This window comes from Burkholderia sp. BCC1988 (assembly GCF_905339895.1).
Classification (GTDB): domain Bacteria; phylum Pseudomonadota; class Gammaproteobacteria; order Burkholderiales; family Burkholderiaceae; genus Burkholderia.
Genome location: NZ_CAJPHA010000011.1, coordinates 57,672 through 115,342 on the forward strand (window position 1 = coordinate 57,672; position 57,671 = coordinate 115,342).

A 57,671-nucleotide genomic window follows, 5' to 3' on the forward strand; every position below is an offset into this window, starting at 1 on the left:
GCCCGATGCTCTCGACGGGTGCGGACTGCGACGTCTCGAGATCGCGTACGCCATCGCGCGGAACGAGCGTGGCGAGATCCCGGTTAGTCAGAAGCGCATCGACCGAGAGAAAGCGGATGTTTTCGTTATACGGTGCTTCATTCTGGTCGACCAGCGAGAGGAATACTTCGGTGCCGACATAAGGCGTACGGGTACCGTAACGGCGTGCCGAGTCGGACGCGAGCCGACGTTCACGCCGCGTCGAAAAATAGCGCCCGTGATTGCCTTCGTCGTTGTTCAGCGTCTGATAGAGCGGTCGGAATTCGAGTTCGGCGGATGTCGCCGCGACCTGCCCATATACAGTCTCGACCGAGAAGACCTCATAGTCGAGCGGTGCAAGTCGGGCCGGTACCAGATGAAATTCGGTTTCGCGCGGCGTGATCTCGATACGGTCGGTATGCCGCTTGAAGAGATTGATGACCGGTGTGCAGAACAGCGCGAATCGCGTGGCGTCCACGAGGTTCGCCAACTGGCCGGGCGCCCGGTCGAGCAACACCACGATTTCGACTTCGCGGCTGTTCACGCGGGAGAGGCCTTCCGATAGACCATTGAGCGCGAAGAACCAGAACCGCGCGGGACTCGCGAAATACTCGTGCAGCAGGTTGTGTCCATGGAATTTGGTCCAAGTGAGCGGCAGCAGGTTCTGATCGGCGCGCAAACCCTCGTGTTCGACCGCACCCTGCGTGACGGCCGACGGAGGATGGCCGGGCATGCCAAATTCTCCAGGCGCGGCAATCACCGAAGCAACGCTCGCAGCGTGCAGCAGCTCGAACAAGTGCGAGGCGACCTGTTCGTCTCCGGCGAGATACACGGGAAGCCTGTCGAGTCCCTTCAGATCGGCGATCCGCACGTCCCCTGTCGTCGCGAGTCGCAATCTGAGCGCCCCGCGCACCTGGGTGTCCGGCGCAACGTAACGATCGAGCGCGGGAATATCCGGCGGGATGCCGGTGAGACGCGCTTCGGTAATCGTGAGCGGCCAGAGCGTCACGTCCTGACCGCTCGTAAACTGGCACGCGGTCTTTTCGCCATCCGGTACCCGAGCGGTGAACGAGGTGCCACGCGCGATACGATAGCCTCCTGCGAGATTGCCCTCGGCCCGGCCCGGATAGAGGCGAGCGACTGCGATCGAGGGTGTCGGCGCGACGTAGTTCGGATAGATCACTTCCAGCAGGCGCCCCGTGAAGCGGGGAAACTCGGCATCGAGTTTGATCTGCATGCGCGCCGCCATGAAGCAGAACGAGTCGATGAGGCGTTCGACATACGGATCGGCGACCTCGCCGGCCTGCATGCCGAGCCGGCGCGCGATCTTCGGGTGCGCCTGCGCAAACTCGGTCGCGAGTTCGCGCATGTAAATGAGTTCCTGGTTGTAGTAGTCGAGCAGTCGCGGATCCATCGGTAAGGTCTCGTTGTTGTCGTCGGGCCACGCCTGCTTACGTGCTTCGCACACCGGTAATCTGGATTTCGCTCGTTTCGAGATCCAAGGAACTTTGCACCATGAATTCGAGGGGATACGGATCCATGTGGAGCAGGCCACGCACCTCGAATGCGAGGACGTTGTGATGCTCGCCAGGGGCGATCGCATGGCGGGGCGATACCACCAGCGAATCGGGAATCAGTCGCGGCTCGAAATCCGTAATCGTCTGGCGAATCATCCGTTCGATATCGTTCCACTGCCGCGAGGCGAGGAAGGTGCCGGCAAGCGGCGGTACGCCGAAATTAACGGTCGAGGCAGCCGCGTGCGGATAGCGCTCTCTATCGATCTGGTCCTCGATGCTCGTCGTATTGAGCAGGTATGCCAGATCGCGTTGCACGATATCGCGCATCTGCCGGCGCGTGACGGTGTATTCCGCCGGCGCTTCGACCTGCCGTTGAGGGGCATCGTCACGCAGGCGATCGAGCAGGGTCGGCATCAGGCGTGCATTGGCCCGCCTCGGGGTGCCGGTGGGCAACACGTCGCTGGAAGCATGCCATTTCATGCGCTCAGTCATCGGCGGGTTCTCCGGTTGCGTTACCGTGTTCCGCTACCCATTTTTCTGGTGTGCCGAACGCCGTGTCGGGCGGCCCGAACAAGGCGAAGTCGAACAGGCCGAAGTCACCCTGTTCCGTTGTCCAGGTTTTCTGCCCGAGTGCGATGACGCCGGTACGTCCCGACTCATGCCAAACCGTCTCGCGACCCAGACGCAGTGCATCGGTCGCGGTGTCCGAACCGGGGTAGCGTGCCGGCATGAAACCTCGGACGATGCTGTCATCGTTGAGCGTCAGCACACACGGTGCCCAGACGAGGTCGATCAGATTCGTCGGGCGCGACATCCGCCACGCGGCGAGATCGGAGAACGGCATCCATCGGTAGTGCCCGGCTGTGACGATCTCGCAGACCGGCCCGAAACGGGAGTCGCTGTCCGCGATCCAGCCCGCTACGCCTTGCGGCGTGCGTACTGCGGTAAGGGGTGCAGCATCCAGTGCCTTTTTGCGGGCTTCGTCGGCGAGTTGGCTTTGCCCGTCAGCCGACAGCCGAAGCGCGCCAATCAGTTCTTTGACCCACAGCGCCGGCTCGAGGACAAAGCCCGGGCGCTCCTGCCCGCACATGACTTTCGCTCGCCACCGTTCGGCGCGAATCAGATCGCGAAAAACCTGCGCGGTGTGGGTCTGATCCGGATCGAGTCTCGCCCAGGTCTGCAACTGCTGGATGGCACGCGACCATTCGCCTGTGATGCACAGCAACTGGAACAGTGCCCAGCGGTGGGCCGCTGTTGTCGGTTGCGCGCGTACGCGCGCTTCGACTTGCTCGATCTGCTCGGCGAGCGGCGCATCGCTCAAGCGAGGGGTCTGAGGCAATTCGGAGGCAATTTGCCGGTTCATCCTTCGTCCTTGCGTGAGGGGGCGGACAGCGGGCTGTCCATGGAAAGCGCGTGATGTTCGCGCCGAGTAAGCGACGGTGGCAGGACCGGTGCATGTCGAGTCGATGCTCCGTGAAATTCCGGCGGCGCAAAGAGGCGCAGGATTTCCGGTGTCTGGTTGATGTCGAGGTCCACCATGGTCCCTGGTTCCAGCAACCCAAACACGTCCTCCAGCGAACGTTCGCCGGAAAGAAGCGTCTCGATCGAGCCGGAACGAGTGACGCCATCCACCGATTCCCATTCTTTCCGAGCATCGGTCCCGAACGTATCCGGGGACGGCTCGTCAGGATGCGGGGCCCACGAACCGGTAAGCGACGCATGTGGGTCGGTCAGCGCACGCCAATACTGCGCATGCAGGTCGTCGATCACGTCGTGCGGTCGAGTCGAATTTCCCGGCGCGCGCGGTAGGGATGCGCCACCGTCGTTCTCCGAGTGGCCATGGTGCCCATCGAAGCCGGTACCGCCGATCAATTCGAAGATCGGCGAACAGCCATGTTCGCTGCCAGGTAGCGCCTGACGAGGCGGGTCGTTCGCGCATTCGACGTCCATTGCCTGGATCGACGGACGGTTCGGCACGGGCTCTTTGGCGGACTCTTCGGGTCGATGGCGCCACGGCAGGCGGAGTGAGCGCATGGGAGAGTTTGCGAACGGAAAAGTCGCATTTTAAACACGATCAACAACCGCTCGTCTATCTCCATGAGCACCTCGCCATAAATCAACTTCTATTTTACGATTAATGATCGCGGTTTTAATTGTTAGGCTAAATTGTCAATAAATTGCAAAACTCATCGCAATCAATATCTTGCGGAGGTGGGATTCGTGGAAAATGTATTGGTGTAGGGATTTTCCTATAATAACAATGCGTTACGACGTGAAAGCAGATCGTATGAATCCCGTTCGGGACGATCGGGTAGCGTTCGCTGGATAGGCGGTGCGTTGATGTATGGTGAGCGAAAGTTAATCATTGTCGTGTTGAGATTCACCCGTTGACGCGGCGCCAGGTTCATGTTGATAATTCGCCCAGCGTGAAGCAATTGCCGTTTAATTTGAGCCGGAAATTTCGATCTTGGTGTCGAGGAAGGGCTCATCTGGCATGGCACGTGAATAGGACTCCTGCATGATTTGCCGAGAGAGACGCAACATGCCGAAGTGAACAATAACGAAGGAGTAGCATGACGATTTCACGCCAGGCGCTGTTCGGAAAGCTCGGGGTCCAGCTTTACCGCGCCATCGAATCGGCGACCAGTTTTTGCAAGCTTCGCGGTAATCCGTACGTCGAGCTTGTTCATTGGCTGCACCAGCTGCATCAGCAGCCCGACAGCGATCTTCACCGCATCGTTCGGCACGCCGGCATCGAACACGAGACGCTCGAACGTGATTTCACACGTGCGCTCGCCGCACTGCCGGCTGGCGCCAGCTCGATCAGCGATTTCTCCTGGCATATCGAATCGGCCATCGAGCGCGCCTGGGTGCTTGCCACGCTCAGTTTCGGCGATCGCCGCGTGCGAGGCGCATGGCTCATCGCGGCGCTTGTCACGACGCCTGATCTGCGCCGAGTGCTGCTGTCGATTTCGCCTACCTTCGGCAAGATTCCCGTCGACGAGCTGGATGCCGCGCTGCCGGCGTGGATCGATGGGTCGCCGGAAGGCAGCGACGCACCCTATGATCAAAGCGACTTTTCGGCTGCCTCGCCGGGCGACGCGTCTGGCGCAATGCCCGCGACCAAGCAAGGCGCGCCGCTGGAGCAGTACTGCACCGATCTGACTGCTCGAGCGCGGGCGGGCGAAATCGATCCGGTCGTTGGTCGCGAGCTTGAGATTCGCACGATGATCGACGTATTGCTGCGTCGTCGACAGAACAATCCGCTGCTCACCGGTGAGGCAGGGGTAGGCAAGACCGCTGTCGTAGAAGGACTCGCTCGCGCGATCGCATCCGGCAATGTGCCGCCGAAACTGGCCGATGTGCGATTGCTGTCGCTCGATGTGGGAGCTCTGCTCGCCGGCGCCAGCATGAAAGGCGAATTTGAGGCCAGGCTGAAAGGACTGCTCGAGGCGGCAGCGAAATCGACCGTGCCGGTCATCCTGTTTGTAGACGAGATTCACACGTTGATCGGCGCGGGCGGCCAGGCTGGCACGGGCGATGCCGCCAACCTGCTGAAACCTGCGCTGGCACGCGGAACGATTCGGACGGTTGGTGCGACGACCTGGGCCGAGTATAAGCGGCACATCGAGAAAGATCCGGCCTTGACACGGCGTTTTCAGGTCCTGCAAGTCGGCGAGCCGTCCGAGACGGCTGCGGTCGATATGGTTCGCGGCCTGGTGCACACATTCGCGACGCACCACGGCGTGGTGATTCGCGATGAAGCAATTCGCGCCGCGGTCGCGCTGTCGCATCGGTATATCCCGTCGCGCCAGCTGCCCGACAAGGCCATCAGTTTGCTCGACACCGCGTGCGCACGGGTGGCGCTCTCCCAGCATGCCACGCCGCGCGAACTGGACGACGTGCGCCAGCGCGTGGCGGCGGCGCGAGCCGAGGAAGCATTGCTTGCGCAGGAAGCGCGCATCGGTCTCGACGCGGACAACGGATTGGCACAGGTTCGCGCACGCATCGACATGCTTGCGACGGAAGAGGTTGCAATCGAAGCGCGTTGGCGCGAGCAGGCGACTGCCGCGCAGATCCTGCTGTCGGCACGCGAAAGTGTCATCACGGGCGACGGTGAGCCGGAAGGGCTACCGACGTCGATCATGACGTTGCGTGAGCTGGAGCGCCGACTGAGCGAGTTGCAAGGCGATGCGCCGCTCGTTTTTCCCGAGGTCGACGATGCGATCGTCGCGGAGATCGTCTCCGATTGGACCGGGATTCCGGTGGGACGCATGGTGACCGATGAGGTGGCCGCGGTGCGTACGCTCGCAACCACGCTCGAGGCGCGCGTGATCGGGCAGGGCGACGCACTCAGGCAGGTCGTCGAACGTGTTCAGACCGCGCGCGCCGGTCTGACCGACCCGAAAAAACCGCTCGGTGTGTTTCTGCTCGCGGGCCCGTCCGGCGTCGGCAAGACGGAAACCGCGCTCGCGCTTGCGGAAGCGCTCTATGGCGGTGAGCAGAACCTGATCACGATCAACATGAGCGAGTATCAGGAAGCCCATACCGTTTCGGGCCTGAAGGGCGCGCCACCCGGCTACGTCGGTTACGGCGAAGGCGGGGTGCTGACGGAGGCGGTGCGCCGCCGGCCTTACTCGGTCGTGTTGCTCGACGAGATCGAGAAGGCGCACCGTGACGTGCACGAGATGTTCTTCCAGGTGTTCGACAAGGGCTACATGGAAGACGGTGATGGCCGCTACATCGATTTCCGCAACACGACGATCCTGCTGACGAGTAATGCCGGTTCGGATTTGACCGCGAGCCTGTGCGCCGATCCGTCGCTCGCGCCCGATATGGAAGGCTTGCGGGAGGCGCTGACGCCCGAACTGCTGAAGACTTTTCCGGCGGCGTTTCTCGGGCGCGTGACTACGGTGCCGTATCGACCGCTCGCCGATGGCGCACTGGCGAGCATCGTGCGCCTGCATCTGAATCGCGTCGTCGCACGCATGGCCGAGACCCACAACATCGCGCTCGAATACGGTGACGAAGTTGTCGCCTACATCGTCGCGCGCTGTCTTGTGCAGGAGACGGGGGCGCGCGTGCTCATCGGTTTTATCGAGCAGCATATTCTGCCGCGACTCTCCGGGCTGTGGCTGGACGCATTCACCTCGAAGCAGTCGCTCTCGCGCATCGCGATCTCCGTAGTCGATTCCTCTGTCGCGCCAACCCAGGCGCTCAACTTCGAGGGATCCCATTCCGTTCAGACGAGTGGGTTCTCTGAACCCGCAGTCAATTAACCACCGCCAGGAGCCTGTTCATGTCCGCCAGCAGTTCGCAGAAGTTTATCGCGCGCAATCGTGCGCCACGCGTTCAGATCGAGTACGACGTCGAGGTCTACGGTTCGGAAAAGAAGGTCGAGTTGCCGTTTGTAATGGGTGTGCTGGCCGACCTGTCGGGCAAGCATCCGGTCGAGCCGCTTCCGGCCGTGTCGGACCGTCGTTTCCTGGACATCGATATCGACAACTTCGACGAGCGCATGAAAGCAATCCGTCCGCGTGTCGCGTTTGCTGTGCCGAATACGTTGACGGGAGACGGTCAGATGATGGTCGACATGACCTTCGAGAGCATGGAAGATTTCTCGCCGGCAGCAATCGCCCGCAAGGTAGAGCCGCTTCGCCAGTTGCTCGAAGCACGCACGCAGCTCGCCAACCTGCAGACCTATATGGATGGCAAGTCGGGGGCCGAGGCGCTCGTCACTCAGTTGCTGCAGGATCCCGCGCTGCTGAAGTCGCTCGCGGCCGCACCGAAGCCGGTGCGCAACGACAACGACGCCGCCGATGCGGAAAACGCAAACTGACCGACAAACCGATTGAGGATGACCACCATGGCGAAACAGGAAGCACGGGCAGTTTCCACTCAAACAACCACCGAGTCTGATTTTACGAATCTGCTCGAAAAGGAATTCCGTCCGAAAACCGAGCAGGCACGTGAAGCGGTCGAATTCGCGGTCCAGACACTTGCGGAGCAGGCGCTGGCGCAGACCGCCACGATCAGCGACGACGCCTACAAGAGCATCGCGGCGATCATTGCGCAGATCGATCACAAGCTTTCCGAACAGATCAACTTGATCCTGCATCATGACGATTATCAGGCGCTGGAATCGGCCTGGCGCGGCTTGCATCATCTCGTGTCGAACACGGAGACCGACGAGCATCTGAAGATCCGCGTCATGGACGTTTCGAAGACCGAGTTGCACCGTACGATGCGTCGCTACAAGGGGCTCGCGTGGGACCAAAGCCCTCTGTTCAAGCAGATCTACGAGGAAGAATACGGCCAACTGGGCGGTGAGCCTTATGGTTGCCTCGTGGCCGACTACTACTTCGACCATACGCCGCCGGACGTCGACTTGCTGGGATCGATCGCGAAGGTCGCGGCGGCGGCGCATACGCCGTTCATCACCGGCGCCGCGCCGTCGGTGCTGCAGATGGAATCGTGGCAAGAGCTCGCCAATCCGCGCGACCTGACGAAGATCTTCACGCAAAACCTCGAATACACCGCGTGGAACTCCATGCGCAACACCGAAGACGCGCGCTACGTGGGACTTGCCATGCCGCGTTTCCTCGCGCGTCTGCCGTACGGTGCGAAGACCAATCCAGTCGACGAATTCGATTTCGAGGAAGACACGAACGGCTCGGATCACAGCCGCTATGGCTGGGCAAATGCAGCATACGCAATGGGCGTCAACATCAACCGTTCGTTCAAGCTGTATGGCTGGTGTTCGTTGATTCGCGGGGTCGAGTCGGGCGGCACGGTCGAGAATCTGCCGTGCCATACGTTCCCCACGGACGATGGCGGCGTCGACATGAAATGCCCGACCGAAATCGCGATTTCGGACCGGCGTGAAGCCGAGCTGTCGAAGAACGGCTTCATTCCGCTCGTGCATCGCAAGAATACGGATCACGCGACCTTCATCGGCGCGCAATCGCTGCAGAAGCCGGCCGAGTATCACGACGCGGACGCCACTGCCAATGCGAACCTGTCAGCACGCTTGCCGTACCTGTTCGCGTGCTCTCGCTTCGCGCACTACCTGAAGTGCATCGTGCGCGACAAGATCGGCGCGTTCAAGGAGCGCGAGGACATGCAGCGCTGGCTCAACGAATGGGTCATGCATTACGTCGATGCCGATCCCGCCAACTCGTCGCAGGACACGAAAGCGCGCCGGCCGCTGGCCGCGGCTGAAGTGCTGGTCGAAGACGTGGAGGGCAATCCAGGCTATTACCAGGCCAAGTTTTTCCTGCGTCCGCACTTCCAGCTCGAAGGGTTGACCGTGTCGCTTCGTCTCGTGACGAAGCTGCCGTCGATCAAGGAGGCCGCCTGACATGTCGGTGGGAATACTCGTGTGGCCGGGCACGATGCACTTTGAACCCGGTCGATTTCATCATCAGCAATAACGTGGAGTGAAGAGATGGCTCAGGATATTTTTCTGAAAATCGATGGCATCAATGGCGAGTCGCTCGACGACAAGCACAAGGACGAGATCGAGGTCCTGAACTGGGACTGGGAGATTCAGCAGGAATCGACGATGCATTCGGGCAGCGGCGGCGGCGCAGGCAAGGCCACGGTCAAGGATCTGACGTTCGATCACAGCATCGATCGCGCAAGCCCCAACCTGATGAAGTATGCGTTGACGGGCAAGCACATCGATCAGGCGACGCTGGTCATGCGCAAGGCCGGCGGTAATCCGCTCGAGTACCTGAAGCTCACGATGAGCGACGTGATCGTCACGCGCGTGAAGCCGTCGGGCAGCAAGACGGATGCCGAGAAGAGCCGCGAAACGGTGTCGCTTTCGTTCGCGAAGGTGAAGCAGGAGTACGTCGTGCAGAACGCGCAGGGCGGTAGCGGCGGTGCTGTCACGGCAAGCTTCGACATCAAGGGCAACAAGGAAGCATAAGCCCATGAAACACCGCGTGCCGGGCGGCCCGTCTGCTCCCTGCGTGTGCGCGGTGTTTCTCGCAGTCAATCAAGGTAAATCCTGCATGCGTTCGATCATGACCGTTCCCGCGCTCGTCTGTGCTGTTGCGCTTGCCGCCTGCGCGAGCGGCGAACCGAAACCGAAGGAGCCGATTCGGCTCGAAATGAGCGTGAACGCGCTGCCCGGCGTCAATCCCGATGATCGCAGCCGGCCGGCGCCGATCGTCGTGCGCGTTTATGAGTTGAAGAACGATGGCGCGTTCAAGGCGGCCGACTTCTTCACGCTTCAGACGCAGGACAAGACCGTGCTGGCTGATGACGTCGTGAAACGCGACGAGATGCAACTGCGTCCCGGTGAGCACCAGACGATTATCCGTCGGCCGGATCCGGCAACGACGGCAATCGGCGTGATCGCCGCTTATCGTGATCTGCCGAATTCGGTATGGCGGACGGTTTATACCATGCCGACCACGCTCGACAAGGCGTGGTACAGCTTCGCCATGCCCAAGCTGAAACTGACCATCGATCTTGACACGAATGCAGTCAAGATCGCTGAAACGAAGAAATGAAGCGCGTCGCGCAACGAAACGGAAGACAAGCATGAGCTGGTACGCAAAGGTCGCCTGGCAGGAGGGGCTGTTTTTTCGTCCGCAACTGTTTCAGCAGCAGGACCGATATTTTGAGAAATACGCGCATATGCGTGCGGCGCCGCTGTCGCCATTCTTCTTCGGTTTCACCCACTTCGCACTCGATCTCGAATCCCTCGCGTTCGGCAAGGTGATCGTCAAGTCGGCTGCGGGTGTGTTTGCAGACGGCACGCCGTTCGATGCACCGGGTAACACGCCGCTGCCGCCGCCGCTGACGATTCGGCCGGAACACCTGGACCAGGTGATTTACCTGGCTGTGCCCGTTCGTTTGCCGAACTGCGAGGAAACGACCTTCGACAGCACGCCCGATTCGCTGGCGCGCTATCTGGTGTTTGACACCGAGTTGCGCGACACGAATTCGATCGGGCTTGCGCCTGAGCCGGTGCAGTTGTCGAATCTGCGATTGAGGTTGCTACCGGAAAAGGAGATGGGCGACGCATGGATCGGCCTAGCGCTTACGCGCGTGAAAACCATCCGGGCAGATGGCAGCATCGAGCTTGACGATTCGCTTGTGCCGCCAGTGTCGGGGTATGGCGCCAGCGACCAGCTTACGAGCTGGGTCATGAAAATTCACGACCTCGCGCGTCTGCGGGCGAATGCGCTTGCGCAACGACTCGCGGGTACCGACGACACCACGGCGAGCGCGGCGACAGTGACTGATTACCTGTTGCTGCAGATCCTGAATCGGTACGAACCGATGCTGCAGCATCTGTTGCGCGTCCCGGCCACGTCGCCGGCGGACGTTTATGCGTTGTTGATCAGCATGGCCGGGGAGTTGTCCACGCATCTTCGAACAGATACGCGGCGGCCGCTCGAATCTCATCCGCCGTATCAGCACACGACGCCGCATCTGTGCCTGAAGCCCGTTGTCGACGATACGCATCGGTTGCTCAATGCCGTGCTGGTTCGTAGCGCGCAGAGCATCGGGCTGGAGGATCTGGGACACGGCATGCGCAATGCGGTCGTCGATCCGGTCGACATGCAGGGGTTTACCGCAATGGTGCTCGCCGTGCATGCGGCGATGCCACCGGACGTGTTGCAGCACCAGTTCGCCGCTCAGGCGAAGGCCGGTCCGTCCGACAAGTTGCCGAGCCTCGTGCGCAGCCATATGCCGGGCATCGGTTTGCAGGCACTCCCGGTGCCGCCGCGGCAGATTCCATTCAATGCGGGTTACGTCTATTACGAATTGACGCAGGGCGGGCCGCTCTGGGAGGAAGTTGTGCGACATGGTGGTTTGGCGTTGCACGTGGCAGGAGAGTTTCCGTCGCTGAAACTCGAGCTGTGGGGTGTGCGCGCGTAAGTAGCGCGAATACCGATCATGAACGGAGAAACAGATGGCCTTGTTTGAAGCACCTCGTACCCTGTCGGTCGCCGGCGCAGCGCTGCCGATGTACGGCAACGAGCCGATCCTCACGCCGGTCAAGTTTAGCGGCGGGGAAACCATCGGCGAGCTGTTCGAGTACACGCTTGAACTGAAAACACCGGATGCGCTGGGGTTTTCGCACAGCATCGCCGCGAACGTTCCGCTCGACAAACTGATCGGCACGGAGGTCACGGTCTCGATTCAGCTCGAAGGCCGAGGTCATTTCATTCCCGGTCTCGCGGGCGATTCGGGCCTGGCCAATGTTGGTGCGGGAACGCGCGAAGTCACTGGCATTGTGAGTCGAGCAGAACTTCTTCGGGAGGACGGTCGCTCGATCGTGTATGCGCTTACCCTGCGGCCATGGTTGTGGCAGGCAACGAAGAATTGCGACTGTCGCATCTTCCAGGATATGTCGGTGGTCGAGATTACCGACTCGGTGTTGTCGGCTTACCCGTTTCCGGTCGAGAAGCGGTTGACGACGCCACGCCCCAACAAGGCATGGCCGAAGCGCGATATTCAACGTCAGCACTTCGAGAGCGACTGGACTTTCCTGCAGCGGTTGTGGGAAGAGTGGGGCATCTTCTATTTCTTCGAGCATAGTGAAGGCAAGCACCGGCTCGTGCTGACCGATTCGATGGGGGCACTCAAGCCGCTTGGCGAAGCTTACGCGACGATCCGCTATGAGGCGCCGACCGGCCGACGTATCGACGAGGAGCATATTCACGATCTGTCGGTCTCGCATGAGCTCACGACGGGTGCAGTGACCAGTGTCGACTACGACTATACGTGGCCGCGCGCGGACCTGAAGGTCGGGCGCGAAGATCCTCGCGATACGGGGCTTGCCAAACAGGAACATTACACGTGGGGCGATTATGCGCAGCCCCAGGCAGGTGCCGCTGGCGTTTCCGGCGATCACAATGATCCGCGCACCGAGGCGGAGTATTTGACGCTCGTGCAGATGCAGGCATACCGCTGCCAGGGGCTCAGGGCGTTCGGCAAGGGGAATCTGCGCGGTTTAGTGACTGGTCAGACTTTTACGTTGTCGCATTATCCGCAAAATGCGGCCAATCGCGAGTACGCGGTTATCGGTTGCAGGTTGACGATTGAAGACGTTGGCGAAGCGTCGGGTGCTGCCCAGCGGTACCACTGCGAAGCGGAATTTACGCTGCAGCCGACCAACGAGCCATTCCGGCTGCTGCGCACGGTCGCGAAGCCGCGCATCACCGGTGTCGAATATGCGGTCGTCACCTGTCCCGATGATCAGGAAATCTGGACTGATGCGTATGGCCGCGTGAAGCTCCAGTTCCTGTGGGACAGGTTGGGGAAGAACGACGAGCGTTCGAGTTGCTGGGTGCGCGTCGCGGGTGCATGGCATGGTGACCAGTTCGGGGGAATCTTTCTGCCGCGCCGGGGGCACGAGGTCGAAATTGCGTTCGTCAACGGCGATCCGGATTTGCCAATCATTGTTGGTAGCGCGGCCAATGCATTCAACATGCCACCGTTCGAATTGCCGAAGAACCAGGCGCTGGCCGGCTATCGCAGCCGGGAGGTCGGGGGCAGGCGGGCGAATACGCTTGCTTTTGACGATACGAACGGAAAAATCCAGGCGCATCTGTCGAGCGACGAGGGCAGTTCGCAGCTGAATTTGGGGTATATCACGCGCATTGCGGGCAATTCTGGCAGGCAGGGTGAGCGAGGCCGTGGTTTCGAGCTTGTGACCAGCCTGTGGGGGGTGATGCGCTCGACGCTGGGGATGCTGATCACGACGCAAGACCACGCTGGCGCTCAAGGGCACGTGAAGGAAATGTCCCAGACGTTGGGCCAACTCGATGACGCGTATCGTCTTCACGATGCATTGAGCCAGGCTGCTCACGAGGCTGAAGCGCAGGATGCCGACGGACACCAGTCGGACCTTGCGAAAACGATCGCTGCCCAGAATCAGCAGATCCGCGGAAGCACCAGCGACGCCAACACCTTTCCGGAACTGGCCGAGCCGCATCTTGTAATCGCGGGGAAGGCCGGTGTCGAACTGGTTACACCAGCGACCGCACATATCGCTGCTCAACAGGTCGCAGTTACCAGCGAAGGCCATGTCGGGATCGCGAGCGGACGTGGTTTCTTTGCGAGCGTGCGTGACACCATTCGCTTGATTGCGCAGCAGGGGGTGGTGAAGTTCGTCGCAGCGACGGGCGACATTGTGCTTCACGCACTGACGAAATCGATTGTCGTGCGGGCACAGAAGCAGATCCTTCTCGAAGCAGATGAAATCGTGCTACGTGGAAAACGGTCAATTCGCCTGGAAACCAACGGCAGCTTCACGCAGATGGATGCCACTGGCATCGTGCATGGCACGACGGGCAAGTTTGTCGCGCACGCGGCGACGCATGATTTGCCAGGGCCGCGAGACGTTCCCGTCGATCTTGCGCCGAAGAAAATCTGCATTGAGTGCTTGCTGAAGGCTGCAAAAGGCGGTTCGGCACTCGTGCTGCGTTAATCCGGAGACCTTGAGGATATGGCATTGCATCCCGTTTCACGACATCTGCGCCGGGGCGTCGCCGTCAGCCTGGCTTGGGTCGCTGTTCTGTGCCTTTCAGCCTACGCCGAATCTCCCTCATCCGCTCACGTAGAGCCGGCAGGTTCGTCGCCATGGCCTATTCGGGCAGTCGCTATTCAGACACCTCGCAACAGAGATGTAATCAATATGCAGGCTGCGTCGATGAACGGTGATGTAATCGTCGGAATCGCAGCGAATCTGCTTCGCGGAACGTCGACCGCCGTTCGTTGGACTGCTCAAACAGGCATTCAGAACGTGGGGATTCCCGACGCGAAAATATCGCGAGCCTTTAACGTTTCGGCAGACGGATCGGTCGTTAGCGGAGCAGTCATCAGCAGCGATGGCAAGTCGCAAGGGTTCCTTCTATCTAAAAGGAAGGGCCTTCAGAAATTTGGTTCGGATTGGCATCAGGTGGAGACATCTGGTATCTCGAATGACGGGAGGGTCGTTGCCGGAACATTCTGGCACCGTGACTACGATCCTCAAGCTTTCTACTGGACGGAACGGGAGGGGGTGCAGTCGCTCGCGGATGACAGGTATTTCCAGGCGATGAAGCTCACAGATACGGCGGCGCTCGGTATTTCTCGTGATGGTTCGACAATTGTGGGTTGGGCTGCTGACGAGAAGCGGGACTACGCCATAGCCTTTCGCTGGACAAAATCGACGGGTGTGAAGTTCATTCGCGAAGTAGGCGAGGGTGACGGCTTGTCCCTGTGGATGGGGGTTTCAAGCAACGGGGCAGTTATCGTGGGAAACGCAAATGACGGTACGTACAGAGCGGGGAATATTAAAGCGTTTCGCTGGACCCAAGAAGAAGGTCCTAAGACCCTGATTCCCGAGAGTTCATCCTCTATGGCGTTGGGTATGTCCTCTGACGGTTCAAAAGTATTTGGCACATACAACGTCAACAATCAAACACATTACTTTGTCTGGACAAAAGACGGCGGCGTTCACGATGCGGGAATAGCGGATGACCGCTACCAATATCTGGTCACTGATCAGGCGATCATCAGGATTGAAGCTCGCGATTAATGTTCTCGAACAGAAACAGATGCAGAGGAAGGGATTTTGACCACTGTTCGCCTGATGACGATCCCCATATCGCGCAGATGTGGCGGTCTGGTGAGGGGAACCAACTGTAACGCGAGGAAGGGATAGACAATGACTCCAGCTTCACGATACCTGCGCCTCGGCATTGGCCTCTTGTCGGCCATCGCGCTGTCGCTTTCGGCGTGCGCCGAGTCTCCGCCATCCGCAGCTAGGCATCTAGTGATACCGCATAGGGTCGAGCTTTTGAGCGGAGACTCTGGCATTTTGAATTACACCCCTTGGTACATCCATACATGGGAGCTGAGTGGTCCGACTGGAACGGGTATTGGTGGCGGGGGACGCAACGCGATGCCTGTCCAAGACAATGGCCGGCCGTCTGGCGGCAGTGGCATGTGCTGCACCAGCATTCCACACGACTGGCAGCCAGACCTGCAACTGACTGTTCGTTGGTTGGTTTTCAAGGATGTCAAGAAGTTTGGCGCAAAGGCACCGGGCGACTGGTACAAGGCGGAGAACGTGCGGTTTGCTAGGTACGACGGTCACCAAGTGGGCGACATATGGGCCATTTTCCTGCCAGGTGACCGGGTTCGGCTGATGGTTTCGGACGGCAATAGTTCGGGAGGAAACGATCTCAACCACCGTCCGCCCGATAACGATCCCTACATCGTTCAGGGCGTACGTGATGACGAATGGAACCAGCTGTATCGCAAGGGAGGGAATACGCAATGAACTCTACTTTACGACACCTGCGGCGATGCGCTGGCCTGCTGTCGGCTATCGTGCTGTCGCTTTCAGCGTGCGCCGAGTCTCCGCCACGCGCGACCACGCATGTCATGGTGCAACCTCAGATTGAACTCTTGAGCGGCGGAAGCAAGTCTCTGAACTATACCCCCTGGTACATCCATACGTGGGAACTGGCCGGACCAGCCGGTACACACATTGGCGGCGGAGGCCCGAACGTTATGCCGGTCCATGACGATGGTGATCCTTCTGGTGGTGGGGCGGAAACGTGCTGCACCAGCATTCCACACGACTGGCAGCCAGACCTGCGGCTGATTGTGCGGTGGTTGGTGGACAAGAAACAGGATGGCAAGACACCGGGCTATTGGTACAAGGCCGAGAACGTGCAGATTGCCAAGTACGACGGCCATCAGGTCGGCAGCATATGGGTGATCTTTCTGCCGGGCGATCGTGTCCGGTTGATGGTTGCCGACGGCAACAGCGCTGGAGGCAACGATCTCAACCACCGTCCACCCGATAACGATCCCTACATCGTTCAGGGGGTACGTGATGACGAATGGAATCGGCTGTATCGCAAGGGAGGGAATGCGCAATGAGTCTGGTGTGGCCTGAGAAGATGCCAGCAACTGGCCGTGTGACGAAAAAGGAAAGCGATGACGCTTGGGCGACCGGGATCTGTCGCGTGACGGACCCGACCATGTCGTGTCCGCAGACGCTGCACATCACGCTGTTCTTCGACGGCACCAACAACAACGACGCCGAGGACAACAACATCTGGAGGGATTCGATCAAGAAGGCCCACACGAACGTCGCGCGGCTTTTCAATGCCGCAGTGGACGACTCGCGCAACGGTATTTTCAAGTACTACATTCCAGGCGTTGGCACGCCGTTCCCGCAGATCCATGAAACCGGCTATAGCTCGATGGGCAAGGCCATGGCCGCCGGCTTCAGCGCGCGCTGTGTGTGGGGTTATACGCGTGTGCTGAACGCAGTGTATACCGCGCTTGGCAAGGATAAGACACGGGAACTCCTTTCTGTTGATGATGCGCGTCGGCTCTCCATCGCCGGTGCAGATGGAAACATGACCGGTTTTAACCCCTATCTCAAGCAGCTTGGCGGCGCAATGAAAGATGCCGTCGACGATAGCGCATGGCCCCGTACGGTCAAGCAGATCTGGATTAACGTAATCGGCTTTTCGCGCGGCGCGGCCGGTGCCCGGGCGTTCGTCCACAGGCTCATCAACGAATGGGCTCCGGGCGGTAAGCTCGGCGACAATGCCGGAAAATATGCACTGCCCTACACGATCAACTTCATGGGTCTGTTCGACACGGTCGCATCGGTTGGCCCCCCCGATTCCACTCGCGTGGCATTGAACGTTAGCGATTTTGCTGGGCATGACGCGTTTGCCAGCGGCGGTGCAATGGCAATTCCCGTTGAGGTCAAGGCCTGCGTGCATGCGTTTTCAATTCACGAACAGCGCATGAGCTTTCCCCTCGATTCGATCAGGAAGGGCGACAACTATCTGGGTGACATACGGCACGAAATCGGCTATCCCGGTGTGCATTCCGATGTCGGCGGCGGTTATGCGCCCGGTGAACAGGGCAAGGCGTGTGACGACAAGGGACAGGGCGACGATTCGCGGAAGCTCAGCCAGATACCGTTGCACGACATGTATATCGCCGCGCTCAAATATGGGGTGCCGCTTAAGCGGGCAGATGCAATTAACAAGAACGATGATCTGAAGAAGGACTTCGCACTTGCCCCCTCGACGATAGCGGCCTTCAACGCGTGGCTTGGGACCAAGCCATCGGTCATGCGTATCGAAGATGTCATCACATTCGGCATGGGGCAGTTGCTCAGCTGGCGCACGCTGCGCGCCCAGATCGGCACGGCTGACTACGTTACCGAGCAGCCGTTTTTCAAGCGGGCAAAGGAAGATCCGAAGAACCCCGAGCAGGTTGCATTCGGCGTCGACGAAGCGACGAAGACCGATCCGCAGATGCAGGAACTGAATACGCAGTTGCAACAGGCTGAACAGCAGAAACGGGAGGCGATGGGCGGGGCGGAGCGGCGCTACGATTGGTTCGGTGTGACTGCGGCTGAAAGCCAGATTTCGAGCATTAAGGCCGCGAAGACCAAGCGCACGGAAGAACTGTGTGGTCAAGTGGCCCACCCGGACGCAAAACCCGGGCCCAACGACCCACCCAACTCCGCGCGTCCGGGCGAAACGGCCTACGACGTTGGCACGAACGACCAGACGGACCTGCGGCAGGGAGCCGAAGAGATGAGGCTGCTCCTGGGTCATCTGTACCCCGATGAACTGCAGCGCTGGCAGGTTCATGCGACTGCGCAGCCCGGCCCTCACGCAGTTCGCGAAGATGTGCTTCCGTCCCCGTCGCCACAGCTTTCCGTGGCGCATGACGGAATCCGGGATGATCCGCGGGGCAGAGCTTCACTAAAGGTGCGACTGGTCGATGGCGTCATGCTAAACACGGTGCGCACCGTCGGGCTCCGGAGCTACGACGTGGCTGACGATGTGGTCCTACAGCCGGTCGAGAAGGCGCGTTCGTTCCTTTTGCAGCACGCCTCGCTGGAGGCGGCTAGGCAATTGCCCGATGCGGCCATCAAGCTCTTCGACGATTACGTGCATGACAGTCGTTGCTGGTTCCGCGTGCCGTATTTCCATGAATACGCCCCGGGCGGTTATTTGTGGCCACGCGTCGTTTTTATCGGAGATGACAAACGGGCCAGCCTGCTCGGTTTCGATCCGCTTCTGGTGGCGCTGAACGAGGCCAATGCGGCCCCGCAGGAAACGGAGGTGGCATGAACGACGAATCCCGGACAAACAAACGTGCCCGATTCCGGCTGCGTGTGCCCGCCGTGACGCTCGCTCATCGGATGGCGCAGGAATGATGTCGAATGCCACGCGGGCGCGCGCACGCCTCCTTTGCCTGATCGATGCCGGGGCCAGTCCAGCTCTTATCTACCCGCTGCTGGAAAAGTCTGGTGCAGACTTTCGTTCCGTTTATTCCGGCCTGCCGGAAGAAGAACTGGGGCCGGCTTCGCTGTTTCTGGCGCCAATCACAGATACCGAGGCTGACTGGGTAGTCGAACTTGACCGGATTGATCGCCAATCGCCTTGCCTATCGCTGGTCTGGAGCCGCGTTGAGCCCCAGACGCTAGTTGCGCATCTGCAGGCATTCTTGTTCGCCGACATTGGCGATGGCATGACGGCCATGGTGCGCTATTTCGACCCGCGCATCACGGACGCCGTGTTCAAGGTATGGGGCGATCAGATCGGCGGCATATTCATGGGACCGATTGAGCGATGGATGTACCGGGGCCGTCACGAGCACTGGCAACGCATCGAGAACGACTCGCTCACGGGCGCCCGCATATGCCGCTCGATCAGGATCGAGCTGGAGCAGTCCGATGTCGATGCACTGTGCGCCCACACCGAACCCGACGAACTGCTGGCGTCGCTTGTGGAAACCGGTCTGGCCGACTTGGGCGGTTCCTACTTGGAACGGTTCAACGACTTTCTACCCCGCTACCAGCGGGCCGTGCAATGGGGGTTCTCTGAGCCTGCTGACCGATTCGCATTTTGTCATCACAGTTACCTCTATGGTTCTGACTTCGACCACCACCGTTGCATCTACGATGCGCTGGCAGGCAGGGAAAAGGGCAAATCTTTCGGCTCCGTGATGGACACCGTCCCGCGTCACGTCTGGGACGAACTCAAGCGCAAACGCGACGTAGAAACTGATGCTGCCCTATAGAGAACGCGTTGGGCAAAGGAATGGACATGGCAATGCAGATTATCGTGGTCGGCGACCTGACTTCGCACGGGGGCCGGGTCATCTCCGGTTCGGACACACACAATGTTGGCGGCAAACGGATTGCGCGGCTGTTCGACCTGGTCGACTGCCCGCAGAAGTATTCGGATGGACGGCCACACGGCATCAACAAGATTATCGAGGCGCACCCGACCTTCACGATCGGTGGCGTGCGTGTGGCGCTCCATGGGCACCACACCGAGTGCGGCTGCGCGCTAATTGGCAGCACGACTGCCTGCGTAGGGGACTAAGCGCATGGTAAAGGTTAGTGACGTGTCCGGTATCGTTTCGCCCAAGGTCTCCCCGCACATTTCGACCGACACACATTCCACCAGCGATGTCAACGCCGTGGTCGCCAATGCTAAGGATGGCGTGCAGACACGACTCAAGGCGGGACCGCCGGAGGCCTTTGACGAGCGTCTCGCGAGGGTAGGTGTGGCAAGGAACCCGCTACTGGAAGCCTCGCGGGTACTACTGCGCGCGCAGGCCGACATGCAAGATCTTCGTCTGGAGTCGAAACAGGCGATCGCCACATTTCGCGATGTGCTGGTACAGGAAGTCGGGACGTTCCAGAAGCTGTGCGAGCAGGTGAGTATCCGCCGCGACCACATGATCGGCGCGCGCTACTGTCTGTCCACTGCGCTCGACGAGATGGCGATGCAGACGACGTGGGGACAAAGCGGCGAGAACGGGGTGGAGTGGATCAGCAGCGGCCTCGCTACGACCTTCCATGAGGACCGCCAGGGCGGCGAGAAGGTATACCTGCTGATTGGTCGGCTACTGGAAGACCCGCGCGACCACCATGATCTCCTCGAAGTCATCTACCGCATTCTCAGCCTGGGCTTCGAAGGACGTTACCGACACGAGGCCAACGGTTCGCGCAAGCACGATGCAGTCCGCCAGCGCCTCTACAACGAGATCACGGCGCAGCGTGGAGCGGTGCCGATGACGCTTTCGCCCCACTGGCAATCGGATGTGAAGGGTAAGCGGTTGTCGTTCTACGATTTTCCGGTATGGGTCACGGTGACCATTCTGTCGGTAATTCTGCTCGGCCTGTTTGGTTGGTTCAAGTATGAACTGCTGAGTCGGGGTGCCGACGTCCAGAAGCAGATCGCCGACATAGCGCGTATGACACCGCCGCCAGCGCCGCAGCAATTGCATTTAAAGCAACTGCTCAAGGCCGAAATTTCTGCCGGCACGGTAAGCGTCGACGAGGATTCACGTCACAGTGCAGTGACTTTCCGCGGCGACTCAATGTTCCAACCCGGTGGTGCATCGGTTAAGGCAACGATGGGGCCGCTGATCGCGAAGATCGCTGGCGAGATCGCGAAGGTGCCCGGCAAGGTGACCGTGCTCGGCTATACAGACAACGTGCCGATCCGCAGCCGCCAGTTCGCATCGAATGAAGCGCTGTCGGAAGAACGGGCTACCCAAGTCATGCAGATGCTGCAGGCTGCCGGCGTGCCGGCGACCCGTCTCGAGGCGATCGGCAAGGGGGATGCCGATCCGATCGGCGACAACCGCACTGTACAAGGACGCGCGCAGAACCGGCGCGTCGAGATCAGCGTTGCGCAATGAGCCGGATCCGTTTCCGGGATATGACATGAAGAAGTTCCTATCGTTTTTGGCATCGCGCCAGTTTCTTGCATTCCTCGCGCTGGTGATCGTTGGTCTGGTCATCTGGTTTGTCGGGCCACTTGTCGCATTTGGCGGACTCAAACCTCTGGCCGGGGTCGGCATGCGCGTGCTCCTGATTGCGTTGCTGCTCGCGGGCGTGTTGCTCTGGCTCGTCGAGTGGTCGACGAGTGTGGTATTTGTTGCAGTGCTATGTCTGCTGATCTGGCATGCAGCGCCGCTGCTGACGTTCGGGCACAATGCACCTTTTGAGCCGGTGTCGTCGAGGCTTGTGGCGATCGGTCTCGTGCTGACCATCTTCGCTCTTTACTGGATATTCCGGCTCTGGCAGAAGATGCGCGACGACGAGCGGTTTCTGAAGAAGATGCTGCAGTTTGGCGGCGCAAGGGAAGAGTCGCCGGCAGCACCGAGGTTGCAGAAAGTCGAAGCAATCGTAGCTGGCGCACTCGCGCGGCTGAAGGCGATGCGCACTGGCGCGCGCGGGCCCGGCAGGTTGTTCCAGGGCAAGCGCTACCTGTACGAGTTGCCCTGGTACATCACGCTCGGCTCACAAGGTTCAGGCAAGACGAATGCGTTGCTTAACGGTGGCCTGTCGTTCCCCGTCGCGGAGCAGATGCAGCGCGCGGCCGGAGCGTTGACGGACCATACGTCCCCAGTGGACTGGTGGCTGACCAACGAGGCAGTGCTGATCGACACGGCAGGCTATTACACGCGCCACGGTTCGTCATCAGCTCAGGACGTCGAGCCGCTGGTCGCAAAATTCGCGCAACAGGCTCAGACTGCTATTTCAGGCGAGGCCGCTGCTAATGGCCCGACGAAGGAGAACGCATCGTCAGCAGACCCGAAGGCAGATTCGACCGAGTCCAAAGCTGCCGCTGCATTGTCGGGGGCAAGCGCGACGGTGTCGCCCATCCGACGAGACACGGGCGATAGGCGACAGGAAATCGATCGCGCCGAATGGCTGGGCTTTCTCGGCATGCTGCGGAGGAACCGGCCTCGCGCGCCCATCAACGGCGCATTGCTGTCGATCGACCTCGCCATGCTCGCCAGCGCGGACGAACAGGCCCGAATTGCCGAGGCGGCCGCGCTACGCGCGCGACTCGCCGAATTGAGGCGGGAGCTGGGTATCCGTTTTCCCGTCTACCTGCTCGTTACCAAGATGGATCGCCTGACGGGGTTTGCGGAGTACTTTGGTGGGCTTACAGCTGAGAGCCGCGCGCAGACGTGGGGTTTCACCCTTCCATACGGGAAGGAAACCGTTGCGAAGGAAGGGCTGCGCGCGCGCTGCCACGACGAGCTGCGTCAGCTTGCGGGACGGCTTGCCGACACGGTCGATACGCGTTTGCAGGATGAATACGATTCGCTCAAACGGCGGCAACTCGCCGTGCTTCCCGAAGAATTTTCGGCACTGGTCGGACCGCTGGTCGATCTGGTCGATCGCGTGTTTCTTGATTCTCGGTACGACGATACCCAACTGCATTCAACACTGCGGGGCGTATATTTCACCAGTGCGCAACAGCGCGATAACGTGGTCGTTGCCGATCGCGGCACGGTGGCGCAGCGTCTCGTGTCGACGGAAGAGAACCCAGCTGTCAAAGCCGTGAGGCCCGAGGGAAATCAGAGTTTCTTTCTGCATGACCTCCTGACGCGCGTCGTTTTCCCCGAGGCGCACCTCGTGACGCCCAACCTTCGTTGGGAGTATCGCTATCGACTGTTGCGCATGATCGGTCACGCGCTCGCCGCGCTGTTATTCGTATGGCTCGCGTTCGGCTTGCGTGTGAGCTTTGGCAATAACAGCGACTACCTCGACGTCATCTCCCGTAAGGTTCAGGCGTTGGGGACTCGCGTGACACAGTTGTACAAGGAGCCCAAGCCAGAAGCCGTGCCCGATACGCTGACCGAAGCCCGCTACTTGCCGACCTTTCCGAATCTGGATCTTTCCGATCCCGATAGCGCATGGCGTTACGGCCTCTATACGCCGTCAGACATCGTGGCGGAGAGCGGTCGTACCTACGATGCACTGGAAGACAACCTGCTCGTGCCGCAGATCGTGCGCCGGATGGAGGACGTTATGTCCGGAGCGATTGCCAGCAAGGATGCGAAGTCCGCGTATGACGCGTTGCGTGTCTACTTGATGCTCTACGACAAGGCGAAATTCAATGCTGGCGACATCAAGGTATGGGTGCTCGACGATTGGGCGAAAAACGACAGCGCGGCGGTTTTCGGCGGCCGGGCATCGATGATCGATCACGTGCAGCAACTGTTCTCGGGTGACCGAATCGTGAAATCGCCGCTGATCCGCAACGATGCGCTGATCCAGCTGGCTCGCGCGTTTCTCGACGGCAGCAATGCCACGGACCGCCTGTACCAACGCGCGAAGGCAGCGATGCTGAAAGAGGCGCCGGACGAATTCACGTTGCTTCGTGCCGTTGGGCCGCAAGCTGGCACGGTGTTTACCAGGGCCAGCGGACAGCCGCTTTCACGCGGCGTGCTTGGTCTTTTCACGTTTGATGGGTACCGGAACCTGTTCGACAAACGGCTTCCCGAGTTTATCCAGATCGCGCGCGACGATGATGCATGGGTGATGGGGCGCTCGTACCTGGGCGAGGCTCAAAAAAAAACGGCTGAAATCGTGAGTACGGTAATCGGCGCAGACGATGCACTGACGGACGCGGTGCGCCGAGAGTACCTGATGGAGTATGCGCAGCAATGGGATGCGTTTCTCAACGATATTCGCACGGTAAGCGGCACGAGTCTCGCATTCAATCTCCAGGTCCTGCGTAGCTTCGCAGCACCCGACTCACCGCTCGGACGACTCGCCCGCGCAGCCGCGCATGAAACGACGCTTACAGCCCCGGCGACTGGACAGGACGGGTCATTTCTTCAGAAGGCCGCCGACCAAATCAATCAGAAGGCGGATAAAGCACTTGGCATCCGTGCGTCGGAACGCGTCGAGCGCGAACTCGTCGATAACCATTTTGCCGCGCTCCGGGAAGTCGTGACGGGCAACGCCGATGCTCAGGCGGGCCCCCAAGCCGCGGCGGCTCAGACCGGTAAGACGGGGTTCGACGGCGTAACGAACCTGTTGAACGATTACTACACGGCGCTCACGGTTTCCGATAACGCGTTGGTGAACAACAGCATGCCGCCTGCGAGTGACACGGCGGCGAAACTGAAGATGACAGCCAACACGATGCCCTCGCCATTCCGGGCCGTTTTGCTGCAGCTAGCCGCCGACGGATCCCATGAGGTGAATCAAGGTATCGGCCAACTGCTTTCGCGCCAAATGCAGGCTGTCGTGGGGGACACGTGCCGGCTTACCATCGAAGGCAACTATCCGTTCTCGCCCGACAGCAAGCGCGACGTCAGCATCGACGACTTCACTCGCGTATTCGCTCAGGGCGGGGTGATCGATGACTTCTTTGCGAAGACGCTCGCGCCGTTCGTCGACACGTCCGCGAAGCCGTGGCGTTACCGAACACTGGCCGGTGCTACGGAACCCGTGCAGGGGCCGGAACTCGAGCCGTTCGAACACGCAAAGGCGATCCGCGATGTTTTCTTCAGCGACCCAAGCCACAAGCAGTTGACCTGGAGAGCCGACATCCGGATTCCCGAACTGGATCCGACCGTCACGAACCTGTCGCTGGATATCGACGGTCAGACTTCACTGTATCAGCATGGTCCGGTTGCGCCTTTCACGGTGACGTGGCCCGGACCGCGCGGCGGCGTTCATACCGAGATCACGGCGAATCCGCGTATCCGGCCGGACACGTCGACGATAGCCACCGACGGACCGTGGGCATTGATGCGCTTGCTCCAAAAGGGACATGTCGTTGAGACGGCCACATCAGGCCGCACGCGCGTCGCATTGGACTTTGACGGTCGCAAAGCGGTACTCGACATAGCAAGCACCGGAAGTGTGGCGAATCCGTTAACTAGCGATGTACTGAAGACGTTCCGCTGCCCGAGCTCGATGCCGGTGTTCAATCTGTCCGATAGCGGACCACCGCCTGGGTTGCCGCGCGGTGCGACACCGGCGAACGCGGCAAATGTCCCGCAATAAGAAGGATGCACAAGTTGACAAATTCGACAGTCGACTCGCGAAATTATTCCGGGGTATTTGAGGCACCGTCGCTCAGTGCGAGGCTGAAGGCAGCGGCTCACGCTGCCAATCCATTGCTCGAGGCAGCGCGCGTCTTGCTGATCGCGTTGGCCGATACGCCGGAGACGTTGGCTCCCGATGCAGTTGTTCAGCGGCGCAAATGGCTCGAGCTCGAATTGCGACTGTTTCTGCGAGTTTGTCGTGAGCTCCGACTTCCGCCGGACGACGTCACGCGTGCGAGCTACTGCCTGAGCGCCGCGCTTGACGAGGCCGCCATGCAAACGAGCTGGGGGAGGGGCGAGGCGACTGGTATGGAGTGGCAGAGCAGCAGCCTGGCTGTGGCGATGGGCCATGATCGACAAGGCGGCGACCGCGTTTTCCACATGATTGATGGGGTGCTCAGCAATCCGCGGCGCCATCTCGATTTGCTCGAACTGTTCCAGAACATCCTAGATCGTGGCTTTCGTGGGCGATACCGCTTTGATAGCGACAGCTCGCAACGCCTGCTGAACATCCGCGAACGACTGCAAAGCGTCGCGGCGGTCGCAGAGCAAGATGCATCACACGACGACAGGGCCAATGCACCGGCCGGTCATCTGGACTTGGCAAATCGAGGGGAGGCTTCGGACGGCTTGTCAACAGGGACAACCGATCAGCGGGAGCACTCGGTTGGTTGGGGTTTGCGACGCCGATGGATTGTTGGCGGCATCGCGACGGCTCTTCTTTTGGGAGCGGGAAGTTTCGTGGCGGTCGGGGAATTTTTCCGCGACACCGAACCGGTGCCGGGGGCGTCCCCGATCGATCGCTTGGGAGAGCAGTTACGCCAGCAATTGCGCGACGAAATTGCCGCCGGAAACGTAGAGTTGATACGGAACGTGGCGGCCGACACGTTGCGGCTCAGATTCAATGGAATGTATGCGCCTGGTGATGTGATCGTAGCCCCATGGTGGGCGTCCATGATGGCATCGGTGGGACGCACCATTGCCACCTCTGCGGCAACGCCAGACGTGCTCGTGGCCGGATACACCGACAGCCGGCCCGTAAGCGCTATTCACCAACGTTCCAATCTCGCGCTTTCCGAAGAACGTGCCCGGCAGATCGCACAGATCCTGATGGCGGCGGGGGTGCCGAAGGAACACATCAGCGTGGCCGGTCACAGCGATGCCGATCCGCTGGCCGATAACGCCTCCGAGGAAGGGCGCTCAAGAAACCGCCGCATCGAAGTGACTGTATCGAATTGCTGCATGTAACGGGAGCGGCCGCTTGCTACACCGGGCTGAATAGGCAGCACGCAACGTCAACGTAGAACGCTGCGACGCCGATTGTGCCTGATCACGACCCACTCGCGCTATTACCGGGCATGCAGCACATGCGATGTTGCTCCCGGCAAACGGTTCACAAATCTGCGGCCTTCGTCTTAGCGCCTTGACGTGTCGCGGGTGAAAAATGCAAGTTCCGGCGAACCAAGTTTGACAATTGTTGCATTGATTGACGCTGGCGTGTGTCGATATTCTGAATCGATATTTGGTAAGCTGTTTTATTGATAAAGGGTGATCTGGATTTTTGTGGGTGAAGTCCAGTAAGTCGAGCCTGGATTTTCCAAAAATTAACTACAAAGCCGTTTGGATGTGCGCGAGCAACGCTATGACTTCCGAGAAAAAGATCCTTGCGATCGTAGGTGCCGGTGCGACTGGCGTCGCCACGTTTATCGCTGCGGTTATGCGTCGCGCAGCATCGGTGATTTATGTCGTTGATCCTCGTTCAATCGGTCCTGGTATCGCGTTCGGAAATTCCGATGAGGAAGTACTTTGCAATACTTCCGTCGATATCATGTCGGTTGTCGCGGATAAGCCTGCGGATTTTCTGGATTATTTGAATCTCCGGGGCTATGTCGCAACGCTCGATTCCTATGTGCCGCGTCGACTGATGGGGCAATATCTTGCGGATCGCTTTATACAATATCGCGAGATTGCGAAGGTGGAAGGCATTGAGGTAATCCATCTGGCGTACCGATTTCGTTCGTTAAGTGTCGACAAGCATCGTCGCTATACGATTCGCTTCGCCGACACCGCGGCGCAGCCAGTCACCGTAACGGATGTCGTTTTTTGCACCGGGCACGGTTCGCCGCGCGTGCCCGATCTCCTGAAAATCCATCGACATCAGGCCTCTTTTATCGGTTGTCCTTACCCTGAGACCGAGCTATTGGCTAGAGTGCCGACAAAATCCCGGGTATTGATTGTCGGTAGCAAGCAGTCGGCGGTAGACGCGGCTATCCTGCTTGGTCGTGACGGGCATCACGTTACGATGCTGTCTCCATCTGGCGAGATTCCTTCTGTTCGTGCGCGGTTTATACGAAGCGAGAGTTTGACGTTCGATAAGGAAAGCCTGCAGTCGATTATGGCTCGGTGGGACCCTCGTAATCCTGGTGTTAATGTCACTGTATTGAAACGGGCATGTTTGAGGCTCGCCGCAAAGACGCTTTCCACATACTCAGGGAAGCGATGGCGTAAGCAGTTCTCGTATTCGACGCATCGTGTGGAGCGACTCAGAGAGGAAATATCCATTGTCGAGGCGGACGGATGTGTATGGCAAGATCTGTCCGTTCGATTGATTGATGCAGTGAATGAATTTTATGAGGATGAGGGGCGAAAAATCCATCCTGATTTCAAACGGCTTATTTATCGATACATTACCGCGATGGCGCTTCCGAACGCAAAAAAAATATTGCGCTCGATTGACTCCGGAGCGCTTTCCATCGCACAAGGCACATTAGGTGAGGTCGTCGCCCCCGGTGATGGCCGGGCACAATGGGCGGTGAGTTGGGGGGAGGGCGTTCAGCACTTTGACGCGATTGTGGTTGCTGCTGGCTTTCATTTGCCAAATTTTGTTTTCAGCAAATCCGGCGAATTGGGGGTCGATGCTGAAGGCAGCGATCCGCAAGCTGCAGTTGAGATTTCGGAGGAAATGAGGATCGGTCGTTCGACTGGGTGGAAAGACGAAAGCCTTTGGTTTGTTGGTGCATCGGCGCATGCGCGGTTGCCGATCCCCAACTCGGTCTTCATCGTTGCGCCTATAGCCGATCGCGTCGTCGCCAAAATTGCGCAGGGCGGGCTGGCGCGACGATCGGTTAGTGACGAACGAGAACAGTAAACGCGTCTATTCAACCAGCCGGTGCCATGTTCACGAGACTTCGCGAAGATATCGACGCAATCCGAACTCGCGATCCCGCAGCGCGCAGTACCTGGGAGGTGTTTCTCTGCTATCCGGGGCTGCACGCGGTTATGACCCATCGCATCGCCCATGCATTTTGGCAAGCGGGGGCGCGCGGGTTTGCACGATGGATTTCGCAACTCTCCCGCTTTCTGACCGGCATCGAAATTCACCCCGCCGCGCGTCTTGGGCGGCGCGTGTTTATCGACCACGGGATGGGCGTGGTGATTGGTGAGACGGCTGAGGTGGGGGATGACTGCACGATCTATCAGGGCGTCACGCTTGGTGGTACGGCGCTGACGCGCGGAGTCAAGCGGCATCCGACGCTGGAGCGTGGCGTCACGGTCGGTGCCGGTGCGAAGATTCTGGGCAGTTTTACGATTGGCGCACGAGCGAAGATCGGCTCGAACGCGGTCGTGACGGTGGCGGTGCCGGCCGACTGCACAGCGGTCGGCAATCCTGCCCGCATTGTTGGGAAACCCGATATCGGACGCACGTTTGAGTAAGTCGGTTAACGTTGCAATAAAGAAGGATTCCCCACAAATGCAACGCCGTGGTGTGTCGCGCTGAGCCAACTGACCGGCGTGCCCGCTGACCGTCTCATGATCCTTACTGTCCGTAGTCCGTCGGTTAGGATGAGGCGCACCCGGCAGGCAGACGGGATCCGGCAGGGCGCGCGACAGCAGGATTACCTTTTCGGCTTGGACTTGCTGCTCGCCGCGCCCTTGCGCTGCGCGAGATCGGAGGCGGCGACTTCCTTCTCCTTTTTGGTTGATTTCGGATCGCGCAGGATCTTGCTCGCGTCAGACGCAGGCTTCTTTCCCGTTGTCATGGTCTACCCTCTCGTTATGGTTGTACCCCTCAACATTGGGGCAAGATTATCGTAGGAAGCGATTCGGTGAACTTCAAGGTAGCCATTTATGGTCTGGTCTGCACGCGGCGGCCGCCGTCATCTGCCTTCGTTCCTCTGTTGCGTATACGCGACATTAAGTTGCCAAAGAGTGGCGATGTGATCCGGCGTGGGCTTTGGCGTAGGTCAGCCGACGGAGGGCCGTCAGATAAGGCCAATTCACTACTTCGAAGAAAACGAGTAATCGCGTTCGACGCGTGGGCGCCCGATCGGGCGTCGCGCTCATTCCGTGAACGCCGGGCGGGACGATGCGTCCCGCCGCATTCGATTCCCGTCGCCGGTTCTCGCGACTGTCGCCGCTGGTTGCCGGCGCAGCTGACGAGCGCGATTGCTTCATCCCTCCGCTTCGCCTTCGAGCTCGCTCCTGCGTTACGAGAACGGTGTGCGCGGCCCGACGCACCCCATGCCTTCTGCATCTCCCGATCACGGTTGATCCGCCATTGAAGATAGAAACCGAACGTTTGACGTTGCGTCGCTGGCGGCCGGGCGATGCCGGTGCGCTGGTTGCGATGCACGCGGATCCTGATGTGACCGCGTGGCTGGCGCGTGGCCCGATGTCCTTCGATGAGGCGGAGGCCGTCATCGCACGTTTCGAAGCGCATTTCGACGCGCACGGTTTCGGTGTGTGGGCGATCGAGCGCCGTGCGGATGGCGCGCTGATCGGGCTCTGCGGGTTGTCGCGTGAAGTTCGTGACGAGCATCCGATGGCGCCGTGCGTCGAGATCATGTGGCGCCAGGCCCGCACATCGTGGGGGCATGGCCATGTCGCGGAAGCGGCCGCTGCGGTATTGGTCGACGGGTTCGGCCGGGTGGGGCTCGGCGAGATCTTTGCATGGACGGCTGCCGCCAACCAGCGATCGCAGCGTGTTGCACGGCAACTCGGGATGGTGCGGCAACCGATGCGCGATTTCGAGCATCCTGCGTTGCCGCCGGGGCATGCGCTGCGACCGCATGTGGTGTTTGTCGCGCACGCAACGCCCGTTCGTCCGGATGATTACGTCAGCGCGTAACGTGCCACGGGCACGCTTGCCCGCTCACGCCACCTCGCGTTCTGCAGCACGATCCGGTAGCCGTCGGCGTCCTCGAACGTCTGTCCGCACGCATCCCAATATTGGATTGAACGATGTCGCCCGCATGAAGCCGTGCGCGACTGCGCGTGCGCACGCGGCTTCCCGTGCCGGGCGGTCGGGAAGATAGAAGACGATCAGGTCTTCGGGTGTCGGCGACGGGGCGACCGGATGCGCCGGACAGTGCGTGAATTCAAAGTGGTAGTCGAGTTCTTCGCGTCCCAGTATCACGCCGGAGAAACCGTCGTGATCGTCGAAGCGCGTGAGCACTGCTGGCTCGAATGCGTCGCGGTACATGTGCTCGGTTCTGGCGAGGTCGGCGACGGGGCGGGCGATGCGCAGGTGGGCGTGCATGACGATGTCGGCTGGGGGTGAGCGATTCGTCGATGCCGCCGGGCAGGCAGCGGGCGCGCTGCTCGCAGGGGGCTTTGATATGTCCCCGATAAATTGTCGCAGGCAAGAAAAAGCCCGCTACTGGAGCGGGCTGAATCCATGTTTGGAGACATGGAGGAGACGGATGTAACTTTAAGGGAAAACCCGAGGGATGGCAAGCCCTAGTTGTAATTGTGCAACGCAGCGCGCCTTGAGCTGTCCTGACCAGGCTGGTGCTGCACGCCATCCAGCTGTCGCGGGCGTTCCACCGTGTCGTGCCGAACAGCCGCCGCACCGTCGCGTATCCGCGGAGCCGCCGTCGCTCCTACATCGCGCCTGCCCACGCGTGCGCGGCAAACGCGCCGAACCGCTCCTGCGCAACCGGCACCGCGTACTTGTTGCGCATTTCCGTCTCGATCCACGCGCAGGCCTCGCGCGCGCAGTCGGTCAGCGCATGCCGCGTCGCGTGTCCGTCGATGTCGTAGACGAAGCGCACGCCCACCTCGTCGTCGGCGACTTGCCGTTGCAGTTGATTGAGCTGCAGTTGCGGCCCGTGTCGCTGCGACAGCGCGCGCAGCTCGTCGAAGTGATATTCGAGCCAGTCGGCAAAGAATAGCGCGTCGCTATGGCAGCGCAGACGGAACGCCGCACTACGCGACGGACGCTGCGCGCCGCCGCCGGCGGCCTGCGGCTCGCCGTTCGGCGCGATGGTCGCATCGACGGGCGCAAGCGGCTGCCCGGTCTGCCGGTACGGTTTGCGGTCGCGCAGTGCGTGCCACAGCAGTTCGTCGCCGGCGGCACCGGACGGCTGCATCGTCAGGTCGCGCCGGCCCTCGCCGACAGCGGCGACGTCGCGGATCACGAGGCGCAGCGAGCAGAGCGGCTCGTCCGCTACCAGCAGCGTCGCCGTGCGCGGCAGCCCGCACACGAGCGGCGCGGCGCCGGCAGCCCGGAACACGAGCCCGCGGCGATCGAGCCGCACGAGCGGCAGCGGCCGCGCAAACGACGGGTAGGCGACTGCGATGCGGGCGCCGCCGGCACCCGTCAACCCGGGCATCATCGCGCGAAAGACCTGAGACTGGTCCACGGTGGTTCTCCTTCGTTACGTTGACGCCCGGCCGGACTACGCGCGTTCCGGCTCAGGCGGCGATGGCTTGCCGGGCAGCCCGTCCCGGCTCGATTCCCAGTGCGGCAAACGTTTGCGGATCGATGTCGATCCAGCACGCGACAACCAGACGACCGTCCACCTGTTTCGGGGGACCTGCCCGGTGCGCGTGCACGCCGATCCGGCGGAACAGCCGCTCCATGCTCGCGAACGTCACGCCGATCAGCTGCCGCGCGCCCCGTTGCGCCGCGCATTCGACGACCGCGGCGAGCATCGGGCGGACGGCCCACTCGGCATTGCCGGGACCGCCTTCGTCGTCGCCGGTCGCCGCGAACCGCGACAGCTCCCAGACGGCAGCCGATTGCGGCAGTGCGACGTCCGCGGCGATCAGGTCGGCGAACAACGACTTCAGCAGATACGGGCGGGTGGTCGGCAACAGGCGCGCACATCCGCACACTTCGCCGCCGGCGTTTCTCGCGAACACGTAGACGGTATCGTCGCGATCGAACTGGTCGCGCTCGAAACATTCGTTCGCCGACGGGAGCGCCCAACCGAGCTGTTCGACGAACACATGGCGCCGATAGCGCCCGAGATCCGCTGCAAGTTCGTGTGGTAACCGCCCTTCATCGTGAACGAAGGTCCGCATGGTGTCCTCGGATCGGTACTTTGGTATGCCCGCATTACATCGCGCGTCCCGAGGAGGCGGTAACTGGTAACTCTTACAGGGTGATGGCGCGCCGACACCATTCGACCGGTGGTAACGGTTTCTTGATCGGCGGGATTGAAATACCGGCGGCTTTTGCTTATAAAGAGCGCCAGTCTTGCGAAAATGTCAGACGAAAGCGCGGCCGGTTGTCACTGGAGCACGGGACCGGCATGATAGACGTCGTTGCGACCGAGCAATGCCGACGCAACCGCGGCCGGCCAGTCGATGTGTGCGAGCCGCGCGGCCAGCACGGCGGCGGTGCGGAACATGCCGAGGTCGGCGCCGGTGGCGTCGACGGCCATGATGTTGCTGCGGACGTCGCCGCCCGCGATCGCGAACGTGCCCGTCGCGCGCTCGAGATACCAGTCCCAGCCGACCGTCAGGTACGCGAGGCCGGCACTGGCCGGGCGGTGCCATTCGGTGTAGCCGGCCAGGCGCGCGTCGACGGCGCTGTCGCGCAGCTCCGCGAGCAGCGATGCATCGAGGCCGCTCGCGACATGGTCGAGCGCGAGCGCGGCCAGCGCGCTTTCGGACAGGCGCACGTAGCCGTCCGGAGACGGGCCGCGGACCGGGTGCAACAAAGGTGAAGTCATGCGCGGAATGTATCAGCCCCGAACCGGCGCTGGCACCTGACAGGTATGACAGCGTAACGTTGTCGGAGAATGAATGGAACTGCGCTGGCAGGATGCCTACCAACAATTCAGCGCCGCGGAAGACGAGCAGCAGCTCTTCCAGCGGATCGCCGCTTATTCTAAACGCCTCGGCTTCGAATATTGCTGTTACGGCATTCGCGTGCCGTTGCCCGTGTCGAAGCCGGCCGTCGCGATCTTCGATACCTATCCGGACGGCTGGATGGCCCACTACCAGGCGCAGAACTACATCGAGATCGACTCGACGGTGCGTGACGGCGTGCTCAGCACCAACATGATCGTCTGGCCGGACGTCGACCGGATCGATCCGTGTCCGCTGTGGCGGGACGCGCGCGACCACGGGCTGTCGGTGGGCGTCGCGCAGTCGAGCTGGGCGGCGCGCGGCGCGTTCGGGCTGCTGAGCATCGCGCGTCATGCGGACCGGCTCACGCCGGCCGAGATCAACATGCTGACGCTGCAGACCAACTGGCTCGCGAACCTGTCGCATTCGCTGATGAGCCGCTTCATGGTGCCGAAGCTGTCGCCCGAGGCGAGCGTCACGCTGACCGCGCGCGAGCGCGAGGTGCTGTGCTGGACGGCCGAAGGGAAGACCGCGTGCGAGATCGGCCAGATCCTCAGCATCTCGGAGCGCACGGTCAACTTCCACGTGAACAACATCCTCGAGAAGCTCGCCGCGACCAACAAGGTCCAGGCGGTGGTCAAGGCGATCTCGGCCGGGCTCATCGATACGCCCTGACGTGGCACCGGCGGCGCGGCGGTCGTGCCGAGCCGGCCGCCTTTGCGCTCACTCCATCATCGGCTCCGCTTCCTTCGCGGTCCAGCTCACGCTGGAAATGCTCTTCTCCATGCTCATCCGGCTCGCGATCTGCTCGAGCTTCTGCTGATCCTTCGGATGCAGCTTCAGCGTCGCGGTCACCTTCAATCGGTCCGGCTGCTCGGGCACGTCCTCGCTCGTCAGGCTCTGGAACGACAGCGGTTTCGCATACATCGCATTCGACAGCAGCGTGCGGATGTGTACTTCGTCGGCGGCGAGGCAGATCACGGTGATCTGGTATTCGCGCACGAGGTCGGCATTCGACACGGGTGTCGCGTTGATCGCCTGGCTGACGCCGCGCAGCACCGTGTTGGTGAGCAGCACGACGCCCGTGCCGGCCAGGGCCGGCACGTAGTGGCCGGAGCCGGCCAGCACGCCGACGGCGGCCGAACACCACAGCGTCGCGGCCGTGTTGATGCCCTGGATCGAACCCTTGTCGCGCATGATCACGCCGCCGCCGAGAAAGCCGACGCCCGACACGACGTAAGCGGCGATCTGCGTGACGCCGGCCACGCCGTTGCCGGTCAGCACGCCGAGCGTGACGAACAGGCAGGCGCCGCTCGCGACGAGCGTGATCGTGCGCAGCCCCGCCGTGCGTTGCCGCATCTGGCGTTCGAGGCCGATCGCGACGCCGCAGGCGAACGCAGTGAAAAGACGGAGTGCGAAATCGAGAGTCATGATGGTCCTGCCGTGCCAAGTGCGCATGCCGGCCCGCGGCGCGGCGGCGCGAAGCCGAACGCGGCACGATGGCCGTCATCGCGCGGTACTGTACCGCGCGGATGCGTCATTCAATGTGAAACGGATGGCGTGCGGGCTCGCGGAACGCGAGCCGCGGCAGGAGAACTGCGGCGGACAGGCGTTCAGGCGGCAAGCGGCGCACGCAACGGAGTGCTGCAACTGTCCACGATGGTTCCTGAAGGAAGAATGGGCGGCATTCTAGTGGGCCGCGCGCGCAGGCGTCAACCCGTCTGGCGGCCGGCCGGTGGTCACTGCGACGGTGACTGCGACGCGCCGATCGTCCCCGTCGCGAGCGCGAGCGCGGCGGCGGCCGACAGCGCGCCGGCGTAGCTGTCGACCTCCGCGTTGCGGGCCGCGAGCAGCTGGCTTTGCGCGATCGTTGCATCGGTGACCGAGCCGACGCCGTTGCGGTACGCGGTCAGCGCCGCGTCGTAGCTCGTCTGCGCGGCATCGACGAGCGCCTTCGCCGCGTCGTGCGACGCGAGGCTCGTCTGCACCGCGTTCTGCGCGGCGACGACCTGGCGGACGGCTTCCTCCTTGGTCCGCGTGAGGCGCGCGGATGCGCTCTGCGCATCGTTGCGCGCCTGCGTCAGCACCGCCGAGCGCAGGCCGCCGTCGTACAGCGGAATCGTCACGCCGAGGAACACGCCGCCGCCGTAGTGGCTGCCGTTCAGGTTCACGGTCGGAGCCTGGTCGCCGATAGCGGGCAGCGCGGTGATCGCCGTGCCGCCGCTGGCGTAGGACGTCGACGCCGACAGGAAGATCTTCGGCATGAACGCGGCTTGAGCGGCCTTGATCTTCGCGCGGTTGGCCTGCTCGAGCGCATAGGCGCCCTGCAGGTCGGGGCGGCGCGCGATCGCGTCCGACACGATCGCGTCGACCGACGACGCGAGCGCGGGCGGCAGCGCTCGCCTGGGCAGCGCGGCGATCGACGGTTTCGACAGCGGCGAGATGCCGAGCGCGGAAACCAGCGCGAGGTAGCCGTCGCTTTCCGTGCCGTTCGCCTGGACCAGCGCGAGGTTCGCCTGTGCGCGATTCTGCGTCGCCTGCGCGAGTTCGACGACAGTGCCGACGCCTTGCCTGAGCCGTGCGCGCGACGCCGCGAGAATCGCGTCCGCGTTCGCCAGGCCCTGCTGCGCGCTGACCGCGCGCGAGCGGGCGGCTTCGTAACGGTAATACGCGACGGTCACGTCGTGGATCACCTGCTGATGCACGGCCGTGAACGCGACGTTCGACGCGACCGACGCCTGCTCGGCCGCCTCGACGCGTGCGGCGCGGCCGCCGAAATCGAACAGCAGCCATTGCAGCGACAGCGCCGAGATCGTGCCGTGCACGGTCGTGTTGCTCGACGAGTCGCCGAGGATCGTCGACGTCGAGCCGTGACTCGCCTGGTACGCGCCCATCGCGGTCGCGGACAGGTTCGGCAGGTACGCGGCCTTCGCGATGCCGACCGCGAGCGCCGCGTTGCGCGCGTCGTTCCACGCGATGCGGGTCAGCGGGTTCGTCGATTCGGCGAGATCGATCAGCTCGGGCAGCGTGTATGGATGCGCGGCATCGAGCGCGGCCGGCGGCGACACCGATGCGAGCGCGGGCGAGGCCGGCAGCGTGTAGTCGTGCGGCGCACGTTGCGCGGATGCAAGCGGTGGCGCCGGCACGATGTCGCCGGCGGCCGACGTTTGCGGCTGCCACGGGCGGTCGGGCGCCTGCGGCGCGAGATCGACCGACGACGTGGCGCAACCGGTCAGCGCGATGGCGGTCGCAAGCGCGGCGGCGGCGATCGATGCGGCCGGCGGTTCAGGGACGCGCATGAGGGGCAGGCTCCTTCGGGGTGTCCGGACGCGCGGCGTCGGCGATGTGCGCGAGCCGCGTGTCGATCAGGTTCAGCAGCGCGTCGCGTGCAGGGTCGGTGGAAGTGGCGGCCGGCGGCGGGGCCGGCACGGCTGCCGCGCCTGCCGTCGACGACGGCGGCGCCGAAGCGGCGTCGGCAGTCGGGGCGTCGTCGCGCAGTTCGACCACGCGCGCGAGGTGCGCGCCGATCGCCGCATCGCCCGGCGTGCGCTCGGCGAGCAGGAACAGCGGGCCTTCGAGTGCGCCGAGCTCCGCGAGCGCGCGTCGCCGGGTGGCGAGCCACGTGGCGGCCGGCCGCACCCACGATGGTTCGTAATGGATCAGGCTCAGCTCCTGCGCGATCGCGCCGTGGCGCGCGAACGCTTCGGCGGCGAGCGTGCGGCGTTCGGCCGGCTGCACGACCTGCGCGATACGGCGCCATTGATCGAGCAGCGCCGCGAACGCGACGTCGATCTGCTTGCCGATGCTGACGGGCCAGATGCGCGTGAACACGAGATACACGACGACGTTGCCGAGCAGGATGCCGATCGTGCGATCGCGCGCGAGCGTCAGGTCGAAGCCGGGGCCCGCGCCCTGGATCACGCACAGGAAGAACGCGAACGCGACCTGGAAGCCCGCGTACGCAATGCGCGGCGAACCGAACGCGACCCACGCGGACAGCCACGCGCCGACGAACACGAGCGCCATCAGCTCGCCGATCGACGACAGCGCCGGCACGACGAACACGAGCGCCGCGGTGCCGATCAGCGCGCCGACGATGCAGCCGGCGATCCGCAGCGTGAGCTTCTCGACCGTTTCGGCCGTCGAGCCGAGCGACACCATGTAGCAGGTGATGAAGCAGGTATGGATGCCCGACCAGTCGAGCTGCGAGTACAGCAGGTAGCAGAACATCGCCGCGACGGTCGTCTTCAGCGCGTAGCGGATGTGGTCGGGGTTGGTGCGCGCGTCCGGCAGGAAGAAGCCGCCGCGCGGCGCGGCGGGTGCGTTGGCGGTTGCAGCCGATGCGTCGGGCGGAGCCGCCGTCGGTGCGGCAGCCGCGGCCGATGCGGCCGTTGCAGTCGCTGCAGTGGATTCAGCAGGTATGGCCGGCTCGGCGAACTGCGTGATGGCCGTGTGCAGATCGGCTGCGACGACGCGCGCGAGCGGCGGCAGCGTATCGGCCGGCGGCAGCGCCAGCGTCACGTCGACCGGATAACCGCCTTGCTCGAGGATGCCGGCCATCTCGTCGAGTGTCGCCGCAGCCGGTTGCGCGAACGCGGCGGGCAGTCGCGCGTCCGGCTCGCGGTCGGCGAGCGAGACCGCGACGAGCAGCGCGGTGCTCGACGCGATGGCTTGCCGTATCGCGGGTGCGTCGGCGGCAGGCGTCGACCCTTCGAGCGTCGACAGCTTGAGCCACGTGAGCAGCTGCTTGTCGCCTTCGCGCAGGCTCGCGTCGAAGGCCGCGCGCGCGTCCTCGTCGCCGCGCAGCCGCTGCGCGGCGAGCCGCAGCCGTTTCGCGAGCTGCGCGAGCGCGAGCTTGCGCGGCGAAGGCGCGATCAGCAGGTTGACGACGATCGCGACGCCGACCGGAATCGCGACCATCAGCCATGCGTAGAGCAGCGCACGCGTCGCGGCTTCGCCGACCGGCGCGAGGCCGAGCTGGTCGAGCCCGAAGCCGACGATCATCGCGAGGATCGCGCCGACCGGGCGCAGCTTGCTCGCCGACGTGAGGTACAGCAACCCGGCCGACAGCACGGCCATGCACGCGACGCGCAGCACCGAATAGTCGATGCTGAAGATCGCGACGCCGATCACGAGCGCGATCACGAGCGTGATGAGCAGCAGCATCGCGACCGCGAGCACGACGCTCGTCACGCGGTCGGCGCGGTTCAGGAAGAACACGACGTACGCGGAGATCGCGGCTTCCGGCGTACCGTAGCCGCTCGTCACGAGCACGACGAGCGCGCAGATCAGCGCGACCCGCGCGGCCATCGCGGCGCGCCCCGGAAACGGCGCGAGCAGTCGCAGGACTTCGCGCGGGCCGGGGGCGCGGACTTCAGCGGCAGGCTGAACCATGCCGGACCTCGACGATCGCGCTCGCGCCGACGCGCACGAGCTTGCCGTCGGGTTCGTCGAGCTTCACACGCACCGGGAAGCGCTGCGCGACATGTACCCAGTTCACCGAGCGCTGCACGATCGGCAGTGCGCGCGGCAGGTTGATGCGGTCGCTGTCCGCGATGCCCGCGCCGATGCCGACGACCTTGCCCGTCAGCGGCCGGCTGCGGTCGATCATCGAATAGACGGTCGCGCAGTCGCCGACCGCGATGCGGTTCAACGACGTTTCGCGGAAATTGCCGACGGCGAACCATTCGCTCGCATCGATCAGCGTGAAGATCGACTGGTTCGGCGCGAGGGTTTCGCCGGCAAGTACGGTCAGGCCCGTCACGAGCCCGTCGTGTGGCGCGCGCACCACCGTGTCGTCGAGCGCGTGCTGCGCGCGGGCGAGTGCGGCTTCGCGTGCGTGGAGCGTGGCGATCGCGTCGGCGTCGTCGCCGATCGTCTGCGCGGACGCTCGCTGCTGTTCCTGCGCCTGCGCGAGCGACACGGCCGCGTCGCGCTGCCGGACCTTCGCCTGGTCGAACTGCTGTGCGCTGACGTAGCCCTGCGCCGCGAGCGGCGCGAGCCGGTTCACGTCGCGCGTCGCGAGATCGTGATTCTGCGACGCGCGCTTGACCTGCTCGGCGGCGACGGCTGCGTTCGAGCGCTCGCCGATCAGCGACCGGCGGCGCGTGTCGAGCGACGCGCGCGCGAGTTCGAGGTCGGCCTGCGCCTGCGCGACCGTCAGCCGGTACGGCACCGGATCGATCTGATACAGCAGGTCGCCTTTTGCAACGCGCTGGTTCTCGTGCACGGCAAGCTGCACGATGCGGCCGCCGACGGGCGATGCGACGTGCACGACGTCCGCGTCGATCGACGCGTCGTCGGTGGACGGGTAGGCCGTCGTGCGGTGGTACGCGTACGCGAGCGCCGCGATGCCGAGCGCGACGATCGCCAGTGCGATCACGCGGCCTTTCGTGGACGGGCGGGTGGTGCCGGCGGCCTTCATGCGAACGGCCCCGTGCCGGTGAGCCACACGATCACGGCGACCACGAGCCCGATCGCGGTGCAGACGGCGAGCTGGTAGGGCACCGTGGCGGCCCAGCCGGTCGCGACGAACACGCGGTGCGCGACGATCGCGCCGACGATGCCGACGATCGCGCTGACGAGCCAGAGCGGGAAATACGCGCCGAACAGGACGTACGACGGTGCGCCGCGCGACGTGCAGCCCGCGAGCGGCAGGGCGGGCGCGAGGACGGCGGCGACACGCAGCGGCGCGCGCGGCGTTGTTTTTCTCATGGTGTGACGAGCTCGACGTTGGGGGTGGATGCCGGGCGCGGCGCAAGGCGGTTCGTCGTCGCGACGACGATTCCGCGATACGGAGCCGATCATAAATCAGCGCGATGCGGACCGCCAGCGATGCCCGGCGTGCCTGCCGCACGCACGGGGCTGCCCGGTGGGCGCTTCGGTGCGATCGATGGCGGTTCGCGATTCTGCCAGCGCATGCACTGGCAGGGTTGCTGACGGACTGTAAAGGATCGTCAGACGAAACCGGGCCGATGCCGTTTGTCTGCCGATGAAGCGGGAATCGGCGAGCCGAATGCGGAATTGACGCGCAGTCGCGGATGAATCCGCGTTCGGGCCGCGCGGTGCGTCCGCCGTGGCCGTGACCGTCGTGCCGGCCGGTATCTGTGTACCATCGTGCGAAGAGCGCGACGCGTGAAGAGGCTTGACGGCACGGTCCCGTCCGACGCGCGGCGCGGAAGCGGTATCGCAACGAGGACGAGTATTCCATGCGAAGTTTCTTTGTCCGGTTCATCGCAATCGGCGTGGTGTTCCATTTGTATGTCGGGCTGCGGATCATTCCCGACGCCTTCGCGTCGCCGCTCGCGCGCACGATCGCGGCGCTCGTGCTGGCGAGCTTCGTCGTGCTGATCCCGGTCGGCATGTTCTCGCGCCGCTTCGACGAAGGCTGGGCCGCGACGCTGGTCGGCTGGCTGGGTTCGATCGCGATGGGTTTCTTCTCGTCGCTGCTGGTGCTGACATTCCTGCGCGAGCTGGTGCTGCTCGGCGTCGTCGTCTGGCGGCATCTGGGGCACGACGGCGCCTGGAGCGGCGCGGCATCCGACACGGCGCTCGGCGTGCTGGCGGGCGCGGTGCTGGTCAGCGCGCTCGGATTCGTCGGCGCGCGCCGTACGGCGGCGGTCAAGCGCGTGTCGATTCCGGTCGACGGGCTGCCGGCCGCGCTCAACGGGCTGACGATCGTGCAACTGTCGGACATTCACGTCGGGCCGACGATCAAGCGCCCGTATATCGAGCGGATCGTGCGCGCGGTCAATGCGCTCGAGGCCGATCTCGTCGTCGTGACGGGCGACGTGGTCGACGGCTCGGTCAAGCGGCTGCGCGAACACACGGCGCCGCTCGGCCGCATGCAGTCGCGGCACGGCAGCTTCCTCGTGACGGGCAACCACGAGTACTACGCCGGCGCGCACGCATGGATCGACGAGTTCCGGCGGATCGGGTTGACGGTGCTGCTCAACGAACACGTGCTGATCGAACACGACGGTGCGCGCGCGGTGCTCGCCGGCGTCACCGATTTCACGGCGGGCGGGTTCGATCCCGCGCATCGCAGCGATCCCGAGCAGGCGCTGGCGGGCGCGCCGCACGACGTCGCCACGAAGATCCTGCTCGCGCACCAGCCGCGCAGCGCGGAAGCGGCGAGCCGCGCCGGTTTCACCGTGCAACTGTCCGGCCATACGCATGGCGGGCAGTTCCTGCCGTGGCCGCCGTTCGTGCGCCTGCAGCAGCCCGTGATCGGCGGGCTGAACCGGTTCGGCACGATGTGGCTCTATACCAGCCGCGGCACCGGCTACTGGGGGCCGCCGAACCGCTTCGGCGTGCCGTCCGAGATCACGCTGATCCGGTTGACCCGCGGCCTCTAGCGCGCCGGAATGACAGCGCATGGCGGCGCGCGTCGCCGTTGGCTACCATGCAGACGTGGTTTCCCCGCACCGTTCATTTGCTGCCTGATCGCGACATGTCGACGCCCGATCTTTTCGCCGATTCGCCCGTGCCCGACGTGGACTGGTACCCGGACTGGCTCGCGCCGGCCGACGCCGATCGCGTGCTGGCCGCGCTGATCGACGAGGTCGCGTGGCGGCAGGATACGATCCGCACGCCGCGCGGTCGCATTCCGCTGCCGCGGCTCACCGCGTGGCAGGGCGAGCCCGACGCCGTCTACGAGTATTCGGGGATCCGCAACGTGCCCGCGCCGTGGACGCCGGCCGTGCTCGACCTGAAGCGCGCGGTCGAGGCGACCTGCGGCGCGCGATTCAACAGTGTGCTGCTCAATCGGTATCGCAACGGGCAGGACAGTCTCGGCTGGCATGCCGACAACGAGCCGGAGCTCGGCGACGCGCCGGTTATCGCATCGGTGAGCCTCGGCGCAATGCGCGTGTTCGACCTGCGTCATCGTGCGACCGGCGTCGTGCACGCGTACCGGCTAACACACGGCAGCCTGCTCGTGATGCGCGGCCGCACGCAGGCCGAATGGCAGCACCGCGTGCCGAAGGCGCCGGCCGTGCAGGGTGAGCGCGTCAACCTGACGTTCCGGCTGGTGGTGTCGGCGGGAAGCGGCCGGTAGCGGCCGGAGATGCCGACCGGCGGACGCCACGGGCCGACGAACGCGGTGGTCCGGCGCACGCGTGCCGGTCGCACCCCGTTTTTCATCCGGGCGAGGCAAGCCGCCGTCGATGCGGCACGTTGCCGCACTCAGGTGTCCGGGGCGGCTTGAACCGGCCTGCGAGGCCCGTCCCATAAGGGTTTCAGGTGGTTTTGATTGACCGCCCGGTTCTGATAGGCAGGTGTAAGCCCTGATGGTGCGTCGCAACATTCATTGACTAGACTGTCGAATGGCTGAAACGCGCCGGACGCCGGCGCATTTTTTCGACATGCCTGACGCGTCGCCGACGTGATGCGCAGTGCAGGAGCATAACCCGTGACCGTACTGGACTCATCCCTCGAACCCTCGCTGCACGTCTTCGAACAAGACGGCGGATGGCAATGGGCGCTGACGGTGAAGCGGGCGTCGGGTGTCGGTGTGAAAGTCGTCGCATTCAGCACGGACGGCTTTCGCGGCGAAGCCGACGCGTACGCCGCCGGCCAGCTCGCCCGTGCCGAGTACGACGCTGCCGTGACGGCCTGACGTCGCGTCGCGCCGATCCCGCTCGCGGATCGGTGTGGTCGTTTGCTCCCTCGCGTTTCTTCCCCCTTTCGTTTTCTAGTCGGACATCGGCCGTGATCGTGCCGGCCGGTACCGCACGTGAGGCATCCCGATCGCGGATGAGCAGGGCCGGCGGCCCGCCTTGCCTACGGCGACGTTCCGGTGGGCAGTCCTGTCTATCGCTGTTATCCTTTCGATCGCATCAGGCTATATGATAGTCCGGCGACCCGATCGGGCGCGCCGGGCCATCGGCCGCCTGCGCCGGATCGTGTTGATCCGGTCCGGTCGAAATTCCATAATCAAGCATTGCGGGTCATTCGTGAACGCTTCCATTCCGTCCATGTGCACAGGATCAATCCAACGATGAGCGGCGCATCGAAACCGCCGGCGAAGCCGGCAAGCGCGCCGCGCGCGACAGCCGGCGACGATGTCGACCACGACGCGTCGAAGCAGGGCGCGGGCGACGACGAATCGTCCGGCGGCGCGTCGTCGTATCTGGTGCCGGGCCTCGAGCGCGGGCTGCGGATCCTCGCCGAATTCTCCGCGCGCGAGCCGGTGCTCGGCGCGCCCGAGCTGTCGAAGCGCATCGGCATTCCGCGCACGACCACCTTCCGCCTGCTGCAGACGCTCGAAGCGCTCGGCTTTCTCGAGCGCGTGAACGGCGACCGTTATTTCCGGCTCGGCGTCGGCGTACTGCGGCTCGGCTTCGAATACCTGAATTCGCTGGAACTGACCGATCTCGGCACGCCCGTGCTCGAACGATTGCGCGATGCGACCGGTCTGTCGACGCACCTGCTGATCCGCGACCAGCGCGATGTCGTGTTCGTCGCGAAGGCGCAGAGCAACACGTCGATGTTCGGTTCGGTGAAGGTGCACGTCGGCACGCGGCTGCCCGCGCACGCGACCGTGCACGGCCATGTGCTGATGGGCGACCTCACGCGCGACGCGCTGCGCCAGCTGTATCCGGAGAAGCGTCTCGAGCAGTTCACCGAGCGCACGCCGGGCACGGTGGACGAGCTGTACGAGCGTGTGCGTCATTACGCGCGGCTCGGCTACGCGGTCAGCGAAGCCGCGTTCGAGAGCGGCATCTCTGCCGTGACGGCACCCGTGCGCGACCATTCGGGCGCGATCGTCGCGGCGATCACCGCGACGGTGCCGCGCTCGGAAATCGGCGAGGCCGGCGAGAAGGAACGGCTCGTCGAAGCGGTATGCGGCGCGGCGGTCGACCTGTCGCAGCGGTTGAACTACCGGCCGCTCGAAAGCGACCCGACGTTCGCGCACGCGCGCCATCGCGTCGCGATGTTCTGATTCGCGGCATGAGCCGCGTCGCGCGGCTTCGTCAGTAGCCTGTCGCAAGTAGTCAAAAAAAGAGCAGCCCGCAGGCTGCTCTTTTCGTTTCCGCCGTCGGGCGCATCCGCCCGCCGCCGCTCAGAACGAGTGATGGATGCCGGTCAGCACGATCACCTGGTTCGCGGTGCTCGACGCGCCGGCCGTGAAGAACGCGGCCTTCGCGCCGCCCGAACCGTGCTCGTACAGCACGTTCGCATACAGCTGCGTGCGCTTCGACAGCGCATAGATGTCGCCGAGCTCGACCTGCGTCCAGCGGCGGCCGGCCAGCGTCGTGGTCGCCGCGCCGCCCGCGATCGTGTTGAACGCGCTGCTGCGGTAGTTCACGCCCGCGTCGTAGCTCTGGAACGTGTCGGAAAACCCGTTCGACTGCATCTTCACGCGCGTGTAGAGGCCGTGCACGAGGAAGTCGCCGATCTGGTAGGACGCGCCCGCGCCGATGTTCTCGACCTTGTTCGCGATGTAGCCGGTCGCGGTGTTCTGCCCCTGGAACGACGTGATACCCGTCTGGCTGATCAGGATCGCGCGGTCGTGCTCGTTCGAGTAGACGGCCGACGCCTTGAACGGTCCGTTCGCGTAGTTCAGCGCGACCCCGACCGACTTGCCGGTCGAGAAGTTCGTCGTGTTGCCGAGCGCCATCGCCGCCGCGGCCGAGAAGCCGGCGAAGCTCGGCGAACGGTACTTGACCGCGTTGTTGTACGGCACGTTGCCGGTCGCGGCGAGCCCGTCGATGTTGCCCGGATGGAACGCATACCAGCTCAGCGCGAGATACGCGGTGCTGAGCGGATCGAGATAGTCGAACGTCAGCGGCGTCTGGCGGCCGAGCGTCAGCGTGCCGTAGCGGTCGGAACTGAGGCCGACGAAGGCCGCGCGGTTCCAGATCGTGTTCGCGGTCGCGAACTGGCCGTTGTTCGTATAGAAGCCGTTTTCGAGCTGGAAGATCGCCGACAGGCCGCTGCCGAGGTCTTCCTTGCCTTTCAGGCCCCACCGGTCGGGTTGCGTGTTGCCCTGGATCATCGCCCACTTCGCGTGGCCGCCGACGTTGTTCACATAGGCGACGCCGGCATCCAGGCTGCCGTACAGCACCACGCTGCTTTGTGCCCAGGCGCCCGACATCGCGCCCATTCCGATGATTGCTGCTGCTACCGCTTGCTTGACCATTTGATCTCCTGACTCTCCAAACCTGATGAGAAACGTGCCGTGGCGGCGGGCGCGGGGGACGGCCGGCCGTCGCGCGTTCTTCACCACCGGGCGGGCATTTTTAATGTTCCATATAAGGAACAATGTGCCTCTGATGGAATGAAGTATAGAGGTGTCGTGCGCCGGATCAAAAATAAATTTATCGGGCCGGATGCGGGTGGTGACGATCCGCAACACGGGACCGAGCGTCCTGAAAAAAGGACTTAAATCCCTGCCACTAAACAAAAAATCACCTTTTTGAAGATGAGTGGCGGCGATCGTCGACCCGGCGGTCGGTGTTTTCCCTAGGACGTGCAGCTTTTTGTTTTACTCGTGGGAAGTCACTCCTATAATCACCATCCATAAACCGCTGTTCCGGGTATGGAACAAACCCGGGGCGAACCGAGAGTCGATCAGAAGGAAGGGTGTGAGATGTCTGAACAATGGGTTTGTGCCGGGCACGCCGGCGCGCTGTCGGAAGACACGCCGATCGAGTTCAAGCGGACCGATGGCGTCGAAATCGGGATCTACCGCGTCGGCGACGAGGTGTATGCGCTCGAGAACGTGTGCCCGCATGCCTACGCGCTGCTGACGCAGGGGTTCGTCGACGAAGGCACGGTCGAATGTCCGCTGCACGAGGCCGTGTTCGACATCAAGACGGGCGAATGCCTGAAGGGCCCGGGCGGGCGCGCGCTGAAGCAGTACGCGGTGCGCCTGGCTGGCGAGGAAATCCAGATCAAGGTGGAGTAACCGATGAAAGAAGCGACCGTCAACTTCAATCCGTTCCTGAAGCCGTGGGTGGCGCCGCAGCCGAACAACGTCGCCGGCAAGGGGCAGATCGAGATCCCGGGCCAGGTCGAGAACCGCATCTGGCAAAACCGCAAGGCCGAGCCGACGCAGTACGAGAACGATCTGGGCGATGCGCTCGAACGCGTGTTCGAGAGCGGCGCGACCGAGCTGGACGAGGTCGTCGCGGGCCTGAACCGCATCGGCTTCCGCGCGCCGGACGGCACGGCGTGGACGCCCGAGCGCTTCCGCGCCGAAATGGCCTCGCTGGCGGAATGAGCGCACCGACCGCGCCGCACGCCTGAGCGCCGACCCGACAACCGCATCCGGAGCACACTGATGACGTCCCCCGCACAACACGAAACACAACACGACCCGGTCCGCGACTATCTCGACCGCGGCATCAAGAACTACTGGTATCCCGTTGCGCCCAGCTGGCAGGTGTCGAATGCGCCCGTCGGCCTCACGCGCCTGTCCGAGCAGATCGTGCTGTGGCGCGATCACGAAGGCAAAGTCCATGCGCTCGAAGACCGTTGCCCGCACCGCGGCGCGCGCCTGTCGCTCGGCTGGAACCTCGGCGGCAGCATCGCGTGCTGGTATCACGGCATCGAAGTCGACGGCGGCGGCACGGTCAACCGCGTGCCGGCCGTATCGAACTGTCCGCTCGAAGGCACGAAGTGCGTGAAGTCGTATCCGGTCGAAGAGAAGGCCGGCGCGATCTTCCTGTGGTTCGGCGACGAAGCGCACGGCGAGCCGGCGCCGCTGAACCTGCCGGAAGAACTGGTCGCCGACGAATACGCGCACTTCCTGTGCGTGTCGAACTGGAAGTGCAATTACCAGTACGCGATCGACAACGTGATGGACCCGATGCACGGCGCGTACCTGCACGCGACGTCGCACTCGATGGCCGAAGGCGACAAGCAGGCCGACATGCGCGTGCGGAAGACGGAAACGGGCCTGATGTTCGAGAAGATCGGCCAGCGCGACGTGAACTTCGACTGGGTCGAGCTCGGCGAAACCGGCTGCCTGTGGATGCGCCTCGCGATTCCGTACAAGCAGAAGTTCGGCCCGGGCGGCAACTTCGGGATCATCGGCTTCGCGACGCCGGTCGACGGCGACAACTGCCAGGTCTACTTCTGGCGTACGCGCAAGGTCAGCGGCTGGCAGCGTGACGTGTGGCGCTTCATGTACCGCAACCGCCTCGAAGGCCTGCACTGGGACGTGCTCGAGCAGGATCGCTACGTCCTCGAGAGCCTCGCGCCGAACGCGCGCGATCACGAATACCTGTACCAGCACGACGTCGGCATGACGCGCGTGCGCCGGATGCTGCGCACGCGTGCGCAGGAGCATCTTTCCGCGCTCGACGCGCATCGCGCGGCGCAGGCCGCGGCGGAGCCGTCGAATGGCTGAGTTCGCTCCGGTCGTGTCTCTGCCGGGGCGCCGCGTGCTCGTCACGGGCGGCGCGCGCGGTCTCGGCGCGGCGTTCGTGAAGGCGCTCGTCGAAGCGGGCGCGCAGGTCGCATTCGGCGACGTGCTCGCCGAAGAGGGCCGCGCGCTGGCCGCGCAGCTCACGCAAGCCGGCCACACCGCGCAATTCTTCACGCTCGACCTGGCCGATCCGGCGAGCGTCACGGCTTTCGTCGCGCAGGGCGCGGCGGCGCTCGGCGGCATCGACGCACTGATCAACAACGCGGCGATCACGAACTCGGGCGGCAAGCTGTCGACGGAGCTCGACGTGTCGACCTGGGATGCCGTGATGAACGTGAACGTGCGCGGCGTCTGGCTCGTCAGCAATGCGGCGCTGCCGTACCTCGCGCAATCGGGCCGCGGCGCGATCGTGAACCTCGCATCGGACACCGCGCTGTGGGGCGCGCCGAAGCTGCTCGCGTACGTCGCCAGCAAGGGCGCGGTGATCGCGATGACGCATGCGCAGGCGCGCGAGTTCGGCGCGCACGGCGTGACGGTCAACGCGATCGCGCCGGGGCTCACCGAAGTCGAGGCGACGGCCTACGTGCCGGCGGAACGCCACGCGTTCTACATGCAGGGCCGCGCGCTGACGCGCGCGCAGGTGCCCGAGGACGTGACGGGCCCCGTGCTGTTCCTGCTGTCGGACGGCGCGCGCTTCGTGACGGGTCAACTGCTGCCGGTGAACGGCGGCTTCGTAATGAATTGAATTGAAGTTTTCACTCTGATGAAGGAGAGGACGATGGCGGACGCCGATCTCGAACGCAAGTCGTGGGACCAGCCCGAAGGCGCAAGCTTCAACGACTGGATGGAAGGGCGCGTCGCGCGCTACGCGACGCGGCGCTACGACTGGGACGCACTGAAGTTCCAGGCCGACTACGACCCGAAGTACCGTCGTGCGCAGATGCGCTACGTCGGCACGGGCGGCACGGGCGTCGCGAAGGACGTCAACACGGTGCCGGCCGGCAACTTCACGTTCTCGACGATGGTCATTCCGGCCGGCAACATCGGCCCGAGCCACATCCATATCGACGTGGAAGAAATCTTCTTCGTGCTGCGCGGCAAGATGAAGGTGATCTGCGAGCGCGACGGCGAGACCTGGGAAGCGATCCTCGGCGAGCGCGACCTGATCTCGGTGCCGCCGGGCGTGTACCGCACGGAAATCAACATCGGCGAGGAAGACGCGCTGATGTGCGTGATGCTCGGTTCGCCGAAGCCCATCACGCCGACGTATCCGCCGGATTCGCCGCTCGCGAAGATCAAGCGCTGAGACGGGGCGGAGCAAGCAATGCGTGTCATCGACAAACGTGAACGCGACCGCACCGCGGCGTTCGCAGCGCTGCTCGGGCAGTTTCCCGAACAGCGCTGCGCGGCCGGCGCGGCGGGCACGATCGGCTACCGTGAGGCTGGCGCAGGCGAGGCCGGCGCGCAGCATGCGGGCCGCGCGCTGCCCGTCGTGCTGCTGCACGGGATCGGCTCGGGCGCCGCATCGTGGGTGTGCCAGCTCGACTCGCTCGGCGCGTCGCGCCGCGTGCTCGCGTGGGATGCGCCCGGCTACGGCGTGTCGACGCCCGTGCACGGCGCGTCGCCGGTCGCCGCCGATTACGCGGCGTCGCTGAACGCGTGGCTCGAGGCACTCGGCATCGAACGCTGCGTGCTGGTCGGGCATTCGCTCGGCGCGATCGTCGCGGGCGGGTTGACCCGCGTGATGCCCGCGCGGATCGCCGGCCTGCTGCTGATCTCGCCCGCGGGCGGTTACGGCAGCGCGCCCGCGGAAACGCGCGACACGCGCCGCGATGCACGCCTCGCGATGCTCGACGAACTCGGCCCGGCCGGCCTCGCCGAACAGCGCAGCGGCAACATGCTGTCGGGTTTCGCGAGCGAGGATGCGCGTGCATGGGTACGCTGGAACATGGCGCGCATCGTGCCGGCCGGTTATGCGCAGGCCACGCATCTGCTCGCGAACGCCGATCTCGCGTCCGATCTCGCCGGCTTTCGCGGCCGCACGGCGGTGGCGGTCGGCGCGAACGACGCGATCACGCCGCCGGCTGCCTGCGAGCGGATCGCCGCTGCCGCGCACGTCGGGCTGCAGGTGATTCCGCAGGCCGGTCATGCGGGCTACGTGGAAGCGCCGGCGGTCTACTCGTCGCTGATCGATGCGTTCTGCCGTCAATGCGACCGTCAACGGGGGCTGGAATGAACTACCCCCACGCTCACATTCGTTCGCTTGGGGGCGCGCAGCCCGCCCAATCCCGACATGCATTTCAACGTGCCCCTGGGGCGGCCAGACCGGAGGCATCATGAGCGAACCGTTGCAACAACAGGATGCGGACACCGCGAAGTCCGAGGCCAACTACGTGGTGCCGGGCCTCGAACGCGGTTTGCGGATCCTCGCCGAATTCTCGCCGCGCGAGCCGGTGCTCGGCGCGCCGGAACTGTCCAAGCGCCTCGGCATTCCGCGCACGACGGTGTTCCGTCTGCTGCAGACGCTCGAATCGCTCGGCTTTCTCGAGCGCGCGGACAAGGATCGCAACTACAAGCTCGGCATCGCCGTGCTGCGGCTCGGCTTCGAATACCTGAGCTCGCTCGAGCTGACCGATCTCGGCCTGCCGGTGATCGAGAGCCTGCGCGATGCGACCGGCTTCACGACGCACATCGTGATCCGCGACGGCCGCGACGTGGTGTTCGTCGCGAAGGCGCAGAGCCAGTCGCCGGTGTTCAGCTCGATTCGCGTGAACGTCGGCACGCGGCTGCCCGCGCATGCGACGACCCACGGCCACGTTCTGATGGGCGACCTGTCGCTGAAGGAGTTGCGGGCGCTGTATCCGGAAGGCGCGCTGAACCGGATGACGAGTGCGACGCCGGAATCCGTCGACGCGCTCTACGAAGTGATCCGGGAAGATGCGCTGCGCGGCTACGGCGTCAGCAATTCGTCGTTCGAGCGCGGCATCTCGGTGGTCACGGCGCCGGTGCGCAACGACACGCAGAGGATCGTCGCGTGCATCACGGTGACGGTGCCGCGGCCGGAGATCGACGCGGCGCTGATCGCCGACGGCCTGATCGACAAGGTGCAGCGCGCGGCGGCGGAATTGTCGCGGCGGCTCAATTACCGCTCGGATGACGAGCACACGTTTCTCAAGGCTTTAGGACTGCGATGATTCAGATCGATCTGACCGGGCAGGTGGCGGTGGTGACGGGCGGTTCGTCCGGCATCGGCCTCGCGACTGCCGAACGGTTCCTGCAGGCCGGCGCGTCGGTCGCGATTTGCGGCCGCGACGGCGAGCGTCTCGCGCGCGCCGAGGCGATGCTCGGCGAGAAATATCCGGGCGCGCCGCTGCTCGCGGTGCGCTGCAACGTGCTCGACGAAGCCGACGTGGCCGCGTTCGCGCAGGCCGTGTCCGACCGCTTCGGCCGCGCCGACATGCTCGTCAACAACGCAGGCCAGGGCCGCGTGTCGACTTTCGCCGACACGACCGACGACGCGTGGCGCGAAGAGCTCGAACTGAAGTACTTCAGCATCATCCGCCCGACGCGCGCATTCCTGCCGCTATTGCGCGATGCGGCCGCGCCGACGATCACCTGCGTGAATTCGCTGCTCGCGCTGCAGCCGGAGCCGCACATGGTCGCGACGTCGTCGGCGCGCGCGGGCGTGCTGAGCCTCGTGAAGTCGCTCGCGACCGAACTCGCGCCGCAGCGCATCCGCGTGAACTCGATCCTGATCGGCATCGTCGAGTCGGGGCAGTGGCGCCGCCGCTACGAAGCGCAGGCGCCGGCCGGCGAAAGCTGGGAGGACTGGACGGGCGCGCTCGCCCGCAAGAAGAACATTCCGCTGAACCGCTTCGGCAAGCCCGACGAGGCAGCCTGGGCACTTTTTTATCTCGCAACGCATCTGTCGTCCTACACGACGGGCAGCCATATCGACGTTTCTGGAGGCTTTGCACGCCATGTCTAAAAAAACCACGGTTGGCGAGCTGATTGCCGCCTTTCTCGAGCAGTGCGACGTCAAAACCGCATTCGGTGTCATCTCGATCCACAACATGCCGATCCTTGACGCGATCAACTCGCGCGGCAACATCCGGTATGTCGGCGCGCGCGGCGAAGCGGGCGCGGTGAACATGGCCGACGGGCTGGCCCGCGTGTCGGGCGGTCTCGGTGTCGCGTTCACGAGCACCGGCACGGCGGCGGGCAACGCGGCCGGCGCGATGGTCGAGGCGCTGACGGCCGGCACGGCACTGCTGCACATCACGGGGCAGATCGAGACGCCGTACCTCGACCAGGATCTGGCGTACATCCACGAAGCGCCGGACCAGCTCACGATGCTCGATGCGATCTCGAAGGCCGCGTTCCGCGTGCGCACGGTCGAGACCGTGCTGCCGACGATCCGCGAAGCCGTGCGCATCGCGCAGACGGCGCCGACGGGCCCCGTGTCGGTCGAGATCCCGATCGACATCCAGGCCGCCGAAATCGAATGGCCGGAAGATCTCGCGCCGGCGCACGTCGCGGTGCGCGAGCACGATGACGCACGCGTCGCGAAGCTCGCCGACGCGCTGGCGGCCAAGCGCCGTCCACTGCTGTGGCTCGGCGGCGGCGCGCGTCATGCGCGTGCGGAAGTCGAACGCCTGGTGAAGCTCGGCTTCGGCGTCGTGACGAGCGTGCAGGGCCGCGGCGTGCTGCCCGAGGATCACCCGGCGACGCTCGGCGCGTTCAACGTGCATTCGGCGGTCGAAGCGTTCTACAAGACCTGCGACGCGCTCGTCGTGGTCGGCTCGCGCCTGCGCGGCAACGAGACGCTGAAGTACAAGCTCGCGCTGCCGCAGCCGCTGTTCCGCGTCGACGCCGATGCGCTCGCCGACAACCGCGGCTATCGCAACGAGCTGTTCGTGCACGGCGATTCGAAACGCGTGCTGGCCGAGCTGGCCGATCGCCTCGAAGGCCGCCTGTCGGTCGATCCGCAGTTCGCGGGCGATCTCGCGGCGGCGCGCGAAGCGGCCGTCGCGAGCGTGGCGGAAGGCCTCGGGCCGTACAAGAAGCTGGTCGATACGCTGCAGGGCGCAGTGGGCCGCGACTACAACTGGGTGCGCGACGTGACGATCTCGAACAGCACGTGGGGCAACCGCCTGCTGAAGATCTTCGAACCGCGCGCGGGCGTGCATGCGCTCGGCGGCGGCATCGGCCAGGGCATCCAGATGGGCATCGGCGCGGCGCTGGCCGGCTCGGCGGCGAAGACGGTCTGCCTGGTCGGCGACGGCGGCCTGATGGTCAACGTCGGCGAGCTCGTGACGGCCGTGCAGGAAAACGCGAACGTGATGATCGTGCTGATGAACGACCAGTGCTACGGCGTGATCCGCAACATCCAGGACGCGCACTACGGCGGCCGCCGCTGCTTCGTGCAGCTGCACCAGCCCGATTTCGCGCAGTTCTGCGCGAGCTTCGGCCTCACGCACTACCGGATCACGTCGCTCGACCAGGCGGAAGCGATCGTGCGCGAAGGGATCGCGAAGGAAGGGCCGGTGATGGTCGAAGTCGACATGCTGTCGGTCGGCTCGTTCGCATCGCAGTTCGCGGGCCCGCCGGTGAAGAAGGAAGAGACGCCGTCGGAGCGCCAGTATGCATAACGGCCAGCGACACGGGCATGCGCCCGTCGACGTCGCGATGATCGGCTTCGGCGCGATCGGTGCCGCCGTGTATCACGCGGTCGAGCACGATGCGTCGTTGCGCGTCGCGCACGTGATCGTGCCCGAGCATCAGCGCGACGCGGTGCAGCGCGAGCTCGGCGGCGCGGTGGAGGTCGTGTCGTCGGTCGACGCGCTGGCTCGCCGCCCCGAGTTCGCGCTCGAATGCGCGGGTCACAGCGCGCTCGTCGATCACGTCGTGCCGTTGCTGAAGGCCGGCACCGACTGCGCGGTCGCATCGATCGGCGCGCTGTCCGACCTCGCGCTGCTCGACGTGCTGTCGCAGGCGGCCGACGAGGGCGGCACGACGGTGACGCTGCTGTCCGGCGCGATCGGCGGCATCGACGCGCTGGCGTCCGCGAAGCAGGGCGGCCTCGACGAAGTGCTGTACGTCGGCCGCAAGCCGCCGCTCGGCTGGCTCGGCACGCCCGCCGAGGAGCTGTGCGACTTGCGTGCGATGACCGGGGAAAAGGTGATCTTCGAAGGCAGTGCGCGCGACGCCGCGCGCCTGTATCCGAAGAACGCGAACGTCGCGGCGACGGTCGCGCTCGCGGGCCTCGGCCTCGACGCGACGCACGTGCGCCTGATCGCCGATCCGGCGGTCGAACGCAACGTGCACCGCATCACCGCGCGCGGCGCGTTCGGCGAGATGTCGCTCGAAATGAGCGGCAAGCCGTTGCCCGACAACCCGAAGACGTCCGCGTTGACCGCGTACAGCGCGATCCGCGCGCTGCGCAACCGCGCGGCCCGCTGCGTGATCTGAGCAGGCAGACAACCCGGACAACCAGGCCGACGCGGCCATTCGGGCCATTGAACGGCCGCCGGCGCCACGGCGCGGGCGGCTGCGCAGAGACAGATTTGTGGGACTTGTGACATGACTCCATTCGATACGAGCCTCGTACCCAACGGCGACATCCTGATCGGCGGCGAGTGGCGGCGCGGCCGCGGCGCGCCTTACGCGAGCATCTATCCGGCCGACCAGTCGCTGAACATGGAAGTCTCGACGGCGAACGCGGAAGACGCGGCCGACGCCGTCGTGGCCGCCGACGCCGCGTGGCGGCGCGCCGACTGGGCCGGCCTCAAGCCGCACCAGCGCGCGCTGGTGCTGTACCGGATCGCCGACCTGATCATGCAGCGTCACGAGGCGCTCGCGAACCTGCAACGCCGCGACAACGGCAAGCCGATCGGCGAGACGCGCGTGCTGGTGGCGAGTGCGGCCAACACGTTCCGCTATTTCGCGGCGTGCCTGGAAACGCTCGACGAAGAACTGACGCCGTCGCGCGGCGACTACCTGACGATGAGCGTGCACGAGCCGATCGGCGTGATCGCGGCGATCACGCCGTGGAATTCGCCGATCGCGTCCGACGCGCAGAAGCTCGCGCCCGCGCTCGCCGGCGGCAACGCGGTGGTGCTCAAGCCGGCCGAGGTGACGCCGCTCGTGTCGCTCGCGCTGGCCCGCATCTGCGAGGAAGCCGGCGTGCCGAAGGGCGTGCTGAGCGTGCTGCCGGGCAAGGGCTCGGTGATCGGCGACGTGCTGGTGCGCCATCCGCTCGTGAAGAAAGTGTCGTTTACCGGCGGCACCGAAGTGGGCCGCGGCATCGCGCGCATCGCGGCGGAAAAGCTGATGCCCGTGTCGCTCGAACTCGGCGGCAAGTCGCCGACGATCGTATGCGACGACGCGGATCTCGATCACGCGGTGAACGGCGTGCTGTACGGCATCTTCAGCTCGTCGGGCGAAGCGTGCATCGCGGGTTCGCGGCTGTTCGTGCAGCGCTCGGTATACGACGAGTTCATGAAGCGCCTAGTCGCGGGCGCACGCAAGCTGCGCGTGGGCGACCCGACGCGGCCCGACACGCAGATGGGCCCGCTGATCACCGCGAAGCATCGTGAATCGGTGGAACGCTACGTCGCGCTCGGGCTGGAGGAAGGCGGCCGCCTGCTGTGCGGCGGCGAACGGCCGTCGGGCGACGGGCGCGAGGACGGCTTCTTCTACCAGCCGACGATTCTCGAAGGCTTGCCGAACAGCGCGCGCATCTGCCAGGAGGAAATCTTCGGGCCGGTGCTGGTCGCGATGCCGTTCGACGACGAAGCGTCGCTGATCGCGCAGGCGAACGACAGCGTGTTCGGCCTCGCCGCCGGCATCTGGACGCGCGACTACAAGCGCGCATGGCGCATCGCGCGGGCACTGGAGACGGGCACCGTCTGGATCAACACGTACAAGCTGTTTTCGATCTCCACGCCGTTCTCGGGCTGGAAGGAGAGCGGGATGGGCCGCGAGAAGGGCCGTCTCGGCATCCGCGAGTACATGCAGCAGAAGAGCCTCTACTGGGGCTTGAACGACGCGCCGCTGCCGTGGGCGAACTGAGCGAAGGGGAATGACGCAATGAGCATCTTGGGTATCGAGCAGATCACGTACGGTGTCGACGACCTCGCGACGTGCCGGCGCTTTTTCGCCGACTGGGGCCTGAAGGAAGTCGCGCACGACGACACGCGCGCACGTTTCGAAACGCTGAACGGCTGCACCGTGCTGGTCGTGAAGGCCGACGATCCGTCGCTGCCGCCCGCGTTCGAAGCGGGCCCGACGCTGCGCGAAGTCACGTGGGGCGTCGCGACGCAGCAGGAAGTCGACGCACTGCGCACGAAGCTGGCCGGCCAGCCCGGCTATTACGCGCAGGACGATGCGGTCGGCTGCATCGATCCGAACGGGATGGCGATCCGCATCGAGGTGACGCGCAAGCGCGCGCTCGACATCACCGGCTCGCCGTCGAACGTGTGGGGCCGGACGGCGCGGGTCGACCAGCCGAGCCCGATCTATGCGCGCGCCGAGCCGGTCGAGGTCGGGCACGTCGTGTTCTTCACGAACTGCCTCGACGCGCAGGAGAAGTTCTATCACGAGCTGCTCGGCTTCGAGACGTCGGACCGCTATCCGGGCCGCGGCGCGTTCATGCGCTGCGCGCCGCACGGCGGCCACCACGACCTGTTCCTGCTCGCGTTGCCCAATGGAAAGCGCGGCCTGAACCACGTCGCGTTCACCGTGCGCGACATCCACGAAGTGTTCGGCGGCGGCATGCACATCGACCGCTGCGGCTGGGAAACGCAGCTCGGCCCGGGGCGTCATCCGGTGTCGTCCGCGTATTTCTGGTACTTCCAGAACCCGGCCGGCGCGCTGATCGAGTACTACGCGGACGAAGACGTGCTGACGCCCGAATGGCAGCCGCGCGAATTCGAACCGGGCCCGACCGTGTTCGCCGAATGGGCCGTCGACGGCGGCCTCGACGGCAACACGCGCCGGCAGAAGAATGCGAAGGCGCCGGAAGGCAAGTTCATGACGGAGCGCAAATCATGAGCGCAACGAACTCGCAGGAACCGGCCGCGCCTCGCACGGTCGTCGTGATCGGCGGCGGCCAGGCCGCCGGCTGGGTGCTGAAGACGCTGCGCGCGGAGGGCTTCGCGGGCCGTCTCGTGATGATCGCCGACGAGCCGCACCTGCCGTACGAGCGTCCGCCGCTGTCGAAGGCCGTGCTGGCCGGTGACGCGGACATCGAGACCGTGCGTGTCGTGCGCCCGGACGAATTCGCCGCGCTGAACGTCGAGGCATGGCAGCCGGAACGCGCGGTGTCGATCGACCGTGCGCGCCGCGTGGTGAAAATTGAAAGCGGCCTCGAAGTCGAATACGACCGCCTCGTGATCGCGACCGGCGGCACGTCGCGTCGCTTGCCTGACTCGATCGTCAGGACCCCGAACCTGCATTACCTGCGTACGCTCGACGAAGCGGCCGCACTCGGCGAGAAACTGCGCGCGAGCCGGCGTGTACTCGTGATCGGCGGCGGCTGGATCGGCCTGGAGGTTGCGGCGACCGCGCGCAAGCTCGGCGTCGAAGCGGTGGTCGTCGAAGGCGCGCCGCGGCTGTGCGGCCGATCGGTGCCGCAGGTCGTGTCGGACTTCCTGCTCGACCTGCATCGCGCGAACGGTGTCGACGTGCGCCTCGGCGCGGCGCTCGCATCGCTCGACGCGCAGCCGGACGACGCATCGAAGGTGCGCGCGACGCTTGCGGACGGCACGACGATCGACGCCGATTTCGCGGTGGCC

At 63.9% G+C, this 57,671-nt stretch carries 51 protein-coding genes and 2 pseudogenes (2 of these 53 cut by a window edge); 37 read left to right on the forward strand and 16 right to left on the reverse strand.

The genetic code is table 11. From position 1 onward, the window contains the following. The 4 genes in view from tssF to U4012_RS17410 are tightly spaced (at most 37 nt apart) and all read right to left on the reverse strand, a layout consistent with a single transcriptional unit that may run on beyond the window. Positions 1–1,432, reverse strand: the 5' portion of a protein-coding gene (gene tssF / locus U4012_RS17395; protein ID WP_321800279.1) for a type VI secretion system baseplate subunit TssF. It extends 458 nt beyond the left edge of the window; 1,432 of the gene's 1,890 nt are visible here — the first part of the coding sequence; its start codon is at positions 1,430–1,432; its stop codon lies beyond the left edge, outside the window. Positions 1,433–1,469: 37 nt separating this feature from the next. Next, positions 1,470–2,027, reverse strand: coding sequence for a type VI secretion system baseplate subunit TssE (tssE, locus tag U4012_RS17400; RefSeq protein ID WP_321800281.1), 558 nt, complete (start codon positions 2,025–2,027; stop codon positions 1,470–1,472). Continuing rightward, positions 2,020–2,898, reverse strand: a complete 879-nt coding sequence (locus U4012_RS17405) for a type VI secretion system accessory protein TagJ (protein ID WP_321800283.1) — start codon at positions 2,896–2,898, stop codon at positions 2,020–2,022. Before U4012_RS17405 ends, tssE begins: the two co-directional genes overlap by 8 nt. Then, the gene (locus U4012_RS17410; RefSeq protein WP_321800285.1) at positions 2,895–3,569 is read right to left on the reverse strand and encodes a TagK domain-containing protein; all 675 of its coding nucleotides are present in this window, start codon (positions 3,567–3,569) and stop codon (positions 2,895–2,897) included. Before U4012_RS17410 ends, U4012_RS17405 begins: the two co-directional genes overlap by 4 nt. Before the next feature lie 539 nt (positions 3,570–4,108). Here U4012_RS17410 and tssH point away from each other — a divergent pair. The 18 genes and pseudogenes from tssH to cysE form a co-directional block, all read left to right on the forward strand. After that, positions 4,109–6,814, forward strand: coding sequence for a type VI secretion system ATPase TssH (tssH, locus tag U4012_RS17415; RefSeq protein WP_321800287.1), 2,706 nt, complete (start codon positions 4,109–4,111; stop codon positions 6,812–6,814). Between the two features lie 20 nt (positions 6,815–6,834). Next, positions 6,835–7,374 carry a type VI secretion system contractile sheath small subunit gene (tssB, locus tag U4012_RS17420; RefSeq protein ID WP_321800289.1) on the forward strand — a complete coding sequence of 180 codons (540 nt, stop codon included), beginning with the start codon at positions 6,835–6,837 and terminating at the stop codon, positions 7,372–7,374. Between the two features lie 27 nt (positions 7,375–7,401). Then, positions 7,402–8,895, forward strand: a complete 1,494-nt coding sequence (gene tssC, locus U4012_RS17425; RefSeq protein ID WP_321800291.1) for a type VI secretion system contractile sheath large subunit — start codon at positions 7,402–7,404, stop codon at positions 8,893–8,895. Between the two features lie 87 nt (positions 8,896–8,982). Beyond that, on the forward strand, positions 8,983–9,468 hold the full coding sequence (locus U4012_RS17430) for an Hcp family type VI secretion system effector (protein WP_321800293.1): 486 nt from the start codon (positions 8,983–8,985) through the stop codon (positions 9,466–9,468). Between the two features lie 85 nt (positions 9,469–9,553). Further along, a complete protein-coding gene (tssJ, locus tag U4012_RS17435) occupies positions 9,554–10,057 on the forward strand; it encodes a type VI secretion system lipoprotein TssJ (RefSeq protein WP_321800523.1) in 504 nt (167 codons plus the stop codon). Between the two features lie 31 nt (positions 10,058–10,088). Beyond that, complete coding sequence (gene tssK, locus U4012_RS17440) at positions 10,089–11,435, forward strand: type VI secretion system baseplate subunit TssK (protein ID WP_321800296.1); 1,347 nt, start codon at positions 10,089–10,091, stop codon at positions 11,433–11,435. 34 nt (positions 11,436–11,469) lie between these two features. Then, on the forward strand, positions 11,470–13,992 hold the full coding sequence (locus tag U4012_RS17445; RefSeq protein ID WP_321800298.1) for a type VI secretion system Vgr family protein: 2,523 nt from the start codon (positions 11,470–11,472) through the stop codon (positions 13,990–13,992). 18 nt (positions 13,993–14,010) lie between these two features. Then, on the forward strand, positions 14,011–15,084 hold the full coding sequence (locus U4012_RS17450; RefSeq protein WP_321800300.1) for a hypothetical protein: 1,074 nt from the start codon (positions 14,011–14,013) through the stop codon (positions 15,082–15,084). 282 nt (positions 15,085–15,366) lie between these two features. Further along, positions 15,367–15,831 (forward strand): DUF3304 domain-containing protein, encoded by a 465-nt coding sequence (locus tag U4012_RS17455; protein ID WP_321800302.1) that lies wholly within the window; start codon positions 15,367–15,369, stop codon positions 15,829–15,831. Then, positions 15,828–16,439, forward strand: a complete 612-nt coding sequence (locus tag U4012_RS17460; RefSeq protein ID WP_321800304.1) for a DUF3304 domain-containing protein — start codon at positions 15,828–15,830, stop codon at positions 16,437–16,439. The genes U4012_RS17455 and U4012_RS17460 overlap by 4 nt, the downstream gene beginning before the upstream one ends. Next, positions 16,436–18,670 (forward strand): DUF2235 domain-containing protein, encoded by a 2,235-nt coding sequence (locus U4012_RS17465; RefSeq protein WP_321800306.1) that lies wholly within the window; start codon positions 16,436–16,438, stop codon positions 18,668–18,670. Before U4012_RS17460 ends, U4012_RS17465 begins: the two co-directional genes overlap by 4 nt. 82 nt (positions 18,671–18,752) lie before the next feature. Beyond that, positions 18,753–19,622: a DUF4123 domain-containing protein gene (locus U4012_RS17470; protein WP_321800308.1), complete on the forward strand. Its 870-nt coding sequence runs from the start codon at positions 18,753–18,755 to the stop codon at positions 19,620–19,622. Positions 19,623–19,648: 26 nt separating this feature from the next. After that, positions 19,649–19,930, forward strand: coding sequence for a PAAR domain-containing protein (locus tag U4012_RS17475; protein ID WP_321800310.1), 282 nt, complete (start codon positions 19,649–19,651; stop codon positions 19,928–19,930). Between the two features lie 22 nt (positions 19,931–19,952). After that, on the forward strand, positions 19,953–21,257 hold the full coding sequence (tssL, locus tag U4012_RS17480; protein WP_321800312.1) for a type VI secretion system protein TssL, long form: 1,305 nt from the start codon (positions 19,953–19,955) through the stop codon (positions 21,255–21,257). Between the two features lie 25 nt (positions 21,258–21,282). Beyond that, positions 21,283–25,377, forward strand: a complete 4,095-nt coding sequence (gene tssM / locus U4012_RS17485) for a type VI secretion system membrane subunit TssM (protein ID WP_321800314.1) — start codon at positions 21,283–21,285, stop codon at positions 25,375–25,377. A gap of 5 nt (positions 25,378–25,382) precedes the next feature. Beyond that, positions 25,383–26,666 (forward strand): type IVB secretion system protein IcmH/DotU, encoded by a 1,284-nt coding sequence (icmH, locus tag U4012_RS17490; protein ID WP_321800316.1) that lies wholly within the window; start codon positions 25,383–25,385, stop codon positions 26,664–26,666. Between the two features lie 319 nt (positions 26,667–26,985). After that, a complete protein-coding gene (locus tag U4012_RS17495) occupies positions 26,986–28,566 on the forward strand; it encodes an FAD/NAD(P)-binding protein (protein WP_321800318.1) in 1,581 nt (526 codons plus the stop codon). Between the two features lie 26 nt (positions 28,567–28,592). Continuing rightward, positions 28,593–29,099: pseudogene (gene cysE, locus U4012_RS17500) on the forward strand (serine O-acetyltransferase); the annotation flags it as partial. A gap of 215 nt (positions 29,100–29,314) precedes the next feature. On the opposite strand, the gene U4012_RS17505 reads toward cysE, so the two are convergent. Further along, on the reverse strand, positions 29,315–29,458 hold the full coding sequence (locus tag U4012_RS17505; RefSeq protein WP_321800320.1) for a hypothetical protein: 144 nt from the start codon (positions 29,456–29,458) through the stop codon (positions 29,315–29,317). Positions 29,459–29,976: 518 nt separating this feature from the next. Here U4012_RS17505 and U4012_RS17510 point away from each other — a divergent pair. After that, complete coding sequence (locus U4012_RS17510; RefSeq protein ID WP_044846713.1) at positions 29,977–30,546, forward strand: GNAT family N-acetyltransferase; 570 nt, start codon at positions 29,977–29,979, stop codon at positions 30,544–30,546. Here U4012_RS17510 and U4012_RS35955 read toward each other — a convergent pair. From U4012_RS35955 to U4012_RS17530, 5 genes and pseudogenes are all read right to left on the reverse strand, one after another. After that, a complete protein-coding gene (locus tag U4012_RS35955; protein WP_415750386.1) occupies positions 30,531–30,731 on the reverse strand; it encodes a hypothetical protein in 201 nt (66 codons plus the stop codon). The two genes, U4012_RS17510 and U4012_RS35955, sit on opposite strands and share 16 nt — an antisense overlap. 118 nt (positions 30,732–30,849) lie before the next feature. After that, positions 30,850–30,957 (reverse strand): annotated as a pseudogene (locus U4012_RS35960) (VOC family protein); the annotation flags it as partial. Between the two features lie 343 nt (positions 30,958–31,300). Further along, positions 31,301–32,062, reverse strand: a complete 762-nt coding sequence (locus U4012_RS17520) for a hypothetical protein (protein WP_321800325.1) — start codon at positions 32,060–32,062, stop codon at positions 31,301–31,303. Between the two features lie 52 nt (positions 32,063–32,114). Next, positions 32,115–32,726 carry an acyl-homoserine-lactone synthase gene (locus U4012_RS17525; RefSeq protein WP_124488193.1) on the reverse strand — a complete coding sequence of 204 codons (612 nt, stop codon included), beginning with the start codon at positions 32,724–32,726 and terminating at the stop codon, positions 32,115–32,117. Positions 32,727–32,935: 209 nt separating this feature from the next. Further along, positions 32,936–33,379 carry a DUF4902 domain-containing protein gene (locus U4012_RS17530; RefSeq protein ID WP_044843158.1) on the reverse strand — a complete coding sequence of 148 codons (444 nt, stop codon included), beginning with the start codon at positions 33,377–33,379 and terminating at the stop codon, positions 32,936–32,938. Positions 33,380–33,452: 73 nt separating this feature from the next. On the opposite strand from U4012_RS17530, the gene U4012_RS17535 reads away from it, so the two are divergent. Further along, positions 33,453–34,172, forward strand: a complete 720-nt coding sequence (locus tag U4012_RS17535; protein ID WP_044843159.1) for an autoinducer binding domain-containing protein — start codon at positions 33,453–33,455, stop codon at positions 34,170–34,172. A 48-nt stretch (positions 34,173–34,220) separates the two neighbouring features. Here U4012_RS17535 and U4012_RS17540 read toward each other — a convergent pair whose 3' ends face one another. From U4012_RS17540 to U4012_RS17560, 5 genes are all read right to left on the reverse strand, one after another. Further along, positions 34,221–34,928 (reverse strand): MgtC/SapB family protein, encoded by a 708-nt coding sequence (locus U4012_RS17540; RefSeq protein WP_044843160.1) that lies wholly within the window; start codon positions 34,926–34,928, stop codon positions 34,221–34,223. A 308-nt stretch (positions 34,929–35,236) separates the two neighbouring features. Continuing rightward, complete coding sequence (locus U4012_RS17545) at positions 35,237–36,796, reverse strand: TolC family protein (RefSeq protein WP_321800331.1); 1,560 nt, start codon at positions 36,794–36,796, stop codon at positions 35,237–35,239. Next, the gene (locus U4012_RS17550; RefSeq protein WP_321800333.1) at positions 36,783–38,891 is read right to left on the reverse strand and encodes an FUSC family protein; all 2,109 of its coding nucleotides are present in this window, start codon (positions 38,889–38,891) and stop codon (positions 36,783–36,785) included. Before U4012_RS17550 ends, U4012_RS17545 begins: the two co-directional genes overlap by 14 nt. Continuing rightward, positions 38,872–39,921, reverse strand: coding sequence for a multidrug transporter subunit MdtN (mdtN, locus tag U4012_RS17555; protein WP_321800335.1), 1,050 nt, complete (start codon positions 39,919–39,921; stop codon positions 38,872–38,874). The genes U4012_RS17550 and mdtN overlap by 20 nt, the downstream gene beginning before the upstream one ends. Then, complete coding sequence (locus U4012_RS17560; RefSeq protein WP_124488186.1) at positions 39,918–40,211, reverse strand: hypothetical protein; 294 nt, start codon at positions 40,209–40,211, stop codon at positions 39,918–39,920. The genes mdtN and U4012_RS17560 overlap by 4 nt, the downstream gene beginning before the upstream one ends. Before the next feature lie 494 nt (positions 40,212–40,705). Between U4012_RS17560 and U4012_RS17565 the strand changes: the two genes are divergently transcribed. From U4012_RS17565 to U4012_RS17580, 4 genes are all read left to right on the forward strand, one after another. Further along, entirely contained in the window at positions 40,706–41,854 is a 1,149-nt protein-coding gene (locus tag U4012_RS17565; RefSeq protein WP_321800338.1) for a metallophosphoesterase, read from the forward strand. A gap of 95 nt (positions 41,855–41,949) precedes the next feature. Then, the gene (locus tag U4012_RS17570) at positions 41,950–42,555 is read left to right on the forward strand and encodes an alpha-ketoglutarate-dependent dioxygenase AlkB (RefSeq protein WP_321800340.1); all 606 of its coding nucleotides are present in this window, start codon (positions 41,950–41,952) and stop codon (positions 42,553–42,555) included. Between the two features lie 354 nt (positions 42,556–42,909). Next, on the forward strand, positions 42,910–43,116 hold the full coding sequence (locus U4012_RS17575) for a hypothetical protein (RefSeq protein ID WP_044843168.1): 207 nt from the start codon (positions 42,910–42,912) through the stop codon (positions 43,114–43,116). 381 nt (positions 43,117–43,497) lie between these two features. After that, entirely contained in the window at positions 43,498–44,442 is a 945-nt protein-coding gene (locus tag U4012_RS17580) for an IclR family transcriptional regulator (RefSeq protein ID WP_124666746.1), read from the forward strand. A gap of 120 nt (positions 44,443–44,562) precedes the next feature. On the opposite strand, the gene U4012_RS17585 is transcribed toward U4012_RS17580, so the two are convergent. After that, on the reverse strand, positions 44,563–45,642 hold the full coding sequence (locus U4012_RS17585) for a porin (protein WP_044843170.1): 1,080 nt from the start codon (positions 45,640–45,642) through the stop codon (positions 44,563–44,565). Positions 45,643–46,092: 450 nt separating this feature from the next. Between U4012_RS17585 and U4012_RS17590 the strand changes: the two genes are divergently transcribed. The 13 genes from U4012_RS17590 to U4012_RS17650 all read left to right on the forward strand — a co-directional run. Continuing rightward, entirely contained in the window at positions 46,093–46,410 is a 318-nt protein-coding gene (locus tag U4012_RS17590; protein ID WP_006758060.1) for a non-heme iron oxygenase ferredoxin subunit, read from the forward strand. A 3-nt stretch (positions 46,411–46,413) separates the two neighbouring features. Beyond that, positions 46,414–46,725, forward strand: coding sequence for a recombinase-like helix-turn-helix domain-containing protein (locus tag U4012_RS17595; protein WP_044843171.1), 312 nt, complete (start codon positions 46,414–46,416; stop codon positions 46,723–46,725). A 60-nt stretch (positions 46,726–46,785) separates the two neighbouring features. Continuing rightward, positions 46,786–47,856, forward strand: coding sequence for an aromatic ring-hydroxylating oxygenase subunit alpha (locus U4012_RS17600; RefSeq protein WP_044843172.1), 1,071 nt, complete (start codon positions 46,786–46,788; stop codon positions 47,854–47,856). Beyond that, positions 47,849–48,619: an SDR family oxidoreductase gene (locus U4012_RS17605; RefSeq protein ID WP_044843173.1), complete on the forward strand. Its 771-nt coding sequence runs from the start codon at positions 47,849–47,851 to the stop codon at positions 48,617–48,619. Before U4012_RS17600 ends, U4012_RS17605 begins: the two co-directional genes overlap by 8 nt. A gap of 33 nt (positions 48,620–48,652) precedes the next feature. Next, a complete protein-coding gene (locus U4012_RS17610; protein WP_034180369.1) occupies positions 48,653–49,180 on the forward strand; it encodes a cupin domain-containing protein in 528 nt (175 codons plus the stop codon). Between the two features lie 18 nt (positions 49,181–49,198). Next, entirely contained in the window at positions 49,199–50,110 is a 912-nt protein-coding gene (locus U4012_RS17615) for an alpha/beta fold hydrolase (protein WP_044843174.1), read from the forward strand. A 100-nt stretch (positions 50,111–50,210) separates the two neighbouring features. Next, positions 50,211–51,068, forward strand: a complete 858-nt coding sequence (locus tag U4012_RS17620; protein ID WP_044843175.1) for an IclR family transcriptional regulator — start codon at positions 50,211–50,213, stop codon at positions 51,066–51,068. Further along, complete coding sequence (locus U4012_RS17625) at positions 51,065–51,862, forward strand: SDR family oxidoreductase (RefSeq protein ID WP_124488178.1); 798 nt, start codon at positions 51,065–51,067, stop codon at positions 51,860–51,862. The genes U4012_RS17620 and U4012_RS17625 overlap by 4 nt, the downstream gene beginning before the upstream one ends. Beyond that, positions 51,855–53,525, forward strand: coding sequence for a thiamine pyrophosphate-binding protein (locus U4012_RS17630; protein WP_044843177.1), 1,671 nt, complete (start codon positions 51,855–51,857; stop codon positions 53,523–53,525). Before U4012_RS17625 ends, U4012_RS17630 begins: the two co-directional genes overlap by 8 nt. After that, positions 53,518–54,345: an aspartate dehydrogenase gene (locus tag U4012_RS17635; protein ID WP_044843178.1), complete on the forward strand. Its 828-nt coding sequence runs from the start codon at positions 53,518–53,520 to the stop codon at positions 54,343–54,345. The genes U4012_RS17630 and U4012_RS17635 overlap by 8 nt, the downstream gene beginning before the upstream one ends. A 111-nt stretch (positions 54,346–54,456) precedes the next feature. After that, positions 54,457–55,947 (forward strand): aldehyde dehydrogenase, encoded by a 1,491-nt coding sequence (locus U4012_RS17640; RefSeq protein WP_124488176.1) that lies wholly within the window; start codon positions 54,457–54,459, stop codon positions 55,945–55,947. Positions 55,948–55,965: 18 nt separating this feature from the next. Further along, complete coding sequence (locus U4012_RS17645) at positions 55,966–56,928, forward strand: VOC family protein (RefSeq protein WP_124520782.1); 963 nt, start codon at positions 55,966–55,968, stop codon at positions 56,926–56,928. After that, positions 56,925–57,671 carry the 5' portion of an NAD(P)/FAD-dependent oxidoreductase gene (locus tag U4012_RS17650; protein ID WP_044843181.1) on the forward strand. 498 nt of this gene lie beyond the right edge of the window, so the window shows 747 of its 1,245 coding nt (coding positions 1–747); the start codon lies at positions 56,925–56,927; its stop codon lies off the right edge, out of view. The genes U4012_RS17645 and U4012_RS17650 overlap by 4 nt, the downstream gene beginning before the upstream one ends.

Bases quoted from the DNA above. Each gene is read 5' to 3' on its own strand.
- tssE (WP_321800281.1), bottom strand. From the start codon at position 2,027: ATGACTGAGCGCATGAAATGGCATGCTTCCAGCGACGTGTTGCCCACC.
- U4012_RS17405 (WP_321800283.1), bottom strand. From the start codon at position 2,898: ATGAACCGGCAAATTGCCTCCGAATTGCCTCAGACCCCTCGCTTGAGC.
- U4012_RS17410 (WP_321800285.1), bottom strand. From the start codon at position 3,569: ATGCGCTCACTCCGCCTGCCGTGGCGCCATCGACCCGAAGAGTCCGCC.
- tssH (WP_321800287.1), top strand. From the start codon at position 4,109: ATGACGATTTCACGCCAGGCGCTGTTCGGAAAGCTCGGGGTCCAGCTT.
- tssB (WP_321800289.1), top strand. From the start codon at position 6,835: ATGTCCGCCAGCAGTTCGCAGAAGTTTATCGCGCGCAATCGTGCGCCA.
- tssC (WP_321800291.1), top strand. From the start codon at position 7,402: ATGGCGAAACAGGAAGCACGGGCAGTTTCCACTCAAACAACCACCGAG.
- U4012_RS17430 (WP_321800293.1), top strand. From the start codon at position 8,983: ATGGCTCAGGATATTTTTCTGAAAATCGATGGCATCAATGGCGAGTCG.
- tssJ (WP_321800523.1), top strand. From the start codon at position 9,554: ATGCGTTCGATCATGACCGTTCCCGCGCTCGTCTGTGCTGTTGCGCTT.
- tssK (WP_321800296.1), top strand. From the start codon at position 10,089: ATGAGCTGGTACGCAAAGGTCGCCTGGCAGGAGGGGCTGTTTTTTCGT.
- U4012_RS17445 (WP_321800298.1), top strand. From the start codon at position 11,470: ATGGCCTTGTTTGAAGCACCTCGTACCCTGTCGGTCGCCGGCGCAGCG.
- U4012_RS17450 (WP_321800300.1), top strand. From the start codon at position 14,011: ATGGCATTGCATCCCGTTTCACGACATCTGCGCCGGGGCGTCGCCGTC.
- U4012_RS17460 (WP_321800304.1), top strand. From the start codon at position 15,828: ATGAACTCTACTTTACGACACCTGCGGCGATGCGCTGGCCTGCTGTCG.
- U4012_RS17465 (WP_321800306.1), top strand. From the start codon at position 16,436: ATGAGTCTGGTGTGGCCTGAGAAGATGCCAGCAACTGGCCGTGTGACG.
- U4012_RS17470 (WP_321800308.1), top strand. From the start codon at position 18,753: ATGATGTCGAATGCCACGCGGGCGCGCGCACGCCTCCTTTGCCTGATC.
- U4012_RS17475 (WP_321800310.1), top strand. From the start codon at position 19,649: ATGGCAATGCAGATTATCGTGGTCGGCGACCTGACTTCGCACGGGGGC.
- tssM (WP_321800314.1), top strand. From the start codon at position 21,283: ATGAAGAAGTTCCTATCGTTTTTGGCATCGCGCCAGTTTCTTGCATTC.
- icmH (WP_321800316.1), top strand. From the start codon at position 25,383: ATGCACAAGTTGACAAATTCGACAGTCGACTCGCGAAATTATTCCGGG.
- U4012_RS17505 (WP_321800320.1), bottom strand. From the start codon at position 29,458: ATGACAACGGGAAAGAAGCCTGCGTCTGACGCGAGCAAGATCCTGCGC.
- U4012_RS17525 (WP_124488193.1), bottom strand. From the start codon at position 32,726: ATGCGGACCTTCGTTCACGATGAAGGGCGGTTACCACACGAACTTGCA.
- U4012_RS17530 (WP_044843158.1), bottom strand. From the start codon at position 33,379: ATGACTTCACCTTTGTTGCACCCGGTCCGCGGCCCGTCTCCGGACGGC.
- U4012_RS17535 (WP_044843159.1), top strand. From the start codon at position 33,453: ATGGAACTGCGCTGGCAGGATGCCTACCAACAATTCAGCGCCGCGGAA.
- U4012_RS17540 (WP_044843160.1), bottom strand. From the start codon at position 34,928: ATGACTCTCGATTTCGCACTCCGTCTTTTCACTGCGTTCGCCTGCGGC.
- U4012_RS17545 (WP_321800331.1), bottom strand. From the start codon at position 36,796: ATGCGCGTCCCTGAACCGCCGGCCGCATCGATCGCCGCCGCCGCGCTT.
- U4012_RS17550 (WP_321800333.1), bottom strand. From the start codon at position 38,891: ATGGTTCAGCCTGCCGCTGAAGTCCGCGCCCCCGGCCCGCGCGAAGTC.
- mdtN (WP_321800335.1), bottom strand. From the start codon at position 39,921: ATGAAGGCCGCCGGCACCACCCGCCCGTCCACGAAAGGCCGCGTGATC.
- U4012_RS17560 (WP_124488186.1), bottom strand. From the start codon at position 40,211: ATGAGAAAAACAACGCCGCGCGCGCCGCTGCGTGTCGCCGCCGTCCTC.
- U4012_RS17565 (WP_321800338.1), top strand. From the start codon at position 40,706: ATGCGAAGTTTCTTTGTCCGGTTCATCGCAATCGGCGTGGTGTTCCAT.
- U4012_RS17570 (WP_321800340.1), top strand. From the start codon at position 41,950: ATGTCGACGCCCGATCTTTTCGCCGATTCGCCCGTGCCCGACGTGGAC.
- U4012_RS17580 (WP_124666746.1), top strand. From the start codon at position 43,498: ATGAGCGGCGCATCGAAACCGCCGGCGAAGCCGGCAAGCGCGCCGCGC.
- U4012_RS17585 (WP_044843170.1), bottom strand. From the start codon at position 45,642: ATGGTCAAGCAAGCGGTAGCAGCAGCAATCATCGGAATGGGCGCGATG.
- U4012_RS17590 (WP_006758060.1), top strand. From the start codon at position 46,093: ATGTCTGAACAATGGGTTTGTGCCGGGCACGCCGGCGCGCTGTCGGAA.
- U4012_RS17595 (WP_044843171.1), top strand. From the start codon at position 46,414: ATGAAAGAAGCGACCGTCAACTTCAATCCGTTCCTGAAGCCGTGGGTG.
- U4012_RS17600 (WP_044843172.1), top strand. From the start codon at position 46,786: ATGACGTCCCCCGCACAACACGAAACACAACACGACCCGGTCCGCGAC.
- U4012_RS17605 (WP_044843173.1), top strand. From the start codon at position 47,849: ATGGCTGAGTTCGCTCCGGTCGTGTCTCTGCCGGGGCGCCGCGTGCTC.
- U4012_RS17610 (WP_034180369.1), top strand. From the start codon at position 48,653: ATGGCGGACGCCGATCTCGAACGCAAGTCGTGGGACCAGCCCGAAGGC.
- U4012_RS17615 (WP_044843174.1), top strand. From the start codon at position 49,199: ATGCGTGTCATCGACAAACGTGAACGCGACCGCACCGCGGCGTTCGCA.
- U4012_RS17620 (WP_044843175.1), top strand. From the start codon at position 50,211: ATGAGCGAACCGTTGCAACAACAGGATGCGGACACCGCGAAGTCCGAG.
- U4012_RS17625 (WP_124488178.1), top strand. From the start codon at position 51,065: ATGATTCAGATCGATCTGACCGGGCAGGTGGCGGTGGTGACGGGCGGT.
- U4012_RS17630 (WP_044843177.1), top strand. From the start codon at position 51,855: ATGTCTAAAAAAACCACGGTTGGCGAGCTGATTGCCGCCTTTCTCGAG.
- U4012_RS17635 (WP_044843178.1), top strand. From the start codon at position 53,518: ATGCATAACGGCCAGCGACACGGGCATGCGCCCGTCGACGTCGCGATG.
- U4012_RS17640 (WP_124488176.1), top strand. From the start codon at position 54,457: ATGACTCCATTCGATACGAGCCTCGTACCCAACGGCGACATCCTGATC.
- U4012_RS17645 (WP_124520782.1), top strand. From the start codon at position 55,966: ATGAGCATCTTGGGTATCGAGCAGATCACGTACGGTGTCGACGACCTC.